The sequence below is a fragment of the Sinorhizobium arboris LMG 14919 genome (assembly GCF_000427465.1).
In the GTDB taxonomy this organism is placed as follows: Bacteria; Pseudomonadota; Alphaproteobacteria; order Rhizobiales; family Rhizobiaceae; genus Sinorhizobium; species Sinorhizobium arboris.
The window spans coordinates 2,402,484-2,460,154 of the sequence record NZ_ATYB01000014.1 but is presented as its reverse complement, the minus strand read 5'-3'; the positions used below and the strand labels follow the sequence as shown (position 1 = coordinate 2,460,154).

Genomic DNA, 57,671 nt, shown 5'->3' with positions numbered 1-57,671 from the left:
ATTTGATCAACATGCCGCTGATCACGATCAATGAGGAATTCTATCAGGGCCTCAGCGAAGAGGACCGGGCGGCGTTCGACTATGCTGCGCGCGAGGCGTCCTTCGCAATGCTGGGCATCATTACTGCCAAGGAATCGCAGGATCTGAAGACGATCGCCAAAGCGGGAGTGGAGATCTACCAGCCTACCAAGGAAGAGTTTGGCAAGTTCGTGGAGAAGGCGCAGGGGCCGGTTTCCGAAATGCTGGTGAAGGAGGTGGGCGCCGAACTGGTCGACGAGCTGAGGGCGGCCGTCGCCGAAGCGCAGGAATAGCGCCGCGGGAAGGCTTGGCTCACGGATGGCCGCCCACGAGGCGTTCATCCTCAAACAGCGGGACGGGAGGACCGGAAGGCCGATGCTCATGCAGCTTGAAAGACTTGGCGCCGTGCTCGCGATGATGTCATCCTGGGCGGCGCGTATCATGTTGTTGTTGGTGACCGTCATCCTCTTCTTACAGGTGGCACTGCGCTATGGCTTCGGCTTCTCCTTGCCCTGGCCCGAGGAAGCCGCCCGCTATCTGATGATCTGGGTGGTGATGCTAGCGGGCAGCCTGCTGGTAAAGGACGAGCAGCTCGTTAGAGTCGACTTCTTTGACCAATATTGGCCAAGGCGCCTTCTTTCCCTGCGAAACGCGAGTTTCCGAATCCTGCTTGCCGTGCTCCTGGCCGTCCTGGTCTGGAAAGGCTACGAGAACGCGGCATTCGGTCAGCGTCGCAGTGCCGCGACGCTGCCGATCTCCTTCTATTGGATCTATCTCTCGGTGCCAGTAGGCGCGTTGCTGATGATGTTCCATATGTTGGTTCTGGCCATGCGCGATCTGGTCCGCGGCACGCCGGAAACAGGTCCTTCCGTCCTCAAGGCAGAAATCTAAGGAGGCGGTGATGGATTATTCCCTTCTGATCGTGATCGGCCTGCTTCTTGCCCTGATGATCATGGGTAGCCCGGTCATTTTCGCAATCGGCTTTGCCGGCATGGCGTATTTTTTGGTGAAACCGGGCATGGCGGGCATGCTCGACATCTACGCCCACAAGTTCTTCACCGGCATGGACGTCTTCATCTGGCTGTCCATTCCGCTGTTCATCATTGCTGGTGAGATCATGACAGCCATTGGCATGACCGACCGGCTGGTGGGCCTTTCGCGGCTGCTGGTCGGCCGCTTGCGCGGTGGTCTGGCCTATGTGAACGTCGTCGGGTCCATGATGTTCTCGGGCGTTTCCGGCTCAGCGCTGGCCGATATTTCGGCGCTCGGCCCTGTCGAGATCAAGATGATGGAGAAGGATGGCTATCGGAAGGACTTCTCCGCCGCGCTGACAGTCAGCTCGTCCATTCAGGGGCCGATCATTCCGCCCTCCATCCCGCTGATCATCTTTTCTGCGCTGACCAACACCTCCGTAGCGGCTCTTTTTCTTGCCGGTGCGGTGCCCGGCATGCTGCTCGGCACGGCGCAGATGATCGTCATATATTTCATGGCCCGCAGAAATGGCTTTCCCCGCAATCCCATTGCGGGGCTCAATCTAACCGTCGCCCTCGGCATTATCTTGAACGCCTTCTGGGCGATCTTCATGCCACTGATCATCATAGGCGGAATTATCGGTGGCATATTCACAGCCACGGAGGCGGCGGCGATCGCGGTTGCCTATGCAACACTGGTCGGGGTTCTCGCCTACCGTAACCTGACGCTCAAGGCCCTGTGGGAAATTCTCGATCGCGCCGCGCGTACATCGGCCTCGGTCTATCTGATCGTCGGTTTCGCCACGATCATAAGCTGGGTGCTGGCCAACGAGCGCGTGCCGACCGAACTGGCGGCGTTGGTCCGCGATTGGCATCTCGAGCCATGGATGCTCCTTCTGTTGCTCAACCTGTTTTTCCTCTTGAATGGGCTCTGGATTGGCGACTCGGTCCAGCTTCTCCTGTTTGCGCCGTTGTTCACGCCGCTTCTGGCTTCAATGGGCGTCGATCCCGTGCATTTCGGCGTCATCATGGTGCTCAACGTGATGATCGGGCTGATGACGCCGCCGTACGGGCTTGCCCTCTATCTGGGATCGTCGATTTCGGGTGTGCCACTCGGGGCTATTGTGCGGCAGTCTGTTCCCTTTCTGATCTCGAACCTGATCGTGCTGCTGGCCGTGACGTACGTGCCGGAGATTTCCCTGACCCTACCGAAACTGTTCGGATTTTTGTGACGTAATTGAAAGGATTTCCACGAATGAGCATGACCAAGGACGATCTGTTCGGCCTTTTCACAGCTATCGTGACACCGTTCACGGAAGATAAATTGGTCGATTTCGATGCGCTGCGCACTCTGGTGCGGTTCCAGATCGAAGCTGGTGCCACAGGTATCGTGCCGATTGGAGGGACCGGCGAATATCCTGCATTGTCGCGTAAGGAGAGGGCCGACATCGTTCGTGTTTGTGTCGAGGCCGCCGAAAACGCTCCGGTTCTGCCGGGTGTCCTCTCGACCGGTTTTCGCGATGCCGTTGAAGCCGGGAAGGATTTCATCGCAGCCGGCGCCAGCGGCGTGATGACCGTCACACCGTATTATGCGGCGGGCACACAGGAAGGAATGCGCACCTATTTCCGCGACTATCGCGACGCCGTTGGTGCGCCTGTCCTTGCCTATGAAATCCCGCGGCGGACCGGTGTGGCCCTGAAGGCGGAAACCATCGCCGAGCTCGCCGGCGATGGTGCGATCATCGGTATGAAATGCTCATCATACGACATCCCGGAATTCATCAAGACGATAAAGCTCGCCGGCGGTAAGCTCGCGGTCTTGAGCGGCGAGGAGCCACTCTTTGCAACGCATGTGGCGCTGGGTGCCACGGGCGGCGTCCTGGCATCCGCGACCGTCTATCCTCACCACTGGATCAAGGTCTTCAAGAGCGCGCGGGCGGGCAAGCTGGACGAGGCGATCAAGCTGCAGCAGGAACTCGATCCGGTCATCGAAACGATTTTCCTAGAAACCAACCCTGGGCCGCTGAAGCACTACATGAAGCTGGCGGGTATGCGCGCCGGCGGAGTAAGGTTGCCGCTGACCGATCCGAATGCGGCAACGGTCGCCGCGTTGGAGGGCGCCTTTGCCCGTATGAAGAAAGCCGAGGCAGCGTGAGCGAAGTCCTTGACCGTCTGGGCGCCGTTCTGGGCGCAAAGGGTCTGATCGCCGATCCGGCGGAGATGGTGCCCTTTGTGACCGATTTTCGAGGCAGGTGGGCCGGGGAGGCGGTTGCGGTCGCCCTGCCGGCAGACACAGGGCAAGCGGCGGAGGTTATGCGCCTAGCATTTGAGCATGAGCTGCCGATCTATCCGCTTGGCGGCAATACGGGGCTCTGCTACGGCGCGGTGCCGGTTGCACCTGGCCGCCGCGCCGGCATCGTCCTCGGACTTGGGCGCATGACGGGCCTGCGCGGCGTTGATTGCGCAGCCAATGTGTTGACGGTGGATGCGGGCATGACGCTCGCCGCCGTCCACGCTGTCGCCGCTCGCGAGGACCGACAGTTTCCGCTCCATCTCGGCAGTGAGGGGACGGCGCAGATAGGCGGTCTCATCTCAACGAATGCGGGCGGTACAGGGGTTCTTCGCTATGGCACCATGCGGGACCTGGTCTGCGGCATCGAGGCAGTGTTGCCGGACGGACGGATCTTGCGCGACCTCGATGCGCTGAAAAAGAACAACTCTGGCTATGACCTGAAGCAGCTTTTCATCGGCGCGGAAGGAACGCTGGGCTTGGTGACGGGCGCGGCGTTGCGGATGCGCCAGCAGGTGCGCTCACGCGCCCATGCCTGGGTTTCCGTGACCGACCCGGTCGCCGCCGTCGAACTACTGTCCCGGCTGCAGGATCGCTGCGGCGAGACGATCGAGGCCTTCGAGATGCTCAACCGCGCGGAGGTGGACTGCGTGCTGGCTCACATTCCTCGGGCCCGGAGCCCATTCGATGTAACGCCGGAATGGTCGGTGATGATCGAACTGGGGGATACAGATCCTGCAACTGATCTGATGCCGGCGCTCGAAGAGGTGCTCGGAGCAGCCATGGAGGCCGGCCTCGCGCACGATGCAATGATCGCTCAGAACGAGGCGCAGGCCAAAGACATCTGGCATGTCCGTCATTCAGTCACGGAGGCACATAAGATCGAGGGTGTCGGTATCGTCCACGATACGGCGGTGCCGATTTCCAAGGTCCCCAATTTCATCGCCGCTGCGGACGCCATGACAGCAGAGCGGTTTCCTGAGGCGGGGCGGCTGATCGTCGCGCATCTGGGCGACGGCAATGTCCATTATATCGTGATGTTTCCCCACGACGACTGGCGGGCACTCGCCGACAAGGAAGCGAAGGCTCTGGACGTGGAGATGGCCGTGCACGATATCGCCAGCCGCTTCGGTGGCACAATCAGCGCCGAGCACGGGATTGGCCGCAAGCTGACGTCGGAGCTCGAAAGGCTGGGTGATCCGGTAAAGATCGCCGTCATGCGCGACATCAAGCGGGTGCTGGACCCGAAGAACATTATGAACCCCGGCGCGCTTATCAAATAGAACTGAGCTCTCCGCATCAGTGACGCTGATCGGCAAGGTAGTCAGCTTTTGAAAGTGACAATAGAGCGATAATTGTGCCCTCCGCGCTCGGTTGGGCGAGATGGCCAGCGGGAGACGCCGCTTCGGCTATCGTCGCCTGCATATGCTGCTGAAGCGGGAAGGTGTCGAAATCAACTGGAAGAGGCTCTATCGGTCTGCAAGGAGGAGCGGCTGACCGCGCGCAAGCGCGGCGGCGGCAAAAGAGCACTGGGAACGCGAGCGCCGATGGCAGTTCCACAGGACCGAACCAGGGCTGGAACCTCAAGGGCCCGCGTTGCATCAGATCACCTTCACCGATACTGGTGGGCGAAACAGCCGAAAGGATCCCCGGATGAAATCAATCAACATTTCCGAAAAGTTGGCTCTCTTTTCAAGCCATTGGGACCCGCACGTCGTGTCCGATTACAACGATAACGATGTCATGGTCGTGAAGTTTAAAGGGGAATATCCGTTTCACAAGCACGACACCACCGACGACTTCTTCTACGTCCTCGAGGGCGAAATGATCATGGACATCGAAGGGCAACCCTCCCAGGTGGTCAGAGCTGGCGAGCTGTTTGTGGTTCCGAAAGGCGTTGTGCATCGTCCCCGAGCAGAGGCAGAGGTCAAGGTTCTTCTGATTGAGCCGAAGGGTGAACCCAATTCGGGTGACTCGGACCGAGAACCCGCGCCAAAGCCACGTATCTAGAGCGCCGGGACGATCGCGGGTCGCTGCATATAATGTCCGTCGCCCGACGCTTCAGATGCCTTGTCCGTTGCCCTGCATTATCTCGGACAGACCATTGTGCGAGAGACTCTTGGCCAAGGTCGCGAGCAGGTCGGTCTGGGATATGATGCCGACGACCTTGCCGCCGTCGTCAAGAATGACGACGGCGTGTGTCACACCGTCTGTCAGGCGGGGAAGCAGGCCGATCGCGGCGTCGGATGGCTTGGCGGTGGCTGCCACGGTCACCGGCAGTTTGCTTCCGGGTTCTTTGCCGGCGAGCTCCCGCAGGCCCACCGTACCCTGCAGCTTCTCGTTTTCGTCAAGCACTGGAAGCGTACGAATGTCATGCTTCAGCAGCAGGGATCGTGCGTGGTCGGGCGTCGTGTCGCCTGGCACCGTTACGACGTCGCGGGACATGATGTCGGCACATGTCAGCTCTCCCCTCTGCCGGATAAGTGCCTGCAGTTCGACTTCCCTCAAGAGGGCGTCGATGTCCTCCCGGCTGATATCGAGTGTTTCATTCAGGCGTGCTATTGCCGAATCTATGTCCTCGGAATTGAAGCCGACCCGAAGCGCAGGAGGAGGATCCGCTGTCGCATGTGTATTCACCGGCGCGGCTGACGGCCGATGAGGATATTGGCGGCGAGCCAGGCGATGAAACACCATGCCCAGACCCACGAGGATCAAGGAGTTGATTGCCACAGGGATGAAAGGGAACCAAAAACCCGCGCGTGCGACCGCGGCTCCACCGATCACGGCCGTTAGTGCGGCGGCGCCCCCCGGCGGGTGAAGCGATCGCGTGAGCGACATCGCAAGGATCGCCAGAGAAACTGCAAGACCGATGGCAAGCATCTGGTCCTTTACGACATAGGTGACAGACACGCCGATCAGGGCGGATATCGTGTTCCCGCCGATAATCGACCAGGGCTGCGCGAGCGGACTGGCCGGAACGGCAAAGAGCAGAACCGCGGAGGCGCCGATGGGCGCAACGATCAGCGGCAGCTGGGGGTCGTCGCCGAAAACAAACCCGCAGACAAGGCCGGTGACACAGATCCCTATCAATGCCCCGATACAGCCGATCAGGCGCTCCTTTAGCGTTGCGCCCGCCAGAATCGGCGAGAACAGCTTAAATCTGGGCAAATAGCCGGACTTTCGGTCTTCACGAGGCGGAAGGGGGGAAATCATTCGGGGACGTCAGATGCAGTTGCTTATTTTTCGAAGCTTATGTGCCTATAAAAAGGGCGAGGCAATAGCGCGGACGGATTTCTGTGTGGTTTCGAGCCAAATTTCGGAAATTCGGTCAGGTGTGATCGCGCGATGACACGGGCATCGGCTTGCACGAATTCCTTCGGTTTGAACATCGCGCCATTATCCCCCGCCGTCGCCGTCCATTTCGGCGGCGTGCGAAGCTGGCACGCAAATTGCTCCCGTAAAACGACCACAGTCGGTATGGGTGCAACTTGAATTTCATCGACTTCTCCTCCTCTGTGCTGATCTGGCTCGCCCTGGCATTGAGCGGCCCCGCGTTTCTCACGGCTTTTCGCACCGGACCCCATAACTGGGAATCTGCCGCCGAAACGACTGTGGGAACGGCGGTTTTTGTGGGAGCGCTGGGTCTGTATCTCTCCGACGGAAGTTTTCTTACCGCAGCGATTGCTTCTTTCGCAGCCCTCGCAATCGCCCCGATGTTTCGCGTGAAGAGCCAGCGCCTGCCGATGTTGGCCGTTTCGATTCTCTGCCTGGGCATCTATATGTAGAGAATTCCTCCTCACTTTGCGCGCGCCAGGAAGATGGCGGCGTGTCTACGTATGCCCCGTCCCGTCCGATGCGGACGGCAGTCTGGAAGCATCGGGCGGACCGTTTTTGCGCCGGGAAGACCGGCGAGCCTGTCCGTAGCCGACCGGCAACTGTTGCACAGACACTCGGATACGGGGATCGCCTTTCCTCTACGGTTCCGCTCAAGACACAGGTGCCGGATGTACCGGTCGCGGAAGCGTACACGGACTGGCTTGTGGCTTCGTTCTGTAATCGGATACGGTTCCGTTCTCATGTGTTTCAGCGCTGAGCGGCAGAAGATCGCGCTCGAGGAAGCCGAGAGGCTGATGTGAATGAATATGGCGAATACTGAAAGGGAACGGCTGCAGGCCATCCTCGAATTCTGGCACAGGATCGAATTTTTCATTCCGTTCGACTTATCCGCACGCGCCGAGCCGCAGGAGGATCGGGCCGCATTCTGGCTGCATGCACAAACCCTCGAGGATGATGCAGCCGGCGCACGGCGGCCGACAATTCCCGAAGGCAAGGAAGTCGCGGGCTTCAAGATATTCTTCGGTGTTTTCGACAAATCGGAGATGGCGGAGGTTCTTCGCTGCTTTTGCGCCCCGACGGACGAATTTGCCGCGTTTGAGGACATGGAACGTGGGGATCTCGAAGGCGACACGTGTTTTGCAAGCCTTGATCTCGATTCGGCGGGAAACCCCCTCTTTGATCGTTTTTCAGTCTCCACGCTGCCTTGGGCGCTCGGGTGCATCAGCAAAGGGAATCTTTCCACACTCTCGTCCGGAGCCTTTGCCGACAGCAAGCGACGCCTGAGGGAACTGCTGGGGAATTTCGCGGGGCAGCGCCGGCTCGATCGGTCCGCCGACACCGTTGGCGATCAACCGCTGGCCGCCGCGGAAATCCTTTCCATCAACGGCCTTCTGCAGGATTGGGCCGGCTTTGCGCCGAAGCAGGGCCGGCCTGCGGCGCTGGTCGAAGTGCGGTTCCGGGACAAGCGGCGGGAGCCGGCCGCGCACCAGTTGGAAGCGCCCGGAAATATCGAAAATCTCCCCGAGGACGATAACGGGGAAGAAGATGGGGATGCCGATGTCGAGCACGAGATAGGCATCCTGAACAGCTTCTATCTGGAGGATCTCGAAAGGGCGATCGCCATTGTTCGTGAGGGTGATGTGCCGAAAGCGCTCCGGGAATACCTGACCCCCCTTGCGGATGAAGGGCGTCTCGATCTCTATTCCGAAGCGGGGAAGGCCGCTCTTCTGGAGGCTCTCCATCCCCGGCATGTCAATCGCGGTCGCTGGCCGAGCGAACCCCACCATGCCATGAGCCTCATGCAGCAGTTTGCGATCAATGCGGCCGGCAGCCTTGATGATGGCGGGCTGTTCTCGGTCAACGGCCCTCCGGGCACAGGCAAGACGACCCTGTTGCGGGACGTCATTGCCGACAACGTCGTAAAACGCGCGCGCATGCTTGCTGATTTGCCCCACCCGCAGTCCGCTTTCCAGGGGCGGAGCAAAAAGATCAGCTTCGCGGACGGGACGACTGCGTCTATTTCGACTTTGATTCCCGGTCTGACGGGATTCGAAATGGTCGTGGCCTCATCGAACAACACCGCAGTCGAGAACATTTCCCGCGACCTGCCGAAACGAAGTTCGATCTCCGGAGCCTCGTCGCTCGACTATCTGCAGACCGTCGCCCATAAGATTGCCGCGCAGACGGAAAAGGGCACCTTTGCGAAACTCGAAGAAGAGGACCGCCCCTGGGGATTGATATCCTGCGTCCTGGGAAATGCCAGAAATAGGCGGGCATTCACCAGGGGTTTCGCCTTCAAGCCCTCCGTCGACGGAGGCCACACGACTTCCCGTGCCGGGAACACGTTCGAATCCATCTGGGGCTGGTTGGACCGCTACCGCGGCCCTTCCTTCGCCGAGGCCGCAAAGGCGTTCAGGACCGCGGATGCGGCCGTCAATGCCGATATCGGACGCTATGCACGATACGCGGATCTTTTCGCCGAAATCGGCTTCGGCTCTCGCGAACACGTCTGCCGCGACGCTTCGTTGCAGTTGCGCCGGTCGGCGGATGATCTGCAAGCGGCACAGCGTTCGCATGACGCAGCGCTCGATGAAATGCGTGCCCTGGAGGTTCGCATTTCCGAACTGAAGGAACAGGAGCGCCTGCTCGATCGAGTATCGCCGGCATGGTGGCATGGCATGTTTCCGACAAAGGCAGGCCGCAGCCACAGGAGGAGCAAGGCGGAGAATGCGCAGGCGCAGATTTCGGTCAATGATCGGTTGCTTCTTCTCAAACGATCATTGAAGGCATCGCGTTCCGCATTGGGGCAAGCGGCCGCGCAACATGAAAGATGCAGAGCGGATCACGAGGCCCGGCAAAATGCATGGGACCAAAAGAGAGAGGAGTTCCGCCAGCTGGGAGAGGCTCTCGGCCAACCGGCTCTTCCCGAAGCTCTCTCGGATCTTGAGACGGACAGGTTCCAGATCGCCGGCCTGTGGCACTCCGACGAATTGGCAAGCAGACGGTCGGACCTCTTCGAAGCGGCGCTGCGGCTGCACGCGGCGTGGCTCGCCGAGGTAGGGCAGAAGAAGGGAGGTTTCGGCGGAAACATAGTCGCCGTGAACAAACTGCTCTCCGGCAACATTCCGGTGAACCGCAAGACGATCCCGGCCATTTGGCAGGGCTTCTTCATGATCGTAGCGGTGGTGTCGACGACATTCGCGTCGTTTTCTCGCCAGTTTGAGGGACTTGAAGCGGGGGAGATCGGCTGGCTCTTCATTGATGAAGCCGGCCAGGCGGTGCCGCAGGCAGCCGTGGGAGCGCTCATGAGAGCGCGGCGGGCCGTGGTAATCGGCGATCCGCTGCAGATCGAGCCGGTGTTCACGCTTCCGGCGGCCTTCATTCAGGCCCTTGCAGGGCTCTCGCTCCATACCGAAGACGGCCATTATGCCCCTTCAAGGACATCTGCCCAGACGCTGGCGGATGCGGCAAACCGGTTCGGTACGGCGATCCCCATCGATGGCGAAGGAAACCTCTGGATAGGCAGTCCCTTGCGTGTGCACCGCCGTTGCTGCGATCCGATGTTCAGCCTGGCCAACTGGACAGCCTACGGCGGAAAGATGGTGTTCGGCGGCGGGAATCCCGCTCCTTCGGCCGATGTCGCGCCGCATTATGGCGACAGCGCCTGGATCGACATCAAGGGGCGGGTTGCCGGCAAGCAGACGGTCCCGGAACAGGTTGCGTTCGTCGCCGAGGTGGTGACGGCAAGTTTTCGGCGGGACGGAGGCTTGCCGGACATCTATGTCATCTCCCCGTTCAAGGAAACGAAGAGCGCGTTGAAGCGCGAGATCGAGAAGGCGACCTGGATCGGACCGGATGGCACACCGGTGCCGCGCCCGAAGAAACTGGCCAGATGGCTGAGAGACAGGGTCGGAACGGTCCACACCTTCCAGGGGAAGGAGGAAAACGCCGTCTTCATGGTGCTCGGGACCGATGCGGCGCGACGTGGCGCGGCGACATGGGCCGCTTCCAAGCCGAATCTATTGAATGTGGCCGTGACGCGAGCCCGCTACCGGATGTACATCGTTGGGGACCGCGACTTGTGGTGCGGTCTGCCGCATTTCAGTCAAGCCGCCCGGATGCTCCAGCCGGTATCGCCGGCGGAGTTCCTCATGCGCATCGGAGCGGCGCCCTCTTCATTCTCTCAGGCTGCCCTGACGTCGGCGAGCGCCCCCGGACCCCGGGCGCGTCCGCCAGGCTATGGGGCCAGTTGACGAAAAGTTGTTCGGGTCGAGACCGGCGTTTTTTACCGCCGCGGCATCGCCAGCTTGCTGACGCATGTAAAAAGTGGAAAATTCCGGTGTCTTGAGGGCATCAGCCCAAGCAGCATAACCACCGAGATTTCGAGTTTTCTCGATGGCCAATTGATTTCAACATACTGCGCCACTCAAGGTGCGAGTTCCCAGTCAAAAGCAACGATCCCCGGCGGCTGCTATGGTGGGAGAGGGGGCCTAATGCATCCCAGTGCGATCAGGATCGGCAGGTGCAAGCTTCTCCTGCAGGATCGGGTGCTGCTTGCGGACGGCAAGCCGGCGAAGATCGGGTCTCGTGCACTCGATATACTTCTGTGCCTCGCTCGCAAGCGCGGCCAGACCGTCAGCGCTCGCGAACTGATGAAGTCTGTTTGGCCGGACAGCATCGTGGAGGAAAATACGCTGCGGGTCCAGATCAGGAATCTCCGAAGAACGCTTTCGAGCTACGGCGGCGGTGTCTGCATCGTCAACCGCAGCGGCCGGGGCTACGCGTTGGTGGTGCCGGACGACAATCGAGGTGGCCGAACCGGGAATCCGATCGTCGAGCGCAGGCGAATGGCGGCAACGCTCACCGGACTGATCGGCCGAGACGACGCCCTGCGCGACATCACCGAGAGACTGCTTGATCATCGGCTTGTGACGCTGACGGGAGCGGGCGGCATCGGCAAGACGGCCGTGGCGCTGGAAATCGGCAAGCGATGGCAACACGCGGACAGGGAGGACGTCTACCATATAGATTTCGCGGGCCTGAGGGACGAGCGGCTCGTCGCCTCCACCGCGGCGCGTGCATTGGGGCTTTCGGTCTCCGACCGGTCGCCGACAGAGGCGATCGTCGGAGCATTGTCGGAGGCGAGAGCTCTCGTCATTCTCGACACTTGCGAGCACGTCGTCGACGGCGTGGCCAATCTGGTCGAATTGCTGCTGAAGAGCACGAGTGCGTTGCGCATCCTGGTTACGAGCCGCGAAGTCCTGCGCATCCGCGGAGAGTGGGTCACGCGGCTCCAGCCTCTCCCGTTTCCGGCGGATGAAATCATGGAAGACATCATCACGGACGCGTCCTATCCCGCGATCGATCTGTTCATGGAACGCTCGGCAGCTTCCGGCTGCGTGTTGCCGTTCGAGCCCGGCAGCGTCGCGGCGATCGGAAAGATATGCGCCAGGCTTGACGGGCTGCCTCTCGCGATCGAGCTCGCTGCCGCCAGAGTCGAGGAATTCGGCTTGTCGGGTTTGCTTACGCGGCTGGACCAGCACCTGAGCATCCTTACCGACGGGCTGCGCACCGGTGCGCCGCGACAGCGAACGATGCGGGCAGCGCTTGACTGGAGCTATGTCCTGCTCTCGCCGACAGAGCAGCGACTCCTGATGACGCTTTCGGTTCTGCAATCGCCGTTCACGCCCGAAACCGCGGTTGCGGTTGCCTCGGGCGAAAGCCTGTCCGAGCAGGACGTTCTGGACGGTTTGAACCTTCTCTATCGCAAGTCCCTGCTGAGCGTAGCTTCGATCGGAGGCCTTCAGCATTTCCGGCTTCTGGACACCACCCGGGCATATGCCGCGGAGCGGCTTCATGGCAGCGGCTACGAAAGACTCGTACGCGGGCAGCATGCGGCTTACGTCCGGAGCATTCTTGCGCGGGGCCGAGGCGCCGACTCGGCACTGCCACCGTCGCTCAGCGATTTCGAACTCCAGGAAGTCCGGGCGGCGCTGGACTGGGCATCCTCGGACGAGGGCGACGCCGAAACGCTTCTTGACCTGACGATCGCGGCCCTTCCTGCTTGGTTCGAACGCTCGCTCGTCGACGAATGCCGCAGACGCGTTCAGCAGGCACTTTCGGGGCTGAATCTATCGGAGCAGACGGATCCGAGGGCGCTCGATTTTTATGCCGCGCTCGGCGGCGCCTATATGAATATCGAAGGGGCGGGCGCTCACACCAGGTCCGCCTGGATGAAGGTTTATAAGCTCGCTGGCCGCCAGCGCAGCCTCAGTCACAGGCTCCAGGCCATATGGGGCCTCTGGGTCGATACGCGTAACAGGGGCATGTGTCACGAGGCAGTGAAACTCAGCCGTCGGTTCGAGCGGCTGGCAAGGGTGTCGGACGACCCGAGCGTACAGATGAATGCATGGCGGATGCAGGGCATCTCCAATTTCTTCCTCGGCGATCTCGTCAAGTCGAGAAGGTACATCGAGCGGGCGCTCGCGTCGGACGACGTCAGGTCCGATCTCGTCACCTTCCAGTTCGATCAGCGGATTACGTCCCGCTGTTTTCTCGCGCAAATCCTCTGGCTCCAGGGCTTTCCCGATCAGGCATTCGTTCTGGCCGTCCAGAACGTGGAAGATGCGATCGCTCTGGACCATCCGGGAACGATCTCCTATGCCCTGACGGAAGGCGGGTGTCCCGTCGCATGGAACGTAGGCGATCTCGCAGCCCTTGAGCGCTTCAGCAAGCTTGTTCTCCAACGAACCGCCAGGAAGGGCATGGAAGTCTGGAGGACCATAGGCGAGTTTTTCGATGGCATCCTCCGGCTGAAACGGGGGGACGAGGCCGGCCTGCAAATTCTGAAGGAAGCAATAAGCCTTCTTCGCACCACCTTCCGCGGCCCCGTTTTCACCAGGGGATTGGCGGTCTATGCGCTTGAGGTCGCACGGAGGGGGCGCGCGGCCGAGGCGATCGGGGCCATGGAAGAGGCTCTCCAGCGGGCCAGGGAGTGCTCGGAAGCCTGGTGTGCGCCGGAACTCCTGAGGATCAAGGGTCTGATCCATCGAGAACTTGGCCTGGCGGGATCGGAGATGCTGCTGCTGGAGGCGATGCGCCTCGGTTCTCGTCAGGGTGCTCTGGCCTGGGAGTTGCGTGCCGCTACGTCCCTCTGCGAACACTATCTGGACGAAGGCGAACATCAGAGGGCTTTCGAGACGCTGCATCCCGTCTACGAGCGGTTTGGGGAGGGATTCGCGACCGAGGATATGAGACGCGCAGACGCCGTGTTGCGGCGACTCGGTGCGAGCGCTCACATCAGGTCGTACGCGGCGAGTGTGACGTGATTTCCCCGTGCCGCGGCTTCACATAATTTCACTTATTTTCATGTGCGATTTCCGCAACTCCTGACTACGCTTCAATGGCGATTATTTCCTGGGGCGTCGGCGGGCTTTTCTCCTTCATCTGCAGATCGGTTCTCTTGCGTGCAGTATCTCGCCTGAGCCCCCGGGATGTTGAAGCAGTTTCTGTTTTCACAGGGGAGAATTCGCCGTGCCATCGACAGATCCAGGAAATGAAGCGCCGAAGGCGGGGACCGGCAATTCAATCGCCGACGCGCTTTCGGAAATCAGCCTGACGCGTAGAACGGTTCTTCAGGTCAGCGGAGGGGCGGCGGCACTCGCCGTTCTGCCGGAGGTCGTTGGCTCAGCCTATGCCCAGGCTCCCACCGAGGGCGCACGCGACGCGGTCGAGGTATCTTTCACGGTCAACGGAACTGCGACCGATCTTCGGGTCGATCCCCGATTGTCCGTTCTGGATATGCTGAGGGAGAGGCTCTCTCTGACCGGCACCAAGAAGGGGTGCAACCAGGGTGCGTGCGGTGCCTGCACGGTGCTGATAGATGGCAAGCGTGTCAATGCCTGTCTCGCGCTCGCCGTCATGTATGACGGCGCGACGATCACGACCATCGAGGGCGTGGCGGACGGGGAGACGCTTCATCCGTTGCAGGCGGCCTTCATCGAGCATGACGCCTTTCAATGCGGCTATTGCACATCGGGACAGATCATGTCGGGGCTCGGCTGCATCCGCGAGGGGCATGCATCCTCGGCCGAGGAGATCAGCTACTGGATGAGCGGCAACATCTGTCGCTGCGGCGCCTATCCCGGGATAGTCGCCGCCGTCGCCCAGGCCGCCAAGGAGGATCGCACATGAGACCCTTCGAATTTCAACGGGCGACCAGCGAGTCCGAAGCGATCGCCGCAGCCGCTGCCGGAGCCAGATATCTTGCCGGCGGGACGACCCTCGTCGACTTGATGCGCGAGGAGGTGGAGACGCCGGAAAAAGTCGTGGACATCAACCGCCTGCCGCTGAACTACATCCGGGCCACGGATGAGGCGATCGTCATCGGCGCGCTGGCGCGCATGTCCGAGGTCGCCGCCAATCAGGACGTGCGCAGACTGCAGCCCCTCATTCCGGAGACCCTGACGGAGGGCGCGTCGCCGCAGCTCCGCAACGTGGCGTCGATCGGCGGCAATCTGCTGCAGCGGGTCCGCTGTCCCTATTTCCGCATGCTGGATGCAGCATGCAACAAGCGCGTGCCGGGCTCCGGGTGCTCGGCGATCGGCGGCCTGAATGCCGGGCACGCAATCCTCGGCACCAGCGAACATTGCGCCGCCACCCATCCTTCTGATCTGGCGGTATCTCTCGTTGCGCTCGATGCAACGCTCCTTTTGAAAGGGCCTCGCGGCGAACGGGCGATCCCGGTGACGGACCTCTTCAGGCTGCCGGAGGCCACGCCCCATCTCGAGCATACGCTTGAGCCGGGGGAGCTCATTGCCGAGATTCGAATTCCGAATGGCCCCTATGCGAGGAAGGCCCGCTACCTGAAGGTGCGAGACCGGTCCTCCTACGAATTCGCCCTGGTATCGGCGGCGGCGGCGCTTCACATCGAGGACGGACTCGTCAAGGAGGCCCGCATCGCCGCAGGGGGCGTCGGCACGCGGCCGTGGCGCATGAACGCCGTCGAAGCGGCTCTGCTGGGCAAGCCCGCCTCACGCATCTCATACGAGGCGGCTGCGGCGGTTTCGACCGAGGGAACGCGCCCGCTCTCCGGAAACGGATACAAGGTGAAGCTCCTCCCCGCAACGATCGTTCGAGCACTCGAGATGGCAGGAGAAGTGGCATGACGACGGCAATCGGTACACCTTTGTCGCGCATCGATGGCCGCCTCAAGGTTACGGGCCAGGCGAAATATGCGGCTGAATTCAATCAGGAAGGCCAGGCCTATGCGGTCGTCGTTGGCAGCACCGTCGGGCTCGGGCGGATAGAGTCCATCGAGCGCGCGGCCGTCGAGAAAATGCCGGGTGTCGTGGCCGTCATCAGTCACCACAACGCGCAGCGGCTTGCCTACAACGAACACCGCGGTCCCATCGATCCGCCGTCCGGAGAACGGCTTCACGTCCTGCAGGACTCCGAGATACGCTTCTTCGGAGAACCGGTCGCCATCGTCGTTGCCGAAACGCTCGATCAGGCGGAGCATGCGGCCAACGAGCTCAGGATCACCTACTCCGCCCGCCAGCCGCAGGTCGATGCACATGCCGCCGAGCAGGTCATCCCGGCCGTCGCGCGCCGGCCGGGAGCCCGGACCGAGGCCGATGTCGCGCGCGGCGACGCCGACAAGGCTTTCGACTCCGCGCCCGTGAAGGTCGAGGCGGACTATGTCATTGCGCGCGAGAACCACAACCCGATGGAGCCGCACGCGACGATCGCCGCCTGGAACGGCGACCGCCTGAGGCTCTGGAGCAAAAGCCAGTTCGTCGTCAACGAGCAGGCGGAAATCGCCGCCATTTTCGGGCTTCCGCCCGAGAACGTGCAGGTGATCTGCCCGTTCATCGGCGGTGCGTTCGGCACCAGCCTGAGAACCTGGCCGCACGTCACCCTGGCGGCTTTGGCCGCGCGGCACGTCGGCCGCCCGGTAAAGCTCGTGCTGACGCGCAAACAGATGTTCTTCGCGACGGGACATCGGCCTTACACGCTGCAGCGCATCGCTCTGGGGGCGCAGCCCGACGGCAAGCTCATCAGTATCGTCCATGAAGGGGCAGGGGAGACGAGCCGTTACGAGGAGTTCATGGAGGCTCTCACCTCCGTGACGAGCTTCATGTATTCCTGCCCGAACGTCCGCACGAGCTATCGTCTCATTCCTCTGGACGCCAGCACACCGACTTACATGCGGGGGCCCGGCGAGGCGAGCGGCATCCACGCGCTGGAATGTGCGATCGACGAACTGGCCCACAAGCTTCAGATGGACCCGATCGACTTGCGGCGGATCAACGAACCGCAGATCGACGAGGGACGGCAGGTGCCCTTCTCCAGCCGATCGATGCTGAAGTGCTACGATCTCGGGGCAGAGCGCTTCGGCTGGAGCCGGCGGACGCCCGGGCCGGGCTCGATGCGGGACGGGCGCCTTCTGATCGGTTATGGAATGGCCAATGCCTCTTATCCATGCCTGTTTGCCCCGGCAAACGCACGAGTAAGGCTTCTTCCCGACGGGATCGTTGAAGTGGAGGCGGCGGCAAGCGATATGGGGCCGGGCACCTACACCTCGATGTCGCAGGTCGCCGCGGACTATCTGGGAATTCCCGTCGAGAGAATCCGGTTCTCTCTTGGCCGCTCCGACTTTCCGGCGACGCCGCCCCATGGCGGGTCGATGACCATGGCTTCGGTCGGCTCCGCGATCAGGGCCGCATGCCTCGACCTTCAGGCGAAGGCGGTCGTGCTTGCCGCAAAGGGCGGCGGCAATGCGGGGTTCGCCGGGCAATCGCCGGAAGCGCTGGAATGGCGAAACGGCATGGTGTTCGTGAAAGGACAGTCCGAGGGCGGAATCTCCTATGCCGATCTCGTGTCCTCCGCCGGCAGCGCCCCCCTTGCCGGGGAGGGGAGCGCGTCCCGCGATCCCGACACCGCGCAAAACTATTCCATGCACTCGTTCGGCGCGGTCTTCGCGGAGGTCGCGATCGACCCGGACGTGAAGACCATCAAGGTCAGGCGGGCGCTGGGAACCTACGGCGTCGGCCGGGTCGTGAACCCGAAGCTTGCAACGAGCCAGTGCATCGGCGGCATGATCGGCGGCATCGGCATGGCAATCATGGAACGGACCGTACTCGACAGGCGCGACGGGCGTCCGATCAATGCGCATATGGCCGATTATCTCGTGCCGGTGAACCTCGATACGCCGCACATCGAAGCCCATTTCGTCGATGAGGAAGACACGATAGCCAACCCGCTGGGGGTAAAGGGGCTCGGTGAAATCGCGCTTGTGGGCATGTCGGCGGCGGTAGCCAATGCCATTCACCACGCGACCGGAAGGCGGGTGCGCGAATTGCCCATCATGATCGAGAGCCTGCTGTAGAATGTAGCCACTTTCCGATCCTCATTCCTGCGTGCGTCACAGGAATGAGGATCGCGGCTTAGACGCTGCCTTTTGCCTCCTTCACGCCGAACCGCCAGCCTTCCACCGGCTCCAATTTGCCGCTCAGGAGCGGCCGCCCGGCGTAGAGGTCGCCGACCAATTCGAGCTTGCCGGCATCAGATCACGATGAATTCAGGTCGGATCGAAACGAAACCATGCGCGCGCATCTCCGGCCGGAACGGGGCGTTCCAAGAACGTGGAGCGATTCAGTGCTTCGACGAAACACTGAATCGCTCCAAAGGACGCGCGCGCAGGGCGAAACCGGTTACGTCCGCGGCTTCAGGTTCTCCGGGTCGTAGAGCGGCTTGTAGCCGACGCCGACAACCTCGGCCGGGTAGGTTTCGGCGAAATACTCGACGTTGAGCTTGCGGCCGACCTGGCAATGGGACCAGGGCAGATAGGCGAGCGCGATGTTCTTCCCGATCGTCGGACCGTAGGCTATGGAAGTGGTGTAGGAGCGGCGGCCGAGCTCGTCGACCAGCACCTCTCCGGTTCCGGGGTCCATGACCGGCAGGTTGCCGACCGGGTAGCGCTTCACCCCGTTCCTGTCGGTGTTCTCCGTCATGACGAGCGTGCAGAGCATGGCGGGCTGGTGCTCGCGCGCCTTGTACTCCAGATGCTTCGCCTTGCCGCGGAAATCCGCTTCCTTGACCTTCGGACGAGCAAGGTCGGCCTCGATAAGATTGTAGTGGGTGAGAAGATCGGCGTTCTGCAGGCGCAGGCTCTTTTCCATGCGGCGCGAGTTCGCATAGGTCTCGACGCCGAAGGCCATGACACCCGTGGCGCGCAGCGCATCCCAGACGGCCAAACCGTCCTCGTATTTCATGTGCAGTTCCCAGCCCTGCTCGCCGACATAGGAGATACGGAAGGCAGAGACCGGCTTGCCGGCGATCTCGATCTGCTTGATCGCGGCGAAGGGGAAGTTCTCAGGATCGAGGCCGGCCGGTTCCGCCACCACCTTCTTCAGTGTCTCACGGGCATTCGGGCCCCAGATGCCGATGGTGACGAACTTCTCCGAGACGTCCGTGATGGTGACGTCGAGGCCCCGGTCTTCCGCGACACGGCGCATGTAGTGGAAGTCGCGCGGGCCGGCATCGGCGCCGTTCACGAGACGGCAGCGGTCGGCCATGCGGAAGACGGTGAAGTCGGCCCGCACCATGCCCTCGTCATCGAGGAAATGGGTGTAGATGCCCTTGCCGATATTGCCGTCTCCACCGATCCTGGCAGCGCAAAGCCACTCGAGAAGCTCGACATGATCCGGGCCTTCGATATCGACCATGTGGAAGTGCGAGAGGTTGACGATGCCGCAATCCTCGCTCATCGCCAGATGCTCGGCGTTGGAAACGCGCCAGAAGTGGCGGTTGTCCCACTCGTTCTCGCGCACCGGAACGCGATTCCCGTATTTTTCCAGGAGGTGCTCGTTGGCGGCATAGCCGTGCGCGCGCTCCCAGCCCCCGAGTTCCATGAAGTAGCCGCCGAGCTCCTTCTCGCGCTCGTAGAAGGGCGAGCGCTTGGCGTTGCGGCCGGTCACGTAGGGCTCGCGCGGATGCACGGCCGGGAAGTAGATCTTCTGCGCCGCCTCGAAGCAGCGACCTTCGATGAACTTCTCTTCGAGCTGGTGCGGATAGAAGCGGGCGTAGTCGATCGAGGCGTGGTCGGTATGGGTACGCCCGTCCGTCATCCAGTCGGCGATCAGCTTGCCGTAGGCCGGGCCGTCCTTCACCCAGATGGCGACGCAGTACCAGAGGCCGCGCACCTTCTGGCTCTCGCCGCAGGAGGGGCCGCCGGCGGCCGATACCTGCAGCAGGCCATTGAAGGAGTGGCCCTCGTTATAGCCGAGCTCGCCGAGGATCGGCGTCAGCTCCATGGCGCGCTCCAGCGGCTCGATGATCTGCTCCATGTCAAGATCGCGCTGCGAGGGCGACAGGCGTGCCTCGTGCTTTTCGAGAATGTCGCGCGGATGGCAGAGGCGCGGATTGGTGGTCTCGTAATAGCCCCATTCGATCTGGCCGCCCTCGGTGGTCTTCGGGTCGCCGGTGTCGCGCATATAGGCCGAGTTGCCCTGATCGCGCAGCAATGGGAAGCCGATTTCCTTGCCGGTGCCTTCGAATTCGTTGTACGGGCCGAAGAAGGTCAGTGGATGATCGACCGGCATGACGGGCAGGTCTTCGCCCACCATTTCGGCGATCAGGCGACCCCAGATGCCGGCGCAGACGACGACGTGGTCGGCCATGATCGTGCCGCGATGCGTGACCACGCCCTTGATGCGGCCGTTCTCGACAAGGAGCGCAGTTGCCGGCGTATTGCCGAAGATCTGCAGCTTGCCGGACTTTTCGGCCGCATCGACCAGCTTGCCGGCAACCGTCTGTGAGCGCGGGATGACGAGGCCGGCATCCGGATCGAACATGCCGCCCATCACCTGATCCTCCTCGATCAGCGGGAACAGCTTCTTGATTTCGGCCGGCGAGACATAGTGTGCGCGGGTGCCGAAGGCCTTGGCGGAGGAAAGCTTGCGCTTGATCTCCTCCATCCAGGCGTGGTCGCCGGTGCGTGCGACTTCAAGGCCGCCAATGCGGGCGTAGTGACCCATCTTTTCGAAGAAGTCGATCGAATATTGCGTCGTCCAGACCGAGAGATAGTCGTGGCTGGTGGTGTAGCAGAAGTCGGAAGCATGTGCCGTGGAGCCGATATCCGTCGGGATACCCGACTTGTCGATGCCGACGATATCGTCCCAGCCACGCTCGATGAGATGGTGGGCGATCGACGCGCCGACGATGCCGCCCAGTCCTACGATTACGACCTTCGCCTTTTCCGGAAACTCTGCCATTGATGCGACCCTGGTTAATTTTGAAGCCGGATATTAGAGCCTGATGCGCCGCGAGTTGAGCCTGTCTACGACATAATCATCGTGCTGCACGACCAGATCGGTGCCGGTTGCTTGGGCGGGTCAAGCAGTAGTTCTTCGCTGAGCGGTGCGGAAATTCCGTGCCGAGTCGTTATTCACGGGATCTGCCTTTTGCGGACCTAGCGGTCCAAGGTAAGGCCGAGCGTGGGATTGCCCCTCAACCGGCTGCCGCCACCTTCTCCCCGCAGGCGGGGAGAAGGGATATGCCGCGCCCGCTCGCTCCCTCGAGCGGGCAGTGAATGCGGGGTTCAGTTGGCGCCGCTTGTCCCTTCTCCCCGCTTGCGGGGAGAAGGTGCCGGCAGGCGGTTGAGGGGGGTCTAATGCCAAGGGAAGGACAACAAGAGCATGCCGTAAAGGCATGGCGGGAGAACGTCGGCAAGCAGGTCAGGAAACTCGGGAGTCGAAAATGAGAGCGGGCGCTTTCCGCAGCCTGAGCCTGCTGCCGCCCTTACTCGCCGCCGCCGAAGAAGGTGAGGCGCGTGAAGAGGATATAGTTCGATTCCGACACCATCAGCGCGACGAAGACGAGCACCAGTAGCGGGGGCAGGATGATCGCGTAGATCAGCGCCAGTCTCTCCCATGCCATGTGCATGAACACGGCCACGATCAGGCCCGCCTTGAGCATCATGAAGATCAGGATGAGCGACCAGCGGAGATAGCCCTGCAGGCCAAAATAGTCGACCAGGTATGACAAGGCACTGAGTATGAAGAGCAGGCCCCAGACCAGGAGATAGAGCTTGATCGGGTGCTGCTGGTGCTCCGTATGGATCGCCGCATGTTGTGCCGCATGTGTCTCCGCGTGAGCCATGATGCCCTCCTCACCACAGATAGAAGAATGCGAAGATGAAGACCCAGACCAGATCGACGAAGTGCCAGTAGAGGCCGGTTATCTCGACGATCTCGTAGCGGCCCTTGCGGCTGGTAAAGAAGCCGCGCCGCTCCGATTCGAAGTCGCCGCGCCAGACCTTGCGGGCGATGATCAGCAGGAAGATCACGCCGAAGGTGACGTGGGTCCCGTGAAAGCCGGTGATCATAAAGAAGGTAGAGCCGAATTGCGCAGCTCCCCAGGGATTGCCCCAGGGCCGCACGCCCTCGGCGATCAGCTTCGTCCATTCGAAGGCCTGCATGCCGACGAAGGTGGCGCCGAACAGCGCCGTCAGAAGCATCAGCGCTGCGGTCTTGCGCCTGTCGCGGCGGTAACCGTAGTTGACGGCCATGGCCATCGTGCCGCTGCTCGATATCAGCACGAAGGTCATGATGGCGATCAGGATCAGCGGCATGTGCACCCCGCCGATCTCCAGCGCGAAGACCTCGCTCGGGTTCGGCCATGGAACGGCGGTGGACATCCGCGCAGACATGTAGGCAAGCAGGAAGCAGCCGAAGACGAAGGTGTCGCTGAGGAGAAAGATCCACATCATGGCCTTCCCCCAGGAGACGTCCTTGAAGGTGCGCTGGTCGGAGGCCCAGTCCGCCGCGAGCCCCGCCAGGCCGGACTTGCGCGGGAGCGTTTCTGCTGCGGGGTTCTTGATCGGAGCAGACATGTTCGACGGTTCCTATGTCAGCAGTTGGCGGCAGAAATCGATGACGCCGCTGGCCCAGCCGGCAAAAAGAGCGAAGAGAACCAGCCAGACGAACAGCATGAAATGCCAGTAGGTGGCGCAAAGCTCGATCGACAGGCGCGTCCTGTCGTCGGGCGGCGCCTGCGAGGCACGTGCGGTTACCCGGCCCAGAGCGAAGAGTCCGCCGAGGATATGCAAGCCGTGCATGCCCGTAAGCAGGTAGAAGAAGCTGTTGGCCGGGTTTCCGGCGAGGAAATATCCGGCACCCGCCAGTGCGCGCCAGGCGAAGAGCTGACCGACGAGGAAAGCGAGACCCAAGGCGAGCGCCGCAAGGAGACCGTTGCGCACCGCCTCGTCATGCCGCCGTTGCGCCTCCACCCTGGTCCAGTGCAGTGTGATGCTGCCGGCGGCGAGGAGCCCCGTGTTGAGCCAGAGAAGGCCGGGTAAAGGCAGCGCGCCCCAGTCGGACGACGCCATGCGCATGAAATAGGCGCTTATCGCAAGTGAAAACAGGGCGCCGACGACGGCGAGAAACACGCAGAGGCCGATTTTTGCCGGCGGCAAACGTGCTGTGCCCCGGCGGTCGTGGAAATAGCCGACCTCGAGCCACGGGCGCGACGTCAGGCGCTGTCCGGCAAGCCACCAGACGACGATCGCGGCGATCGCCGCCAGGAAGAAGGCGACGATGCTCATGAGTCGGCCTCGTGACTCGGGCGGCCGGGAGTCGGCTGGTTCTGCGGGATGAAATCTTCGGGCGCGCCGGGGACGCTGTAATCATAGGCCCAGCGGTAGACTACGGGCAGCTCGTCGCCCCAGTTGCCGTGTGGCGGCGGCGTCTCCGGCGTCTGCCATTCGAGCGTCGTCGCCCGCCAGGGATTGCCGCCGGCCTCGCGGCCGTGGCGCAGGCTCCAGGCGAGATTGAACAGGAACACGATCTGCGCAGCTCCGACGAGAAGCGCCATGACGCTGATGAAGGCGTTTAACTCTGCGACCGACGTCGTCAGGAAGGACGCCTCGCCGAGCTCGTGATAGCGGCGCGGTACGCCGATGAGACCGAGATAATGCATCGGAAAGAAGATGGCGTAGGCGCCGACGAAGGTCACCCAGAAATGGATCTGGCCAAGCGCTTCGTTGAGCATGCGGCCGGTGATTTTCGGATACCAGTGATAGATGGCGCCGAAGATGACCATGATCGGCGCCACGCCCATGACCATATGGAAATGGGCGACCACGAACATCGTATCGGAGAGCGGCACGTCGACGACCACATTGCCGAGGAAGAGGCCCGTCAGCCCGCCATTGACGAAGGTGACGATGAAGGCGAGGGCGAAGAGCATCGGCAGGGTCAGGTGGATGTTGCCGCGCCAGAGGGTGAGCACCCAGTTGTAGACCTTGATCGCCGTAGGCACCGCGATGATCAGCGTGGTCGTGGCGAAGAAGAAGCCGAAATACGGGTTCATGCCGCTCACATACATGTGGTGCGCCCAGACGATGAAGGAGAGGCCGCCGATGATGACGATCGCCCAAACCATCATGCGGTAGCCGAAGATGTTCTTGCGGGCATGGGTGCTGATGAGATCGGAGACGATGCCGAAGGCGGGCAGCGCGACGATGTAGACTTCCGGGTGACCGAAGAACCAGAACAGGTGCTGGAAGAGGATCGGACTGCCGCCGCCATATTGCAGCTGCTCGCCCATTTCGACGATGGCCGGCATGAAGAAGCTCGTGCCGAGCAGCCGGTCGAAGAGCATCATGACGCAGGCGACGAAAAGGGCAGGGAAGGCAAGCAGCGCCATCACCGTCGCGGTGAAGATGCCCCAGACCGTCAGCGGCAGGCGCATCAGCGTCATGCCGCGCGCACGGCCCTGAAGCACTGTCACGACATAGTTGAGGCCACCCATGGTGAAGCCGATGATGAAGATGATCAGCGAGGAAAGCATCAGGATGATGCCCCAGTCCCTGCCGCCGGGCGTTCCGGAAAGGACCGCCTGCGGCGGATAAAGCGTCCAGCCTGCGCCCGTCGGTCCTCCCGGCGCGAAGAAGCTTGCGGCCAGAACGAGGACGGCGAGCAGATAGATCCAGTAGCTCAGCATGTTGGCGTAGGGGAACACCATGTCGCGCGCGCCGACCATCAACGGGATCAGATAGTTGCCGAAACCGCCGAGGAAGAGCGCGGTGAGCAGATAGATCACCATGATCATTCCATGCATGGTGATGTACTGGTAGTAGGCCTCGGCATCGATCAGATCGAATGTGCCGGGAAAGCCGAGCTGCAGACGCATCAGCCAGGAGAGCACCAGCGCCACCATTCCGATGGCGATCGCGGTGGTCGCGTATTGAATGGCTATGATTTTCGCATCCTGGCTGAAGACGTAGCGCGTCCACCAGCTATGCGGATGATAAAGCTCAACATCCTCGACTTCGGGAGGCGGAAGTGCCTCGCCAATACCGGACCGGACGTCGACCATCATATCTCCTCCCAGAGGCTACTTCACGGCGCCTCCTACTGCGCCGCTGAGGCGGCGACCGCTGTCGACGCCGGGCTTAAGCATTCCCGCTCTTCTTCGGAAAGCGCGAATGCTCCAGTTCCTTGTTCGGTCGCAATTCCGGACGGAAAACCGCTACATACTTTTCCTGGAATCGCTCTTGTTTCTGCCGATGCGGACAGTTGCGAAAAGGTCTGCTGCTCGGCGAGCCAGGCCTGGTAGTCTTCCTCGGTGTCGACCACGACGGTACCGCGCATCTGCGGGTGGCCGACGCCGCAGAGTTCGGCGCAGAGTATCTCGAAGGTTCCGGTCCGAGTCGGCGTGAACCAGAAATAGGTCACCATGCCCGGCACCATATCCATCTTGGCGCGGAATTCGGGAACGTAGAAATCGTGCAGGACGTCGACGGACCGGAGCAGCATCTTGACCGGCTTGCCGACCGGCAGATGAAGCTCGCCGCCCTCTATGATGAGATCGTCCTGGCCCGCGGCGTCGGTCGTATTCAGCCCGAGTGTATTTTCAGGCACGATGTTGCGCGTTTCGGTCGTGCCCAGCTTGCCGTCCGCCCCGGGCAGCCGGAAGCTCCACAACCATTGCTGGCCGATCACCTCCACTTCGGACGCATTCTGCGGGACGGTGACGAACTGGTTCCAGACGAAGAGGCCCGGCGCAAGCATGGCCGCGACGCCGAAGGTCGTGCCCGTCGCGAGCCAGCCTTCGAGCCTCCTGTTCTCGGGCTCGTAAGCGGCGGTATTGCCGGGACGGTGGCGGAAGCGCAGGACGCAATAGGCCATGAACAGGACCACGGCAGTGAAGGCGATGCCGGTGATCCAGAAGGTGATGGTGATGGTATTGTCGATGTAACTCCAATTGGAGGCGATCGGGGTCCACCACCAAGGACTGAGCAAATGGAACAACACTGAGCCGACGGCCAGCAGAACCAGAATCACTACCACGGCCATTTCCTGTCCCTCCCCCGCCATGATCGGCCGTGAGACGAATACGCAATCCGCAGAGTTCCGATCACAATTATTGCACGAACGGAAAATACTGGCAAATCATCGGAAAGAGACCGTATTCGCTCTCCCCGGAAGTATTCCTATTTGGAATGCTGCTTCAGGTAGGCGATGACGTTGGCAATCTCCTCGTCCTTTTTGAGGCCGGGGAATACCATCTTGGTGCCCTTGACCATGGCCTTGGGATTGCGGAGATACTCGGTCAGCGCCGCGTCGTCCCAGACGAGACCACCCTTGCCCGCTTCGACCATGGCATCCGAATATTTGAAGCCCTCATGGGTGCCGGCCGTCCGGCCGATAATGCCTTGCAGCGACGGACCGACTTTGTTCTGGTCCTTGTCGATGACATGACAGGTTGCGCATTTCTTGAAGACGGTGGCGCCGGCTTCGGCATCGCCCTCCTGGGCGAGCCCGGCGACCGGACAGAGCGAGAGTGCCAAAAAAGACAGGGCAGCAAGTGCAATTCGCATGATACTTCCTCAATTTCGCCCGGCGCGGGGCAAGGAAGGCTATCGTCAAATCTGCTTTGGCGGTGCTTGCTTCTTAGAAATGGCGCGCCGGTGCGGTTGATACGTGCGACAGGAAAGAAGCTAGTCCTTGCCGGGGAGAAGTCAATTGCTCCTTCTGGCTAAGCACAGACTGCTGCCATGCATCGGCGACCCTGAGCATTTCAGAGGCGTTTGCCCTCCGTATCGAAGAAATGAAGGTGGTGGCCAGGAAAGCGGACGGGGACCGTGCCGGATGCGGTCAGAAACGATCGGTCATTGGTGAAGGCCTTGAAGGCCGCCCGCCCGACCGAGAGATGCAGGATGATGCCGAAGCCGGTCGGCTCGACCAGGTCGACGCCGGCAAGCAGCGTCTCCGGTCCGTGGCCGGCAAGCACGACATGTTCGGGACGGATGCCGAGCGTCACCTTCGAGTTGTTCGGAACGGGCGCGGCCGCGTCCAGCGGAATGCCGATGTCGCCCGCCAGCTCCAGGCGCGGCGCCTCGCCCGCATGATAGGTGCCTTCGAAGAAGTTCATGCCCGGCGAGCCGATGAAGCCGGCCACGAAAAGGTTGGCCGGGCGATCGTAAAGATCGAGCGGGCTTCCGACCTGCTGGACTACGCCGCCATTCATGGCGACGATCCGGTCGGCAAGGGTCATCGCCTCGATCTGATCATGCGTCACATAGATAGAGGTGGCGCCCAGATCCTTGTGCAGCTTCTTGATTTCGGCGCGCATCTGCTCGCGCAGGCGCGCATCGAGATTGGAGAGCGGCTCGTCGAAGAGAAAGGCCTTCGGCTGGCGCACGATGGCGCGGCCCATGGCGACGCGCTGGCGCTGGCCGCCGGAGAGCGCCCTGGGGCGGCGGTCGAGCAGCGGGTCGAGGCCGAGCTTGGCAGCGGCGCCCGCAACGACCGTCGTTATCCTGTCCTTGGCCGTCTTGCGGAGCCTCAGGCTGTAGCTCATGTTCTTCGCGACCGACATATGCGGGTAGAGCGCATAGGACTGGAACACCATGGCGATGTCGCGGTCCTTCGGGGCGAGTTCGTTGACTCGCCTGCCGGCAATGCGGATCTCGCCGCCGGTCACGCTCTCAAGCCCGGCGATCATGCGCAGCAGGGTCGACTTGCCGCAGCCGGAGGGACCGACGAGCACGACGAATTCGCCGTCGCTGATGTTGAGGTCGACGTCGTGCAGCACCGGGTGGGTACCGTAGGACTTCTTGATGTTGGCGATGTCGATGGAAGCCATTGCGTATCAGCCTTTCACCGCGCCGGCCGTGAGGCCCTGGACGAGATAGCGTTGAATGAGGAGGAAGAAGAGGCAGGCCGGGATCAGTGCCAGCACGCCGGCGGCCATCATCTGGCCGAAGTCGACCGAGAATTTCGAAACGAAGGACAGGAGCCCGACCGGAAAGGTCGCCTGCGCGTTGCCGGAAATCAGCATCAGCGAGAAGAGCAGTTCGCTCCAGGCGGCGGTGAAGACGAAACCGAGGGTCGCGGCAATGCCGGGCAGCGTCAGCGGCAGGATGATCTGGCGGAAGGCGACGAACTGCGTCGCGCCGTCGATCATCGCCGCCTCTTCGAGGTCCCTCGGAATGCCGTCGAAGAAGGACTGCATCAGGAATGTCGCGAAGGGAACGTTGAAGGCGGTGTAGACGACGACGAGGCCGGTGAGACTGTTGGTCAGCCCCAGCGGCGAGAGGATCTTGAAGATCGGCGCGACCAGCATCACCAGCGGAAACATCTGTGTCAGCAGCATCAGCGTGACCAGCCAGTATTTGCCGCGGAAACGGAAGCGCGAAAGCGCGTAGCCGGAGAGCGAGGCGAGGATGGTGACGATGACGGCGGTCGACCCGGAAACGATGAGGCTGTTGCGGAAGAACACCGGGAAGGCGCTGTGCCGCAGGACGAAGTCGAAGTGTTCGAGGCTCGCCCGCGACGGCCAGAGACGAATACCTTCCGAATAGAGAAGATCGTTCGGCGTGACGGCGACCTTGAGCAGCCAGAAGAGAGGGAAGAGCGCGAAGGCGATAAAAGCGAGGATCGCCAGGCGGTGGGCAATGGTCAGAAATGTTGGTTTGGCGCGCATGGTCTCAATCCTTGCTCAGGAGCCACTGCCGCAGGATCACGATCAGCAATGAATAGGCGAGGAGCAGCGCCAGCAGCACCAGCGCGATCGCCGAGGCATAGCCGAAATCCAGCCGCTTGAACGCCTGGGTGAAGATGTAGCTTGCGACGATCTGGGTTCGGTCCGCCGGTCCGCCATTGGTCATGACGATGATGAGATCGGCGAAATTGGAGATCCAGACCGTGCGCAGCAGTATGGTGATCGCGATCGTCGGGGCCAGGAAGGGAAGCGTGATCGAAAGGAAACGCTGCAGCGGGCCGGCCCCGTCGATGCTCGCCGCCTCGTAGAGATCGCGCGGGATCGCCTGGAGTGCCGCCAGCAGTGTGATTGCGAAGAAGGGAATGCCCCACCAGATATTGGCGACGATCGGTCCCCACATGGCAAGCTGGGGATCGGACAGAATGTTGGTCGGCTGGCTCATGATGCCGAGGGCGAAGAGCCAGTGCGGCAGCGGACCGACGACGGGATTGAAAAGCCAGGCCCAGTTGAGGCCGGCCAGGAAGCTCGGCACCGCCCAGGGCAGGAAGACGAGCGCCTGCGCGATCGCGCGCCCATAGAAAGGTTTGTCGAGCAGAAGCGCCAGAATGAGCCCGAAGGCGAACTGCAGAAAGACGGAGGCGCCGGTCCACCAGAGCGTGTTGCGCAGCGAACGGAAGAAAGCCTGGTCCTGGGCGAGGGCACGGAAGTGATCGAGGCCGACGAACCCGCCCGAGAAGGGGTTGAGCAGCTGGATATCGCGGAAGGCGTAGGAGATGCCGAGCACCAGAGGCACCAGCATGACCGTAACGATCAGAATGAGCGCCGGGGCGGTGTAGAGATAGGGCGCAGAGGCGTCGGCGATCCGCTTCATCAGCGGCGGGCGAATTGCGGGCAGGCCGTCATGGCGTGCGGCATAGGCCATTGGTCGGAATTCCCCTATTTTTGACCGCCGTTATCGATGGCGTGCCTTCTTTCATCACGTCGGAGGACCGGCGGCGGTTAAGCGCCGCCGGTCGAGCATTACTTTTTGTTTGCGAGGTACTTCTGCTGCGCCTTTGTCAGGTAGTCGGCCCACTGATTGGCGAGCTCTTCCGGCGTGATGTCGCCGAGGAGGGCCTCCTGGCTCGTCTTGATGGCAAGCGAATCCTTGAAGAAGGCGAATTCTTCGAGATAGGTCGGCATGACCGTCAGCACGACGTCCTTGTCGGCGAGTTCGTCGAACCAGCCCTTGAACTGCGGGCTCGCATAGAAGGGGTCCTTCTCGGCCGACTTATGGACGGGCAGCGCGCCGGTGCGCTTGTTCCACTCGATGTTGCCTTCCGGCCCCTCCAGCGTCTCGACCAGCTTCCAGGAGAGATCCTTGTTCTGGCTGGCGGCAAGGATCGACCAGCCGGCAAAGCCGATCGTGGTAAAGGCCTTGCCGCTCGGCCCCTTCGGCATGGTGGTCACGCCGAAATCCTCCGGCTTCATGCGCTGAGCGATCGCGATCAGCGCGTCCGGATCCTGATCCAGGAAGGCGCAGGTGCCGCTGTAGAAGCCGGCGACGATCTCGTTGAAGCCCCAGTTGACGCTGTCCTTCGGCGCGAGCCCGTTCTTGTAGAGGTCGATGACCCAGGTGAGGCCTTTGATCCAGCCCTCGCTGTTCATCGTCGAGGTGCCGTCCTCGTTGAAGAACTTGTTATCGCCGGCCATGGTCGCGCCGAACATGACCCAGCCGTTGAGCCCGCCCGGACCGCCGCGCAGGCAGTAGCCCGATTTGCCCGGGAGCTTGGAGACCGCCTCGGAAGCCTTGACGAAGTCGTCCATCGTCTTCGGCGGTTCGGCGACGCCCGCTTCCGAGAGCAGCTTCTTGTTGTAGAACATCGCCCGGAGATAGAAGCCGTAGGGCAGCATATAGGCGGTGTCATTGACGTCGCGGCCGAGTTCGAGCGCGCGCTCGGTGAGGCCAGGCGTGTGCTCCCACTTTTCGAGATAGGGCTCCAGGCTTTCGAGCATGCCGTTATTGGCATAGAGCGACAGCCAGGTGTCCGGCATTTCCATGACGTCGGGGATTTCGCCGGCCGAGACCATGGTCGCGAATTTCTGGAAGGCTTCGCCCCAGGGCAGCGAAATGATCTCCACGGTCGTACCGGGATTCGCCTGTTCGAACTTGGCGACGATCGACTTCAGCGTTTCGGTGCGCTCGGGGCTGGTGATGACCTCGACGAGCTTCAGCTTCGTGTCGGCAAGAGCGCTGCCGGCCATCAGCGTGGCAAGCAGGGTGGCTGTGATCAGTTTCCTCATTTTATTGTTCCCTTTGTTCTCGCTTGTTGCGTGTTCGTCAGCCTGACGAAGCGGCTGTCATCGCCGCTTCGAGATCGCTCCAGAGGGCCTCCGTTCCCTCCAGGCCGACATGGAGCCGTACCGACCGCGGTGAAATGCCGAAGGCTGCCGCGGAATTGGGCTCGGCTTTCTGCGCCAGGACGACTTCGCCCGGCACGATGAGGCTTTCGTGGCCGCCCCAGGAGACGCCGAGCTTGAACAGTTTCAGGTGATCGGCGAAGCGGCGCACGTCGAAGCCTTCGCGGAAAATGAAGGAGAAGAGTCCGGAGGTGCCGGAGAGACCGGGCGGCAGATGGTTGCCGAGGCCCGGGTGGCACACTGTTTCGACCAGCGGATGCTCGGCCAGGCGGCGGGCGACCGCGAGCCCCGAGCGCTCATGTGCCTTCATCCGCACCGGCAGCGTGCGCATGCCCCGGATCAGCAGCCAGGCGTCGAAGGGCGAAAGCTTGCCGCCGAGATAGGGATAGGCTTCCGAACGGATGCGGCCGATCAGCTCGCGCGATCCGGCGACGACGCCGGCGACGACATCGCTATGGCCACCAAGATATTTCGATGCCGAGTGAATGACGAGATCGACGCCGAGCGAGACCGGCTGCTGAAACACCGGGCTCGCCCAGCTGTTGTCGATGACCGTGACGATCCCTTGCCGGCGCGCAAGAGCCGCAAGCGCTGCGACATCGTGCGTGTCCATCACCCAGCTGGTCGGGCTTTCCATGTAGAAGAGCTTGGCGCCGGGAAGCGCCTTGGCAATCGCCTCTTCGTCGCGCCCGTCGACATAGGTGACCTCGACACGCATGCGCTTCAGATGGGTGCCGAAGAGGCGGAACGCATCGGGATAGACATGCTTTACGGCGACGATCCGGTCGCCCGGCTCGACGAAGGAGAGGACTGTGGAGGAGATCGCCGACATGCCGCTTGCGAAACCGATGGCGTCTTCGGCGCCTTCGAGCTTCGCCAGCATCTCCTCGAAATGCCTGACCGTCGGATTGAGCCCGCGGGTGTAGATAGGCCGAACGCGCTCGCCCCGATAGGAGGCGACCATCTCGTCATAGTCCTTGAAGGTGAAGAGAGAGGTCTGCACGATCGGCGGTACGACGGCGTCGAAAGCGTTGCTCTCGTCATGCGCGACGATAAGGGAGGCTCTCTCGAACGGGTCGAGGCCGTTGTTCATTTGGACATTTCCTTGATGTCTTCCTCGACAACCGCGAGGATTTTCAGCGTTTCCGCGCGCGCGGCCTCAGCGTCCTGCGCCGCGATCGCATCGAAAAGCGTTCGGTGAAAGGGAAAGGAGCGCCTGGCGAAGTCCGAACGGTCGAAGGGCTCGTCCCAGAAGCGTTCGAAGGCCTCGCGCATCTGCTCGAGCAATTGTTTGAAGAGCGGATTGTGAGTCGCGTCGTAGATCGCAAGATGGAAGGCGAGGTCTTCCGGGCCGGACGTCCCCTTGGCGAGATGAACCCGCTCCATCTCGTTGAGCTTCGTTTCGATGTTGACGAGGTCGGCCTCCGTGCGGCGCCGGGATGCGACCATGCCGGCCTCGACCTCGATGCCGCGCCGCACTTCGAGCGTCTGCAGAAGCGCGTCGCGAAGGTGCTCTGTGTCGAGCGCCAGCGGCATATGGATGGTCGCGGTGGAGATGGCGCGCAGGAGATAGGTGCCGCTGCCCTTGCGCGCCTCGACGACGCCGAGCGCCTGGAAATGGCTCAGCACCTCGCGAATGGTGGAGCGGCCCACGGCGAGCGCCGCCATCAGTTCCCGCTCCGCCGGCAGCCGGTCCCCCGGATTGAGCCCCGATCTTTGAATGTAATCGGCAAGAGCGGATATCACCTGCTGCGCCCGATCGGCGGGCGGAAGGGGCAGGAGCATCGCTCTATCCTGCAGGGGCATCCGGTTCTCCCAGGACCAGAATTGGTCTGACATCTGAGCAATATGCAGGGGATCGAACAGGTGGTCAAGGGGCAGATGAGCGGCGCTTTGAGTCCTGAGGTCTGCCCCTCACCCTAGCCATCTCCCCGCGCGCGGGGAGAGGGGACACCCTTGTGTGCCGCTTCAGCCTCAATCGGCAAAGCGGACTCGTCCCCTCTCCCCGTTTGACGGGGAGAGGGTTAGGGTGAGGGGCAAATCTCGGGTTCTCACCGATGCAATGGTTTCGCGAAAGTCCTCGGGTTAATGGGAGGAGAGGGGCAAACCCGCCTTGCCTCGCTCTACTCCGCCAGCGCGAGCAGCTTGCCGATCGCCTGCTGATCGAAGCCGCCGATGCCCTCGCGGATGTCCGCGGCGATGGCCTGCGCCACGGCGTCCTCGTCACGCCGTCTCAGGGCCTCGATGGCTTCACGGTGACGGTCGATGATGTAGAATTCGGTGACGTGCTCCATGGCGATGCCGAGGATCGGCCCGAGCTGGAGCCAGAGGCTCTCTATGAGCGGCATGGCGACCTGGTCGGGATTGGCCGTATAGATCTGCCGGTGAAATTCCTGATTGGCGATCAGCGCCTGCGCTTTCCGTCCCGCGAGGATCGCGACCTCGATTGCGTCGTCCAGCACGACGATGCGGTCTATCTGCCGGTCGGAGAGATGCGCAACGGCCCTGCGAGCGGCGTGGCTTTCAAGCGTGATACGAAGCGAGATCAGCTCCTCGAAGCGCGCCGGCGTGATCCGCGGCACTACGATGCGCCGGTTCTCCAGAAATTGCAGGGCACCGATCGAGGTGAGCTGACGCAGTGCTTCGCGCACCGGCGTCGGGCTGCTCTCCAGCGCGTCTGCGAGGCCGCGTATGGTGACGGAGGTCCCGGGGCGGAAGGCCCCGACCATGATCGCCTGCCGGAGGCGCGCAAACACATAGTCGTGAGTCGTCGTGCCTTCCGGCCGATCAAGGGCGGGCAGAGCAAGGGTTTTCAAGGCGGCGGTTCCTCCGGCATCCGGGCATTGGAGGGTCGATCCTGCCGACCCGGTGCAGCTTGACTCCAAATCCCGGATTATGTCAATTTCCAGAAATTGTGATCACAAAAAGCAATTCGATATGTCAATTGATGCAGATGACTCGGCAGCCTTTCAGGCCTGGCTCGAACAGAACGGCCCGATAGAAAGTATCCAGGCGGTGATTTGCGACCTGAACGGCATCATGCGCGGCAAGCGGGTACCGGTGGAACAGGCCAGGAAGGTGCTTGGCGGCGGCATCCGCATGCCGCTTTCGATCGTCGGCGTCGACGTCTGGGGTGAAGACATCATCGGCAGCGAGCAGGTCTTTGCGACCGGCGATCGCGACGGCATCTGCGGGGTCACGGGGCGAGGGGCCCTGCCGGTCAACTGGACGTCGCGGCCGAGCGCGCTGGTTCCGCTCTGGCTGTTCGTCGAGAACGGCAGGCCCTTTCTTGCCGATCCGCGCCAGGCGCTTGCGGCGATCGTGCGCGAATATCGCGAATTGGGGCTGCGCCCCGTGGTGGCGACGGAGCTGGAATTCTATCTCATCGATCCGGAGCCGGACAGTGCCGTCCCGCCGATCTCGCCCTATACCGGCAAGCGGCTCGATTCCGACGCGATCCTTTCGATCGACGAGCTCGACGATTTCGGCGAGTTCTTCTCCGACGTCTACAGGGAGTGCGCGCGGCAGAACGTGCCGGCCGATGCGGCGATCGCAGAGAACGGCATCGGCCAGTTCGAGATCAACCTGCTGCACAGCGACGATCCGTTAAAGGCGGCGGACGACGCGATCTTCTTCAAGCGCATCGTCAAGGGAGTTGCCCGCAAGCACGGGCTTGCGGCAACCTTCATGGCGAAGCCCTACGGCACCCGCTCCGGCAACGGCATGCATATCCACTTCAGCCTTCTCGACGAGGAGGGCAACAACGTCTTCGACGACGGCAGCGACGAGGGATCGGCTGTGCTCAAGCATGCGGTCGCAGGCCTGCTGCGCGGTATGGCCGAGACGACGCTGATGTTCGCCCCGCACTTCAACTCCTATCGGCGGCTGCGGCCCGACACGCATGCGCCGACTTCCATCTCCTGGGGCTTCGAAAACCGCACTTCGGCAATCCGCATCCCGGGCGGCAATCCGGCGGCGCGGCGGATCGAACATCGCGTCGCCGGTGCCGACGCCAATCCCTATCTCGTCGTCGCCGCCATCCTCGGCGCGGCACTCGTCGGCATCCGCAACAAGTGGAAGCCGCCGGTACCTGTCGAGGGCCGGGCCTACACGGCAGAGAAATTGCCCAAGATTCCTGCCGATTGGGGGCAGGCTGTCGATGCCTTCGAGGCCGGACCGATCGCCGCCGAGATCTTCGATCCCGTGCTCCGTTCCATGCTGATCGCCTGCAAGCGCCAGGAGATCGCAGGTTTCGCCGAGCAGGTCACGGACTATGAATTCAGCGCCTACCTGGAAATCGTGTGATGGCACAGAAGCAGAAATCCTACGCCGGCGACGGCAGCTACCCGGCGAGCTACTACGCCGCGTCGCGCAATATCACGCGCCATCCGACGAGGGTCGAAGGCCGCATCGAGACAGACATCTGCATCGTCGGTGCCGGCTATTCGGGCCTCTCGACGGCCATCCACCTTGCCGAAAAGGGCTACAAGGTAACTGTCGTGGAGGGCGCGCAGGTGGGCTGGGGCGCCTCGGGGCGCAATGGCGGCCAGATCGTCAACGGCCTCAATGCCGGTCTGTCGACGATCCAGCGCCGCTACGGCGACGATGCCGCTCGTTTCATCGGCGGCCTGGTGCAGGAGGGCGGGCGGATCATACGTCGGCTCGTCAGCCAGTATCAGATCGACTGCGATCTGAAGCCCGGCAACATTTATGCCGCCTATACCGGCGCCCACATGAAGGAGCTCGAGGCCAAACAGGCGCTCTGGCGCAAATACGGCATGGACGACCATCAGCTTCTCGATCGCACGGCACTGCGCCAGCTCGTCAATTCAGAGGCCTATTGCGGCGGCATGCTCGACACCACCGGCGGTCATATGCATCCGCTCAACCTGGTGCTTGGCGAAGCCCGCGCCTTCGAGAGCCTCGGCGGGGTGATCTACGAGATGTCCCCGGTGACCCGTGTCGACCACGAGTCGGCCCGGCCGACCGTCCATACGAGCGCGGGCGAGGTTTCCGCCCGGATCGTCGTGCTTTGCGGCAACGCCTATCTCGGCGATGCGGTGCCGAAGCTCGCCACGCGCGTCATGCCTGTCTCGACCCAGATGATCACAACCGCGCCGCTCGGCGAGGAGCTTGCCCATTCGCTGCTCCCGAGCGACATGTGCGTCGAGGACGTTCGCTATATTCTCGATTATTTCCGGCTTTCCGCCGACAAGCGGATGATCTTCGGCGGCGGAACCGTCTATGGTGGCACCGATCCGGCGGATGTCGTCGCAAAACTCAGACCCAATCTCGAAAAGGTCTTCCCGCGCCTCAAGGGCGTGAAGATCGACTATGCCTGGAGCGGCAATTTCGCGCTTTCCTTCACGCGCGTGCCGCAGATGGGCCGGATCGGCAGCAACACCTATTTCGCCCACGGCTATAGCGGTCATGGCGTGACGGGCTCACACCTGTTCGGCCGCACTCTTGCCGAAGCAATCGACGGCGACGCGTCGCGCTTCGACGTCTTCGCCAAACTGCCCTGGTATCCGTTCCCCGGCGGGCGGATGTTCCGCGCCCAATATTCGACGGTCGGATCGTGGTGGTACATGTTCAAGGACGCCGTGGGCTGGTAGCCAGGCCGAAATCGCGAGTGCGGGCAGGGCGCCCGCTTGCCTGAAGAAACCGTGTATTCCGTGCGGCGGCAGGCGTCCGTTAAACGAATTTTTCATTTCTCGTTTGATCCGCAGGAAAATATTATCTAGAAAATCAATCAAGAATATAGGAGAACAACGGCAACAGGCCAACGCCCAGCAGCGGAGAGACAAATGAACGCGACCAAGGCGATGACCCAATCCCACTACACAGTCTGCCGGGCTCGACCTGCCCGGCCCTCGACAGCCAGGCGCATTACGCACGCCATCGCAGTGGCTGCCGCATTCACCTTCATCTGCGCGCTCCTCATTGGCGCGTTCTGATTTCGGTCCGGCTGCCGGGCTCCTGCACCTGCAGCCATTTACCGGCGGATGCCGTCTTTTCGGCACGCTCCTTCCCGTTTTTCCGCCCTTGTCCGCGTGCAGCCGCCGTCGTAGCCTTGCCGCCGGAAATCAGACGGGAAGGAGGAGCGAATGCTCGACAAGCGGAAATTCTACATCGACGGCAAATGGGTTGAGCCGGCCACGCAGAACGATCTTCTGGTTCTCAATCCGGCGACCGAAAAGCCGATCGCAGTCATCTCTCTCGGCACCGCTGTCGACGTTGACCGGGCGGTCGCGGCCGCCAAGGAGGCCTTCGCCAGCTATAGCCGGACGAGCGTCGAAGAGCGGCTGGCGCTGCTGGAAAAGCTGCTCGCCATCTACAAGCGCCGCTACGACGAAATGGCAGACACCATCACCGCCGAACTCGGTGCGCCCCGGACGATGAGCCGCGAGCAGCAGGCGGATGTGGGCGTCGGCCATCTGCAGGGCTTCATCGACGCGCTGAGGCGCCTGAAGCTCAGGGAAAAGCTGCCGAACGGCGATACGCTCCTGCGCGAGCCGATCGGCGTCTGCGGTCTCATCACGCCGTGGAACTGGCCGGTCAACCAGATAGCCCTCAAGGTCGTACCGGCGCTTGCGACCGGCTGCACCTGCGTCCTGAAACCCAGCGAATTCACGCCGCTGAACGCCATGCTCTATGCCGAGATGATCGAGGAGGCGGGTTTCCCGGCAGGTGTCTTCAACCTCGTCAACGGCGACGGTATTCATGCCGGGGCGGCGCTCTCCAGGCACAAGGACATCGACATGATGTCCTTCACCGGTTCGACGCGGGCCGGGATAGCCGTCAGCAAGGACGCCGCCGATACGGTCAAGCGCGTCACGCTCGAACTCGGCGGCAAGTCCCCGAACATCGTCTTCGCCGACGCCGATATCGAGGAGCGGGTCACGGCCAGCATCCTCGAATGCTTCAACAATTCGGGTCAGTCCTGCGATGCGCCGACGCGCATGCTCGTCGAACGCAGCGTCTATGACGAGGTCGTAGAGATCGCCCGGCGCGTCGGCATGGAGGCGGGGGTCGGAGATCCGACGAAGGAAGGCGCCCATATCGGTCCGCTCGTCAGCCACATTCAATTTGAGCGGGTACAGGCGCTGATCGAAGCGGGCGTCGCCGAAGGTGCGACCCTCCTCGCCGGTGGCCCGGGCAAGCCGGAAGGCTTCGAGACCGGTTATTTCGTCCAGCCGACGATTTTCGCCGATGTCGACAACTCCATGCGGATCGCGCGCGAGGAAGTGTTCGGTCCGGTGCTTTCGATTATTCCCTTCGACACGGAAGAGGAGGCGATCGCAATCGCCAACGACACGAATTACGGCCTCGCAGCCTATGTCCAGACGCGCGACCGGGAAAAGGCGGAGCGGGTGGCGTCTCGCCTGCGCGCCGGCATGGTGCACATCAACGGCGGTCCGCACCGCTACGGGAGCCCGTTCGGCGGCTACAAGCAATCGGGCAACGGCCGGGAAGGCGGGATGTTCGGGCTCGAGGACTTCCTGGAGGTGAAAACGGTTCACCTGCCGGACGCAGCCTGAGCGATTGTCTCTCCCACGGCCGCGCGTCTTCGCGTGTGGTCGTTTTTCGCCTATCTGGCGAATCCGGCTGTCGTTCGCGGCGCGCTTCTGATAGCTCGCTTGCCGCGCCGGCGATTCTGCCGTGCGCTTTCCATCTATCGGGCATCGCCGTGACCCAAGCAGCCAGTTCCGCCTCTTCTCATAACCGGCTCGCCATGGCCGCGCTGATCATAGGCGGTGCCGCCATCGGCGGATCGCCGATCTTCGTGCGGCTCTCGGAAGTCGGGCCGATGGCGACGGCTTTCTGGCGGGTGGCTCTGGCGCTGATTCCGCTCGTCGCCTGGTCGCAGCTGCGCAACGGATCGGCGGCCGACAGGCCTCCCGAGCGCTTGGCCGACTACGTCGCTCTTGTCCTCCCGGGACTGTTCCTGGCGATCGATCTCGGGGCCTGGCACCTCTCCCTCACCATGACCTCGGTCGCCAATGCGACGCTGCTCGCCAATCTGGCGCCGGTCTTCGTGACCCTGGCGGGCTGGCTTCTGTTCCGCTCCGCAGTCAGCGGCATCTTCGTCGCGGGCCTCGCCACGGCGGTCGCCGGCGTCGTCGTCCTGAAAGGCGGCCCTGCGGCCCTCGACGGCGGTGATCTCGCCGGCGACGGTATCGCCGTCGTGGCAGCCATGTTCTATGCGGGCTACATTCTCGCCATCGGACGCCTTCGCAGCCGTTTCAGCACCAACCGAATCATGATCTGGAGCACCGCATCGGCGGCCCTGTGCATGCTGCCGATGGCGCTCCTGACGGAGCAGTCGCTCTTTCCCCCGAGCGGCTTCGGCTGGGCCATGCTCTTCGGTCTTGCCTTTGTCAGCCATGCCGGAGGGCAGGTTGCGATCACCTATGCGCTCGCCTATCTGCCGCCGGCCTTTTCCTCGCTGACGCTGCTCCTGCAGCCGGTCGTCGCGGCCGTACTCGCCTGGATCCTGCTGAGCGAACCGGTGGGGCTGATGCAGGCGATCGGCGGCGCGATCGTGCTGACCGGCATCCTGATCGCGCGGCGCGGCTGAAGCACTCAGATACCCGGCAGCGCAAAACCCGCAAGCCGCTCTTCGAGCTTCAGGATCGTTGCCACGTCCGCATTGGCGAAGGCGAAGCGCAGGTAGTTTTCCTGACCCTCGCCGAAATACTCGCCCGGTAAGCAAAGGACGCCGGCGAGCTTCGCGAGCTTCTCGGCGACGAATTGCGACTCGATATCGGGGAAGGGATGGCGGATATAGGCGAAATAGGCGCCGACGGCCTGCAGCTTCCATTGCCGCAGGCGGGTCATGATCGTTTTCAGCGCCTCGGCGCGGGCGGCGATTTCGGCGCGATTGGCAAGCCGCCAGTCGGCGAGCGCGGGGATAGCCCTCGCTACGGCCGACTGGGGGGCACGCGGGGCGCAGATCTGAAGATTGTCCATGATCTTGGCGATCTGCTCGACCACCTGCCGCCCGGCGGTGATCGCGCCCAGGCGATGGCCCGGAATGCAGAAGGATTTCGAGAAGCTGTAGAGGCTGATGAAGCTGTCCTGCCAGCCCTGATTTTGCAGCAGGCCGTGCGGCGCGGCGGCTGCGTCCGGCAGGAAGTCGCGGTAGGTTTCGTCCAGGATGAGCCAGGTTCCGTTCGCGCGGCAAAGCTCATAGATGCGCTGCAGCAGTTCGGGAGGGTAGACCGCACCGGTCGGATTGTTGGGCGAAACGAGCGCGAGTGCGCGGATGCCCGGCCGCAAAGCCGAGGCGATGGTTTCGACCTCGGGCAGGAAGCCGGCGCCTGCGTCGAGCGGCGCAAGCTCGACATTGATCCCCAGCATCTCCAGCGTGGTCTCCTGGTTGAAGTAATAGGGATTGGTCATCAGCACCGTATCGCCCGCGCCGGCAACGGCCATTGCGGCACAGATGAAGGCCTGGTTGCAGCCCGAGGTGATGTGGATGTTGTCGGCGGCGACCGCCGCGCCATAGAGCGACGCCACATGATCGGCATAGGCCGTGCGCAGTTCCGCTTCACCCTCGATCGCTCCGTAGCCCGTGAAGGCCGTCGACGCCGCGGCTGCGCCGAGCCACTTCAGCATGTCGGGATGAGCGGGATAGCCGGGCACGGCCTGGGAGAGATCGATCAGTGGGCCTTTTGTCCCGTCATAGGCCTTCGCCCATGCGAGCACCGAGGGTATCGGCGGAGGCGAGAGCTTTTCGATGAGGGGATTGAAATGCGGCATGACGGATTTCCTGTTGTTGGAAAGAGACAGGCGAAGGCTCCCGCCCGATAAATGGTTTTGTGCATGTCGTCATCCCAAATCCGCTGCAGCTCGGGCGACGTGCACTACGACTTTACCCCGCGCTTCCGCGGCCGTTCGGCGCGCCGGCTGTTTGGCGAGGAGACGGGTTGAAAATCCTCAGGCTTCGAAATGCGGCTGCGGATGATCGTGCGGGCGGACATCTGCAACTCCGGCATCGGGTCGCTCTCAAGGGCGGCAAACAACCAGTCGATGAAAACGCGGACGATCGGAGCGGCGCGAACCTCGTTGCGGCAGGCGACGAAGAAAGCGTCGTTGGCCGGAACCGTCAGGTCAAAGGGGGCGATCAGCTCGCCGCGGGCGATCAGGCTTCCGGCGGTGATCGTATCGCCGAGCGCGACGCCCTGGTTGTGGAGGGCCGCCTCGGTGGAAAGCCGCGCATCGCTCATGAAATGCTGGCGGCCGCGCTGAAGATCGATCGCGTCGGCTGCGGCAAGCCAGGTGTTCCACTCGCGGCCGTCGTCGCCGTGCAGCATCACGTGATCGCGGATATCCCGGATGGAGCGTAGCGGCCGCATGTTGAGGAGCGTCGGGCTGACGACCGGGAAAAGCTCGAGCCGGCTCCAAAGTCTCGACCAGCAGTCCTGCCAGTTGCCGTCGCCATAGAGCAGGCAGACGTCGACGTCCGGGGAATCGAGGTTCGCCTGGTCATTGGAGGCGATCAGCCGCAGCTGGACGTCGGGGAACTGCTCGGTGAAGAGATGCAGGCGCGGGATCATCCAGAAGGAAAGCAATGCCGGGACGCAAGTGACGGTGAGTTCTCCGCTCGTCGCGGGTCGCGTCATCGCCGCCGTTGCCGCAGCGATCTCGGCGAAGGCATGCGTGACGGCTGGCAAGAGCAGCGCGCCCTGCGGCGTCAGCCGCAGCCGCTTGCCGCCGCGCTCGAACAGGGGCGCGTTGAACGAGAGTTCGAGCGCGCGGATCTGATGGCTGACTGCGCCGTGGGTGACGTTCAGCTCACGCGCCGCAGCGGAAACGGAGCCGCGCCGGGCGGTTGCCTCGAAGGCGCGCAGCGGGTTCAGCGGAGGCAGGCGGCTCGACAAGAAGGGGCTCCGGAGGGAGGTGTATGTGTGAGTTTTTCTCACAGCAAACGCTATAACAATGTCAATTGATTTTCCAGAAGAATTGTCTCCTAATATGCGCAACAAAGGCAAAAGCCGGGGAACCTGATCGCGCCGCTTCAGATCGGCAACACGCAAGCTGCGGCTTGCAGTGCATCATGTGCCAGCCTCGGCTGAACCATACGGAGGTCCGGCGCATGGCTTGGGATGAACAGAAGCTCAACGAATTGAAGGCGAAATATGGCGAGAGCCATGGCGGCGAACTCTTCGATCCGACCTTCCGCAAGGTAGCGGACAAGATTTTCACCAAGAGCGGCACGCGACTGGCGCCCTATTCCGGCATTCCGACATTCCTGACCGCACCCCATCTGCCGGTCGATGCCGATGACCCGGATTTCGGCAATCTTCAGGTGGCGATGATCGGCGTCCCCATGGATCTCGGCGTCACCAACCGCCCAGGTTCTCGTTTCGGACCACGGGCGCTGCGAGCGATCGAGCGGATCGGCCCCTACAACCACTTGCTCGGCTGCGCCCCGGTGCATGATCTCAGGGTCGCCGATATCGGCGACGTTCCCTTCCGCAGCCGCTACCGGCTCGAAATCAGCCACGAGGACATCGAGAAGCGGATCAACCAGATCGTCGATGCGGGCGTCGTGCCGCTCTCCGTCGGCGGGGATCATTCGATCACGCATCCGATCCTCAAGGTCGTGGGCAAGAAGCAGCCCGTCGGCATGATCCATATCGATGCGCACTGCGATACCGGCGGCGCCTTCGACCTGACCAAGTTCCACCACGGCGGCCCGTTCCGCAACGCCGTTCTCGACGGCGTGCTCGATCCGACCCGCGTCATCCAGATCGGCATCCGCGGCTCGGCGGAATATCTGTGGGAGTTCTCCTACGAGTCCGGCATGACCGTGATTCACGCGGAGGAGGTCACCGGATTGGGCATCCCGGCGATCATCGAAAAAGCGAAGAGGATCGTCGGCGACGGCCCGACCTATCTCTCTTTCGATATCGACAGCCTGGACCCGAGCTTTGCGCCGGGCACCGGCACGCCGGAAGTCGGAGGCCTGACGACCCGAGAGGTTCTGGAGCTGATCCGCGGACTGAAGGGCGTGAATCTCGTCGGCGGCGATGTCGTCGAGGTTGCGCCGCAATACGACGCGACCACCAATACGGCCCATGCCGGGGCCCAGGTGCTCTTCGAGATACTGAGCCTGATGGTCTTCAGCCCGGCCGTTGCCGGGAAGGGCTGATGCGCGGATGAACGGTCCGGCATCGATGTAAATGGCGAGCACGAGCGGATCACGCTAATCTACGCCAGATCGTTCTTACGCTGAAAATGCAGCGGGGACCAAAAGGCGCAGGGAATCAACTAGAACAAGGGAACGCGGCGAAGCGCCGCCATGAAACAAGGAGACATGCGATGAATATCAATTCCATCAGGCGCCGCACGCTGCTGGGTGCGGGGCTTGCCGGCGCGTCGATGCTGGCGATGCCGGCAGTGCTGAGGGCGCAGGACAGATCGCTGAAGGTCGGCGTCTATGGCGGCTACTTCAAGGACTCCTTCGACAAGAACATCTTCCCCGAATTCACCAAGGCAACGGGCATCGCAATTGAGTCCATCGCCGAGCCAACCGGCGAGGCGTGGCTCGTCCAGCTCGAACAGGCCGCCCGCGCCGGCCAGGCCCCCGCCGACGTTTCCATGATGTCGCAGGTGGCGATGCTCAAGGGGCAGGCGACCGACCTCTGGACGCAGATCGATATGGCGAAGATCAAGAACGGCTCGAACCTGCTCGACCGCTTCGTCAACAAATATCCGGACGGCCGCATCGCCGGCGTCGGCGCCGTCTCCTGGTACATCACGCTGGTGACCAACACCGACGTCTACAAGGAGGCGCCGACCTCGTGGCAGGCGTTCTGGGATCCGGCGAACGCCGACAAGCTCGGCCTTCTGGCGCTGGTCTCCAACTCCTTCCTGCTCGAGGTGACCGCCAAGACCTTCATGGGCGGCACCGACGCGCTCGACACGGAAGAGGGGGTTCTCAAGGCCTTCGAGAAACTCGCCGAAGTGAAGCCGAACGTCCGTCTCTGGTACCGCGACGAGGCGCAGTTCGAACAGGCGCTGAAGTCGGGCGAAATCCCGATGGGGCAATATTATCACGACGTGACCGGGCTCGCTGCGGCGGATGGTCATCCGGTCCGTTCCACCTTCCCCAAGGAGGGCGGCATCCAGGATTCCGGCTGCTGGGCGCTTTCGCGCGCCTCGCAGAAGGTCGAGGAAGCGCATATCTTCATCGATTACATGTGCCAGCCCGCGATCCAGGCGACGCTCTCGCGCAAGGTCGGCACCTCGCCGACGGTCAAGCGCGAGTCCACCGATCTGACGGACACGGAATTCTCCGCCGTCTCCTCGGATATCGAGCCGATCATCCCGCGCTACGACCTCTACCAGACGAAGTCGGATTGGCTGAACCAGAAGTGGACGGAGCTGATCGTCGGCTGACGTCTAGCGTACTCCGCCCTGAGAAATCTCGGGGCGGAGCGTCGAACTCGCCGCACGGGCTTCAAAAGTGCTACAGCTCCTTTGCGCGTCTGAGAAGACGCGCGACGCTGTACAGGACAGGAAACACATGCCGGGACTTGCTCTTCAGAACGTCGTCAAGGAATTCGGATCCTTCAGGGCCGTCAACGACGTCGACCTAATGGTGCCGCACGGCACCTTCGTCTGCATGCTCGGGCCATCGGGTTGCGGCAAGACCACGCTCCTGCGCATGATCGCCGGGCTGGATCTGCCGACCTCGGGCGCGATCCGCCTCGATAACGAGGACATCACGCGGGTTCCGACGCACAGGCGCAACCTCGGCATGGTGTTCCAGTCGCTCGCGCTGTTCCCCCATCTGACGGTCGGCGAAAACATCGCCTATCCCCTGCGCATCCGCGGCGTGCCGAAGGAGGACCAGAGGAAACGGGTCGAGGAACTGCTTTCGATGATCCACCTGACGGGCTTTGCCGACCGGCCGGTCTCGAAGTTGTCCGGCGGCCAGCGCCAGCGTGTGGCGATAGCCCGGGCGCTGGCGATTTCGCCGAAGCTCTTCCTGCTCGACGAACCCTTGTCGGCGCTCGATGCCAAGCTGCGCGAGGCCATGCAGGTCGAGCTCAGGCAGTTGCAGCAGAAGCTCGGCATCACCACGATCGTCGTCACCCACGATCAGCGCGAGGCGATGACCATGGCCGATACGGTCGTGGTCATGAACGGCGGCGAGATCCGGCAGGCTGCCTCGCCGATCGAGATCTACCGGCGGCCGGCCGACAGCTTCGTCGCCGACTTCATCGGCCAGACAAATCTCATCGAAGCCGAGGCGGATACCCTGAACCGCGTGACGGTACTCGGTCAGCCGGTGGCGGGACTGCAGTTGCCGGCCGGTGCGACGAAGGCGACGCTTTCGATCCGCCCGGAAGACGTGCACCTGACTGCGCCAGGTGCTGGAGCGCTTTCCGGCACGGTGACCTTCGTGCGCGATCTCGGCGGCACGATCGAGACATTCGTCGATGTCGCCGGCCGGCAGATCGTTGCCGTTTCGACGCCGCGGGCCCGACCGCAGGTGACGGTCGGGCAACAGGTCGGCGTCGCTCTCACACCCGATGTCTGCGTGGTGCTCGCCAGATGAGACGCGAACCGCCCCAGACCCTCGGCGACTATCTGCCGATTCTCTTTCCCGCGGGGATGCTGACGATCTTCTTCGTCGTGCCCTTCGGCACGATGATCGCAGTCAGCTTCTTTCAGCGTCAGCAGGGCGGCTTCTATACGCCGGCCTTCGTCTATGACAATTATGCACGCTTCCTGTCGGCCTTCTTCGGCGGCGTGCTCGGATTTTCGCTGATGCTGGCGATCGCCGTCGCCCTGTGCTGCGTGGTATTGGCGCTGCCGTTCACCTACCTGCTCACGCGCATGGCGCGCCGGGTCCAGGTCGTCTGGCTCGTCGCGCTGCTCTCCGTGCTCTCACTTTCGGAAGTCATTATCGGTTTTGCCTGGTCCACCCTTTTTTCGCGCACGGCCGGCATCACCAACATCCTCGTGGCGCTCGGGCTGATGGGCGAGGCGAAGGCGCTCACGCCGAGCTTCTCGGCGGTGCTGACCGGTATGGTCTATCAGGCCTTTCCCTATACCGTGCTCGTGCTTTTCCCCGCGCTCGTGCGCCTCGACCCGACGCTGACGGAAGCCGCGCGCACGCTCGGCGCATCGCCGCTCAGGGCCTTCTTCACCGTCGTCGTTCCGGCGCTCCGCAACACGATCACAGCCACGCTGATCATGGTCTTCATCTTCGCGCTCGGCTCCTATCTCCTGCCGCAACTGCTCGGCCGGCCGCAGCACTGGACGCTTTCGGTTCTCATCACCGACCAGGCGATCTACCAGTCCAATATGCCCTTCGCCGCGGCGATGGCGGTCTTCCTCGTCCTGGTGACCCTTGGACTGGTGGCGCTCACGGTCATAGCAGGCCGGAAGGGAGAAGCGGCATGACGTCGGTTTTCCGCAGGGCCTACTTCTTTCTGATCGGGCTGTTTCTCGCTTTGCCGCTGATCGTCGTCGCCGGTGTGTCGGTGAACGAGAAGCAGACGCTCGCCTTTCCGCCACAGGGCTTCTCGACATCCTGGTACGGGGAGATCTTTCTGAACCCGGAGTGGCGCAGCGCACTCGTTGCCTCGGTGACGCTGGCGCTTCTTTCGGCCGCACTTGCCGTCGCGATCGCGCTGCCGCTCGCCTGGTTCCTGTGGCGGCGCATCGCGCCATGGGCGAACATCTTCCAGCTTCTGGGGGTCGCGCCCTTCACGCTGCCGCCGGTCATTACGGCGCTCGGCCTGCTCACCTTCTGGGCGACCGTCGGTTTCTACGGCCAGCCCTGGACCGCCGTCGTCAGCCACGCGATCTTCTTCGTGACGCTGCCGCTGGTGACTCTGTCGCTCGGCTTCACCTCGATCGACCGATCGCTGGTCGAGGCGGCCTCGACGATGGGCGCGGACGACCGGACGGTCTTCCGCACCGTCGTTCTGCCGCTGATCCTGCCCTATATCGTTTCGGGCTATGCCTTCGCCTTCGTGCTTTCGCTCAACGAATACATCGTCGCCTACATGACCGTCGGCTTCACGATGGAGACTCTGCCGATCAAGATCTTCAACGCGCTTCGCTACGGCTATACGCCGACCATGGCCTCCGTGACGATCCTCTTCGTCGCGACCGCCGCGGTCATCTTCAGCCTCGTCGCACGCTTCGGAGACCTCCCGAAGCTGCTCGGCGCCATGTCATCGGACGGAAAGTGATGAAGCTCGCTGCCCTGCAGATGAAGTGCATTGGCGGCGATGCCGCCGCCAATCTCGCTCGCATCGAGCGGGCGGCGATCGCGGCTTCCGGCAACGGCGCGAGCCTGCTTGTCGCGCCCGAACTCGCGATCACCGGCTACGGCGCAGGGGGAGCAATCCGCCAGCTGGCGGAGCCGGCGGATGGACCGATCGTTCGGGAACTTGGGCGCATCTCGCGGCAAGCAGGCATCGCTATCGTTGCGGGATTTGCAGAGCAGGGGGCGGAAGCCGTCTACAACAGCGCCGTCCACGTCGACGGCGATGCCAGCCCGGTCGTCTATCGGAAGTCGCATCTCTACGGCGATTACGAGCGCTCGCTCTTCACGCCGGGGCAGCCGTCGACGCGCCTCTTCAAACACCGTGGCGTCACTTGCGGCATGCTGATCTGCTACGATGTCGAATTTCCCGAAAATGTCCGTCGGCTGGCGCTTGCGGGTGCCGAGGCGGTGCTGGTGCCGACCGCCCTTCCGGCCGGCTGGTCCGGGACTTTCATCACCGATCATATGATCCGGACGCGGGCCTTCGAGAATCAGCTCTTCGTCGCCTACGCCAATCATTGCGGTTCGGACGATATGTTTTCCTTTGCTGGACTGTCGCTCATCGCGTCGCCGGACGGCCAGGTCATGGCGAGGGCCGGTTCCGCTGATGAAACCCTGATCTTCGCCGAAATCGACCCGCAGGCATTTGCCATTTCCCGGGCGGAGAATACCTATCTCATCGACTTGAAACGCGACTGATCTGCAGGACCGTTTACAGTCAGAGAACAATCCGTTCGCATCGTGCCCTCTTTCGGAAACGCCCGGCCGGATCGATATTGTGCTCAACCGAAATGCCCGCTCCGCAGCGCAGCGCGTCTGACGCGATTGACGCTGTAGCATAGCGACTAGGAGGCAATCATGAGCTTGCACCTGACTGGTATCCACCATCTGACGGCGATAACCGCCAATGCGCCGGAGAACCTGCGCTTCTACACGGGGACGCTGGGCCTGCGCCTGGTTAAGAAGACCGTCAACCAGGACGACACCACGGCCTATCACCTCTTCTATGCCGACGGGCAGGCGACGCCAGGCACGGACCTGACCTTCTTCGACTGGCCGGTCGGGCCCGAAGGGCGCGGGACGCACAGTATTTCGCGGACCGGACTTCGGGTCGGCAGCGCCGAGACCGTGAGGTGGTGGAAGCGCCGCTTCGATGAGTTGAAGGTCGCTTCCGGCGAGGTCGCCGAGATCGACGGCCGCATCTCTCTCGATTTCGAGGACGGCGAGGGCCAGCGCTTCCGGCTCGTCGACGACGGCGGACTGGCGCCCTCGCACCCGTGGGCGAAGAGTCCGGTTCCGGCCGAGCATCAGATCAAAGGCCTTGGGCCGATCACCATCAGCGTGCCGGGTATCAGCGACACCGCCCTCGTGCTGACGCATGTCATGAACATGGCGGAACTGCGCAGCTATCCATCGCCCGATGGCATCGGCGAGGTGCATGTCTTTTCGATGGGAGAGGGCGGACCGGCGGCCGAACTGCATGTGGCGGTCCAGCCCGATCTGCCGGCTGCGCGTCAGGGGGCGGGCGCCGTCCACCACGTCGCCTTCCGGGTGCCGGATGTCGAAACGCTGCATCGGTGGACGGAACGGCTCGGCGAGTTCCGACTGCCGTCGAGCGGCGAGGTCGAGCGCTTCTACTTCCGATCGCTCTACTTCCGCGAGCCGAACGGGGTCCTTTTCGAGATCGCGACCGACGGTCCCGGCTTTGCCGTAGACGAGCCTATGGATACGCTCGGCGAGAGCCTGTCGCTGCCGCCTTTCCTGGAACCGAAGCGGGCGCAGATCGAGGCAAAACTCAAACCTCTGGCGTAACGGCTGCCGCTTTCATTGAGCCGAGGCATGGTGAGCAGCGAGCGATTCCGGCTTTCCTTTTGCCGCAAGCCCGCTAGTTTTTGGCTGATGCGGGGTTTGTGCGGAATCGCGCCAGAGGAAGGAAACCGTTGTTCATGACCAAGCTTCTCGGCATATCGGGCAGTCTGCGAAAGGCGTCCTTTAATACCGCATTGCTTAAAGCCGCAGGAACGGTGGCGCCGGATGGGGTGGAATTCGAGACTGCGACATTGCATGGCATCCCCCTATACGACGGAGACGTGGAGGCCGAAAGTGGCGTTCCAGCCGCTGCGGAGGCGCTGAAGCAGAAGATTATCGCGGCGGACGGCGTCATCCTCTTCACGCCGGAATACAACAATTCGGTCCCCGGGGTTTTCAAGAACGCGATCGACTGGATGAGCCGCCCGCCAGCCGACATCAGGAAGGTCTTCGGCGGCCGGCCCTTCGCGCTTGCCGGCGCTTCTTCCGGAAGCTTCGGGACCATTCTCAGCCAAAACGCCTGGCTTTCAGTGATGCGGACGCTGGGAGCCGAGATCTGGTCGGGCAAGCGGCTGATGGTGCCGAAAGCCGACACGCTTTTCGACGAGGAAGGGCGGCTGAAGGACGAGCAGACCCGGGAAAGGTTGCGCGGTTTCGTCCAGGCCTTCGCCGACCACGTCGCTGGCTGATGTATGGCGATCGGAACCGCGCCGTGTGTCGACCCCTCATCCACCTCAGTCCCCTCGCGCTGCGCGCGGGGATGAGGGGCAATCCACCCAAGCCGATCCTCTTCGGCGCGACGGCCTATAACCCGGACTCGGCCAGCCAGGGCCGGATCACGGCGATATCTTCGACCCCGATCCCGTGGCCGATGTCGATGTCGATTTCCTCGAAATCTGCCCCGCTGCCTCTAAGTGTCGCCTTCAGTTCCGGTGCGTGCTTACCGTAGGGATCGTCCTTGCCGGTGAGCATCAGCACTCTGGTGCCGGCAAGGTCCGGTTCCGGCGCACTTTCGAGCGCCGCCATCGCGCGCATCATCACGGCGTTTCTGATGATGCCGGGGTGGAGGAGCAGCACGGCGGCGAGCAGGTTCGCGCCGTTGGAGTAGCCGATGAACACTGTCTTCTCCAGGTCGAGCCCGTAGCCCTCGCGCGCGCCCTCGGCGAAGGCGGCGAAGGCTTCCGCTTCCGAGCGGATGTCCTGCTGGTCGAATTTCGTCATCGAGAAGCGCCGGAACCAGCGCGGGAAGCCTTCTTCGGTGCTGCGGCCGCGTACGCCCAGGAGAGTCGCATGAGGATCGAGTTGATGGCCGAAGGGCAGCATATCGATTTCGTTGCCGCCGCTGCCGTGCAGCAGCACGAAGGTGCGGTCGTTCGCCTTGTCGGGGCGGTAGAACCGATGGACGAATGGCAGATCGCGCTGCGGCACTCTCGGCTCGCCGGGCAGCGCGAATTGCGGCAGCCTGACCAGCGTCGCCGTCGGGTCGCTCGACAGGTGCGGCGGCAGGAACAGCGTTGTGCCGAGGGCATCCGGAGCTTCGTCGACGGCAAAGCCGGGACCGTCGGTCGCAAGCTCGCAGAGCGTGCCGCCCGGCTCGCGCACATAGAGCGAGAAGAAATATTTCCGGTCGTGCGCGTTGGTTGCGCCGGCGTGCTCCTGCTCGAGATCGGCTCTGACGGCAAGCACGGTTGCCTCATCCGGTGCCCGGAAGGCGATGTGGTCGATCGTGCCGGTCCCGGGGGCGGCACTCCAGAAGCCGCCGGCATCGCGTATGTCGATCACGTCCCCGGACGAGGAGGTGAGGCGGCGGATGCTCTCCGTCGCTCCCATCTCCGCGTAGCCGAAGTGGTTTTGCAGGAAATGGGCCGTCTCTTTGGGTTTTTCGGTGAGCACCGTTGCGCCGCGTAAGCGGCGGATGGAGTCCGTTTCGGGAATGTCCCTGTTGGCCCAGGGCGCGGGCTCCGCAAGCGCGTTCGTTCCTACCAGCTTGACGATGACGCCGTCCGGATCTTTCAGGCGAAGGACCGGCTCGCCGAATTCCTGCGAAGGGCCCGCTGCATCGATATTGAACTGTAGCGCTCGCGTCATCCAGTAGCCGATGCTCTCAGGTGGAATGGCGAAGGCGATCTCGCTCGGCTGGCCGTGACCGACCCGGCCCGGAGAGCCGTCCTCCCAGACCAGGAAACTCACGAGCGACCCCGGCGACCCCGAGGCGTCGCCATAGAATAGATGCAACTGATTGGGATCCTCGTAGCCGCCGGTCCGCTTCACCAGATGCAGCCCCAGGAAGCCGACATAGAAGTCGACATTGGCCTGCACCTTGCGGGCGATCAGGGTGATGTGATGAATGCCGCTGGTCACGATTTGATCCTCCCTGCGGCGGTCCCGGCGAGGAACGACTGGAAGACTTCGCCGTAGTCCGGATGCCAGCGTGAGAGCGGCGGACGGTTCTCGACGATATCCCCCGCTGCCCACAGGATGCGCTTTTCATCCGTCGGCCGGGCAACCTCGTTGTCGGGGCAAAGAATATAGAATTCGCCGCGAGCAAGGCTCGCCATCATGAAATCCACGGTCTGCTCCGGCGTCCAGGCGCCGGCCGGTTTTTCCGTGCGCCCTTGCGCGGTGAGGGACGTGTAGACGAAACCGGGGATCAGGAGATGCGCATTGACCTTGCAGTCCTCGGTATTGCGCAGCTCGTGCTGCAGGGCCTCGGTGAAGACCTTCACGCCCGCCTTCGACAGGTTGTAGGCGGGATCTCCAGGCGGCGTGGTGATACCCTGCTTCGAACCCGTGTTGATGATGAGCGCCGGCTCGCCATGGGCAATCATGGCCGGAGCAAAAATGCGCGAGCCGTTGATGACGCCCCACAGATTGACGCCGATCACCGCTTCCCAATTTTCGAGCGGCCCGAAAATGGAACTGCCCGGCTGGACGCCGGCATTGTTCATCAACACATGCACGTGTCCGAAGCGCTCGCGTGTCGCGCGCGCCAGGGCCACAAGGTCGTCCGCCCGCGACACATCGGTCTCGATCGCGGCGACATCGCCGGAGCCGCCTGGAGCCGCCTCAGCCACCTCGGCGGCCGCTGCCTGCAGCTTCTCACCGCCAAGGTCCGCGAGCACGACCCTCATTCCCACGCTGGCGAAGCGCCGTGCCGATGCGAGGCCGATGCCGGAGGCGGCGCCGGTTACGACGGCGACGTTGTTTTTGGCGATAGCGGAGTAGGACAACATGGGCTTCGATCCTGCTGGTCACGTTGATGAGTTCGGGCCGGGTCACACCACGCGCGGGATGCGGGCGGAAACCGCGCCCGTCGTTCCTCATCCCGCGCCAGCGGCGGATAAAGGCAGACATAGGGTCTGGGCGGAGGCAAGTCCATGAGGCGATGCGGCGTTCGCCAGCTTTCGTCTTCGGTCTTGTCGTTCTTTGGTGCCATGCTACTCTGTCAAGTCTGCCCCATCCGCTCCGGTCTGCCGGGCCTCGAGATACTTCATGATAACCGAAGGAAAGTTCACCAAAGGCACGCCCTGCAAAGACTGTCCCTTGCGCCCGCTTTCACTGTTCCGTCGCTTCAAGGACGAGGAACTCGCATTCGTCTCCCACTTCAAGATCGGCGAACTCGTCTTCGGTGCGAGCGCAACCATACTCGCAGAAGGGGAACAAAGCGAACACCTCTTCACTGTCCTTTCCGGATGGGGCTTTCGCTACAAGATGCTCGATGATGGTCGACGGCAGATCCTGAACTACGTGATGCCCGGCGATATCGTCGGGCTGCAAGGCACCCTCATGGGCGAGATGCAGCACTCGATCGAGGCGCTTTCGCCAGTCGCGCTCTGCGTCTTCCAGCGCGACAGGCTCGCAGACCTTTACAGGGGGCACCCCGATCTCGCCTATGACCTGACCTGGATCGCGGCGCGCGAGGAGCGCATGCTGGATGAGAACCTTCTGAGTATCGGCCGCCGCTCGGCTCTGGAGCGGGCGGCCTACCTCATCGCCTTTCTCTACCAGAGAGCTGCGTCATTGGAACTGTTCGGAAGCGGCTGGAGCGTCATTCCCGTTACGCAGCAACATATTGCCGACACGCTTGGCCTCTCGATCGTCCACACCAACAAAACGCTGAAGAAACTGGCGGCCAGGGGGCTTCTGCGCTGGGCCGAGAAGGGCTGCGAGGTCCATGACATCCATGGTTTGCTGGCGCTCGCGGGATGGGATGGTCTGAGCGAGCCGAAGCGGCCGCTGATTTGATGCGAATGTTTGTGCGCCAAATTACGTACAACATGTCTTTTTTAAATGCGGCGGGCATCCGGGGTGTTCTATTAGCCGCTTCTTGAGGTCTCGGAAAATCTGGAGACCGAGGTGCAGATATAATGCAAGTCAGTCAGGTTCCGCCGGCCATCCAGTCAGTCCTCGTCCTGGAAGATAATTTCCTGATCGCGCTGGACATGGAGGAGATGCTCGTGTCCCTCGGGGTGACGAGCGTTCGCGTCGCCACGAGCAAGGCAAAGGCGATGGAACTCGTAGCGGAACATAGATTCGATTTCGCAATTCTCGACATCAATCTGGGGGACGACACGAGCTTTGCCGTTGCCGATGCGCTGATCGCACGGGGTATCAGCTTCGGATTCACCAGCGGCTATGGGGACCTGTTGGCGCTGCCGAGCCATCTTCGCGATGTTCCGAGAATCGACAAGCCCTTCAGCGAAGGAACGCTCAGCAGCCTTATCGCCACGGCTGTCCTTTCAAGAGACACGTGATCGCGGCTGCGGGTCACGCCCTGCCGCGCGAGATGAACCAGGGATTGGCGAAATCGCAGTCGTCGGATTGATTGCGTTTGCCATAGGCAAGCGCAATGCCCGCCATGGTCAGAGTTTCCCCGCCTGCAGCCCTCAGGATTGCGTCCCCCGCCGCCGTGTCCCACTCCATCGTCCGGCTGAAGCGCGGATAGATGTCGGCGACACCTTCCGCCAGCAGGCAGAACTTCAGCGACGAGCCTACGGCCTCATGATCGCTGATGCCCTGATCGGAGAGAAAGGATATGGTCTCGGGACTGTTGTGCCAGCGGCTGGTCAGCGCCATCGGCCGATCGCCGCAGCGGCGGCAGCCGATAGCGGCCCATTGCCCTGCAACCTGTCCATCCTCCACCGACGCCTTCTTCGCCTTGCCCTCCGCTGCAGAATAGATGAGGCCGAGAGCCGGCGCATAGACGACGCCGGCGACTGGTGTGCCGTTTTCGATGAGCCCGATATTGACGGTGAAATGGTCGTTGCGCTCGACGAATTCCTTCGTGCCGTCCAACGGATCGACGAGGAAGAAACGCTTTCCGGCGATATCGGGAACGTAGCCTGCGGCGACCTCTTCCTCCGCGACGACCGGTATATCCGGAAAGGCGGCCGTCAGACCCGCGAGGATGATCCGTTCGGCACGATGGTCTGCATCGGTCACCGGCGAAGCGTCTGCCTTGTAGGTGACGGCGGGGCCGGCACGGTAAATCTCCAGGATGGCTTGTCCGGCGGCGAGCGCCGATGTTTCCAGTATGTCCAGCATTGCTTCCCGTTCTGCGGCAGCGGCGATTCGCTTCGCTTCTTATCAGACGCGCAGCGGCCACTGTAGCACTTCGAATCGCGGCACGTTTATTTGCCGCAGCGGGGGCGGCGAACCGGGCCGTGCCGGAAATGCGGCGCGAATTCGCATGCGGGGCGAATTCGCTTCACGCTCTAGTAATGCGTTTCGCTTTATTGCCGTTTTCCGGCCTTTGTTGCCGAAGTTGGCTATTTCGCGAGCGAACGCTGATGAATTTTTCATTTTTCAGGCTCCGAAAGCATCAAATCGATTTTTTCGCGAAACAATTTGGCGATGTCGCATTTTTTAGCTTTCATTTTCATTTGAAAGCGGTATGAAATCGGGCTTAGTGCATGCTCGAAAACGAGTATTAAAAAACAAGAGATCGGACCGTCAGGATCCGGTCCAGGGGAAGATTGATGGAGTATTTCGTCCAGCAGCTCGTCAACGGGCTGACGCTTGGGTCTATTTACGGTATGATCGCGATCGGTTATACCATGGTCTACGGCATCATCGGCATGATCAACTTCGCCCATGGCGACATTTTCATGCTTGGCGGCTTTGCCGCATTGATTGTCTTCTTGATTCTCACAACATTCATCGCCGGCGTACCAGTTGTACTGGCGCTTTTGATTATGATGGTCGTCGGTATGCTGACGGCTGCGCTTTGGAACTGGACCATCGAGCGCGTGGCCTATCGCCCGCTTCGCGGTTCCTTCCGTCTGGCGCCGCTGATCACGGCGATCGGCATGTCGATCGTTCTGTCGAACTTCATCCAGGTTACGCAGGGTCCGCGAAACAAGCCGATCCCGCCGCTGGTCTCCTCGGTCTATGATCTGTTCGGCATAGCAGTCTCGCTGAAGCAGATCATCATCGTCGTCATCACGGCAATCCTGCTGTCGGTCTTCTGGTATGTCGTCAACCGAACCCCGCTCGGGCGCGCTCAGCGTGCCACCGAGCAGGACCGCAAGATGGCGGCATTGCTCGGCGTCGATGTCGACCGCACGATTTCGGTCACCTTCATCATGGGTGCCGCACTCGCCGCCGTCGCCGGGACGCTGTACCTTATGTATTATGGCGTGGTCGTGTTCACCGACGGTTTCGCTCCGGGGGTCAAGGCGTTTACCGCCGCCGTTCTCGGTGGGATAGGCTCGCTGCCCGGCGCCGTGCTCGGCGGCCTGCTGATAGGTCTCATCGAGTCGCTGTGGTCCGCCTATTTCACCATCGACTACAAGGATGTCGCGACCTTCTCGATTCTCGCGATTGTCCTGATCTTCAAGCCGTCGGGTATTCTCGGACGACCGGAAGTCGAGAAGGTATAATTCCATGGCAAATATCGCATCCACTACCGCAAGCGCCGGCAGCGAGCTGACGGCGCGGGCGCTCCGCGAGGCTGTCTTTGCGGGTCTCATCACGCTCGGAATGTTCGTGCTTTTCGTCGGCCTCAAGACCGACCAGAACATCCGCAACGAACTTATTCTCACGCAGCGCTGGGGACTGCTCGCGATTTTCGTGGCCGTGGCCATGACCGGCCGCTTCCTCATGGTCGCCTATGTCCAGCCGCGGCTTGCTCAGCGCAAGGCGGCGAAGGCGACCGCGGCCGATGTGGTGAAGGAGGAGACCTTCTTCGGCCGCAACTGGGCGAAGATCGCGGTCGTCCTGCTGCTGATATACCCACCGGTGATCGTTGCGCTCGTCGGGGTCCAGGGATCGCTGAAGTGGGTCGACAATTTCGGCATTCAGATCCTGATCTACGTGATGCTCGCATGGGGTCTGAACATCGTCGTCGGCCTCGCCGGGCTGCTTGATCTCGGCTATGTGGCCTTCTATGCCGTCGGCGCCTACTCCTACGCGTTGCTCTCCAGCTATTTCGGCTTGTCCTTCTGGGTGCTGCTGCCGGTTGCCGGCCTTCTCGCCGCCTGCTGGGGCGTCGTCCTCGGCTTCCCGGTGCTGCGCCTCAGGGGCGATTATCTTGCGATCGTGACGCTTGCTTTCGGCGAGATCATCCGCCTCGTGCTGATCAACTGGACCGAGGTCACCAAGGGTACGTTCGGCGTCTCCGGCATCGCCAAGGCGACGCTCTTCGGCATCAAGTTCGATGCCACGAAGGACGGTTTCGCGGCCATGATGGGCCTGCCGATGTCGTCGGCCTATTACAAGATCTTCCTGTTCTATCTGATCCTCGGTCTCGCCCTGCTGACCGCCTTCGTCACGATCCGGCTACGCCGGATGCCGGTCGGCCGCGCCTGGGAGGCGTTGCGGGAGGACGAGATCGCCTGCCGTTCCCTCGGCATCAACACCGTCACGACCAAGCTGACGGCATTTGCGACGGGTGCGATGTTCGGCGGCTTTGCCGGTTCGTTCTTCGCCGTGCGTCAGGGCTTCGTCTCGCCGGAATCCTTCATCTTCCTGGAATCCGCCGTTATTCTCGCCATCGTGGTTCTCGGCGGCATGGGCTCGCTGACGGGTATCGCCATTGCCGCCGTCGTCATGATCGGCGGCACGGAAATTCTGCGTGAACTGACCTTCCTCAAGATGATCTTCGGACCGACCTTCACGCCGGAACTCTATCGCATGCTGATCTTCGGCCTCGCCATGGTCACCGTCATGGTATGGAAGCCGCGCGGCTTCGTCGGATCACGCGAGCCGACCGCCTTTCTGCGCGAACGCAGGGCAGTCTCCGGCAGCTTCACCAAAGAAGGGCACGGCTGATGGCGTTCGGAACCGACACAATGACAAAAGACCCCATCCTCAAGGTCGACCACCTGTCGATGCGCTTCGGCGGTCTCATGGCCATCAACGACTTCTCCTTCGAGGCGGAGCGCGGTGAGATCACGGCGCTGATCGGTCCGAACGGAGCGGGGAAGACCACCGTCTTCAACTGCATCACCGGCTTCTACAAGCCGACGATGGGCATGATCACCATGCGGCAGAAGTCGGGCAACGAATTCCTTCTGGAACGCCTGCCGGATTTCGA

General features: G+C 62.4%; 49 protein-coding genes and 1 pseudogene (2 of these 50 cut by a window edge). 30 read left to right on the top strand and 20 right to left on the bottom strand.

The annotated features are described in order from the left end of the window. The 7 genes and pseudogenes from SINAR_RS0123245 to SINAR_RS0123220 all read left to right on the top strand — a co-directional run. On the top strand, positions 1–311 hold the final stretch of the coding sequence (locus tag SINAR_RS0123245) for a TRAP transporter substrate-binding protein (protein ID WP_028001310.1). Its footprint begins 724 nt before the window's first position; only the last 311 of its 1,035 coding nucleotides appear in the window; the start codon falls outside the window, past its left edge; its stop codon occupies positions 309–311. Positions 312–393: 82 nt separating this feature from the next. Next, the gene (locus tag SINAR_RS0123240) at positions 394–909 is read left to right on the top strand and encodes a TRAP transporter small permease (RefSeq protein ID WP_158500202.1); all 516 of its coding nucleotides are present in this window, start codon (positions 394–396) and stop codon (positions 907–909) included. Between the two features lie 10 nt (positions 910–919). Then, positions 920–2,221: a TRAP transporter large permease gene (locus SINAR_RS0123235; RefSeq protein ID WP_028001308.1), complete on the top strand. Its 1,302-nt coding sequence runs from the start codon at positions 920–922 to the stop codon at positions 2,219–2,221. Positions 2,222–2,244: 23 nt separating this feature from the next. Then, positions 2,245–3,144, top strand: a complete 900-nt coding sequence (gene dapA / locus SINAR_RS0123230) for a 4-hydroxy-tetrahydrodipicolinate synthase (protein WP_028001307.1) — start codon at positions 2,245–2,247, stop codon at positions 3,142–3,144. Then, complete coding sequence (locus SINAR_RS0123225; protein WP_028001306.1) at positions 3,141–4,562, top strand: FAD-binding oxidoreductase; 1,422 nt, start codon at positions 3,141–3,143, stop codon at positions 4,560–4,562. Before dapA ends, SINAR_RS0123225 begins: the two co-directional genes overlap by 4 nt. A 79-nt stretch (positions 4,563–4,641) precedes the next feature. After that, a pseudogene (locus SINAR_RS1000000136845) lies at positions 4,642–4,864 on the top strand (IS3 family transposase); the annotation flags it as partial. Between the two features lie 68 nt (positions 4,865–4,932). Continuing rightward, positions 4,933–5,289: a cupin domain-containing protein gene (locus SINAR_RS0123220; protein WP_028001305.1), complete on the top strand. Its 357-nt coding sequence runs from the start codon at positions 4,933–4,935 to the stop codon at positions 5,287–5,289. 51 nt (positions 5,290–5,340) lie between these two features. Here SINAR_RS0123220 and SINAR_RS0123215 read toward each other — a convergent pair whose 3' ends face one another. Further along, a complete protein-coding gene (locus SINAR_RS0123215; RefSeq protein WP_028001304.1) occupies positions 5,341–6,492 on the bottom strand; it encodes a CBS domain-containing protein in 1,152 nt (383 codons plus the stop codon). A gap of 275 nt (positions 6,493–6,767) precedes the next feature. Here SINAR_RS0123215 and SINAR_RS0123210 point away from each other — a divergent pair, with 275 nt between their 5' ends. From SINAR_RS0123210 to SINAR_RS0123180, 6 genes are all read left to right on the top strand, one after another. Next, entirely contained in the window at positions 6,768–7,064 is a 297-nt protein-coding gene (locus tag SINAR_RS0123210) for a hypothetical protein (protein WP_028001303.1), read from the top strand. Between the two features lie 351 nt (positions 7,065–7,415). Continuing rightward, the gene (locus SINAR_RS01000000133805) at positions 7,416–10,868 is read left to right on the top strand and encodes a DEAD/DEAH box helicase (protein WP_150824040.1); all 3,453 of its coding nucleotides are present in this window, start codon (positions 7,416–7,418) and stop codon (positions 10,866–10,868) included. Positions 10,869–11,108: 240 nt separating this feature from the next. Continuing rightward, a complete protein-coding gene (locus SINAR_RS0123195) occupies positions 11,109–13,943 on the top strand; it encodes an ATP-binding protein (RefSeq protein ID WP_028001302.1) in 2,835 nt (944 codons plus the stop codon). Between the two features lie 259 nt (positions 13,944–14,202). Continuing rightward, positions 14,203–14,808, top strand: a complete 606-nt coding sequence (locus SINAR_RS0123190; protein ID WP_028001301.1) for a (2Fe-2S)-binding protein — start codon at positions 14,203–14,205, stop codon at positions 14,806–14,808. Next, the gene (locus SINAR_RS0123185) at positions 14,805–15,782 is read left to right on the top strand and encodes an FAD binding domain-containing protein (protein WP_028001300.1); all 978 of its coding nucleotides are present in this window, start codon (positions 14,805–14,807) and stop codon (positions 15,780–15,782) included. The genes SINAR_RS0123190 and SINAR_RS0123185 overlap by 4 nt, the downstream gene beginning before the upstream one ends. Continuing rightward, positions 15,779–18,004, top strand: a complete 2,226-nt coding sequence (locus SINAR_RS0123180) for a xanthine dehydrogenase family protein molybdopterin-binding subunit (RefSeq protein WP_028001299.1) — start codon at positions 15,779–15,781, stop codon at positions 18,002–18,004. Before SINAR_RS0123185 ends, SINAR_RS0123180 begins: the two co-directional genes overlap by 4 nt. Positions 18,005–18,329: 325 nt before the next feature. Here the strand turns inward: SINAR_RS0123180 and SINAR_RS0123170 are convergent, their stop codons facing one another. From SINAR_RS0123170 to SINAR_RS0123105, 14 genes are all read right to left on the bottom strand, one after another. Next, a complete protein-coding gene (locus tag SINAR_RS0123170; RefSeq protein WP_028001298.1) occupies positions 18,330–20,891 on the bottom strand; it encodes a GcvT family protein in 2,562 nt (853 codons plus the stop codon). A 526-nt stretch (positions 20,892–21,417) separates the two neighbouring features. Further along, a complete protein-coding gene (locus SINAR_RS0123165) occupies positions 21,418–21,777 on the bottom strand; it encodes a cytochrome C oxidase subunit IV family protein (RefSeq protein WP_028001297.1) in 360 nt (119 codons plus the stop codon). Between the two features lie 10 nt (positions 21,778–21,787). Beyond that, entirely contained in the window at positions 21,788–22,510 is a 723-nt protein-coding gene (locus SINAR_RS0123160) for a heme-copper oxidase subunit III family protein (RefSeq protein WP_028001296.1), read from the bottom strand. Between the two features lie 12 nt (positions 22,511–22,522). Continuing rightward, positions 22,523–23,221, bottom strand: a complete 699-nt coding sequence (locus SINAR_RS0123155; RefSeq protein WP_028001295.1) for a cytochrome c oxidase subunit 3 — start codon at positions 23,219–23,221, stop codon at positions 22,523–22,525. Beyond that, positions 23,218–24,999 (bottom strand): cytochrome c oxidase subunit I, encoded by a 1,782-nt coding sequence (ctaD, locus tag SINAR_RS0123150; RefSeq protein ID WP_028001294.1) that lies wholly within the window; start codon positions 24,997–24,999, stop codon positions 23,218–23,220. Before ctaD ends, SINAR_RS0123155 begins: the two co-directional genes overlap by 4 nt. A 32-nt stretch (positions 25,000–25,031) precedes the next feature. Beyond that, positions 25,032–25,976: a cytochrome c oxidase subunit II gene (locus tag SINAR_RS0123145; RefSeq protein ID WP_028001293.1), complete on the bottom strand. Its 945-nt coding sequence runs from the start codon at positions 25,974–25,976 to the stop codon at positions 25,032–25,034. 137 nt (positions 25,977–26,113) lie between these two features. Beyond that, a complete protein-coding gene (locus SINAR_RS0123140) occupies positions 26,114–26,500 on the bottom strand; it encodes a c-type cytochrome (RefSeq protein ID WP_028001292.1) in 387 nt (128 codons plus the stop codon). A gap of 200 nt (positions 26,501–26,700) precedes the next feature. Next, positions 26,701–27,768, bottom strand: coding sequence for an ABC transporter ATP-binding protein (locus SINAR_RS0123135; protein ID WP_028001291.1), 1,068 nt, complete (start codon positions 27,766–27,768; stop codon positions 26,701–26,703). A 6-nt stretch (positions 27,769–27,774) separates the two neighbouring features. Continuing rightward, positions 27,775–28,608 (bottom strand): carbohydrate ABC transporter permease, encoded by an 834-nt coding sequence (locus SINAR_RS0123130; protein WP_028001290.1) that lies wholly within the window; start codon positions 28,606–28,608, stop codon positions 27,775–27,777. A 4-nt stretch (positions 28,609–28,612) separates the two neighbouring features. Beyond that, complete coding sequence (locus SINAR_RS0123125) at positions 28,613–29,548, bottom strand: carbohydrate ABC transporter permease (protein ID WP_028001289.1); 936 nt, start codon at positions 29,546–29,548, stop codon at positions 28,613–28,615. Between the two features lie 98 nt (positions 29,549–29,646). Beyond that, a complete protein-coding gene (locus SINAR_RS0123120) occupies positions 29,647–30,909 on the bottom strand; it encodes an ABC transporter substrate-binding protein (protein WP_028001288.1) in 1,263 nt (420 codons plus the stop codon). Positions 30,910–30,946: 37 nt separating this feature from the next. Then, complete coding sequence (locus SINAR_RS0123115; RefSeq protein WP_028001287.1) at positions 30,947–32,119, bottom strand: PLP-dependent transferase; 1,173 nt, start codon at positions 32,117–32,119, stop codon at positions 30,947–30,949. Further along, a complete protein-coding gene (locus SINAR_RS0123110; RefSeq protein ID WP_028001286.1) occupies positions 32,116–32,832 on the bottom strand; it encodes a FadR/GntR family transcriptional regulator in 717 nt (238 codons plus the stop codon). The genes SINAR_RS0123115 and SINAR_RS0123110 overlap by 4 nt, the downstream gene beginning before the upstream one ends. 317 nt (positions 32,833–33,149) lie before the next feature. Then, positions 33,150–33,842: a GntR family transcriptional regulator gene (locus SINAR_RS0123105; protein WP_028001285.1), complete on the bottom strand. Its 693-nt coding sequence runs from the start codon at positions 33,840–33,842 to the stop codon at positions 33,150–33,152. Between the two features lie 121 nt (positions 33,843–33,963). Here SINAR_RS0123105 and SINAR_RS0123100 point away from each other — a divergent pair, with 121 nt between their 5' ends. The 4 genes from SINAR_RS0123100 (at position 33,964) to SINAR_RS0123080 (ending at position 39,607) form a co-directional block, all read left to right on the top strand. Next, the gene (locus tag SINAR_RS0123100; protein WP_028001284.1) at positions 33,964–35,331 is read left to right on the top strand and encodes a glutamine synthetase family protein; all 1,368 of its coding nucleotides are present in this window, start codon (positions 33,964–33,966) and stop codon (positions 35,329–35,331) included. Then, positions 35,328–36,641: an NAD(P)/FAD-dependent oxidoreductase gene (locus SINAR_RS0123095; RefSeq protein ID WP_028001283.1), complete on the top strand. Its 1,314-nt coding sequence runs from the start codon at positions 35,328–35,330 to the stop codon at positions 36,639–36,641. Before SINAR_RS0123100 ends, SINAR_RS0123095 begins: the two co-directional genes overlap by 4 nt. A 492-nt stretch (positions 36,642–37,133) precedes the next feature. Next, positions 37,134–38,567, top strand: a complete 1,434-nt coding sequence (locus SINAR_RS0123085; RefSeq protein ID WP_028001281.1) for an aldehyde dehydrogenase family protein — start codon at positions 37,134–37,136, stop codon at positions 38,565–38,567. Between the two features lie 149 nt (positions 38,568–38,716). Next, positions 38,717–39,607 (top strand): DMT family transporter, encoded by an 891-nt coding sequence (locus SINAR_RS0123080; protein WP_033057848.1) that lies wholly within the window; start codon positions 38,717–38,719, stop codon positions 39,605–39,607. Positions 39,608–39,612: 5 nt separating this feature from the next. Here the strand turns inward: SINAR_RS0123080 and SINAR_RS0123075 are convergent, their stop codons facing one another. Both SINAR_RS0123075 and SINAR_RS0123070 read right to left on the bottom strand, forming a co-directional pair. After that, entirely contained in the window at positions 39,613–40,791 is a 1,179-nt protein-coding gene (locus SINAR_RS0123075) for an aminotransferase (RefSeq protein WP_028001279.1), read from the bottom strand. A 104-nt stretch (positions 40,792–40,895) separates the two neighbouring features. Then, entirely contained in the window at positions 40,896–41,912 is a 1,017-nt protein-coding gene (locus SINAR_RS0123070) for a LysR substrate-binding domain-containing protein (protein ID WP_028001278.1), read from the bottom strand. Between the two features lie 215 nt (positions 41,913–42,127). Here SINAR_RS0123070 and speB point away from each other — a divergent pair, with 215 nt between their 5' ends. The 8 genes from speB to SINAR_RS0123030 all read left to right on the top strand — a co-directional run bounded on the left by speB (position 42,128) and on the right by SINAR_RS0123030 (position 49,824). Further along, positions 42,128–43,186, top strand: a complete 1,059-nt coding sequence (gene speB / locus SINAR_RS0123065) for an agmatinase (RefSeq protein ID WP_028001277.1) — start codon at positions 42,128–42,130, stop codon at positions 43,184–43,186. Between the two features lie 170 nt (positions 43,187–43,356). Continuing rightward, entirely contained in the window at positions 43,357–44,436 is a 1,080-nt protein-coding gene (locus SINAR_RS0123060; RefSeq protein ID WP_028001276.1) for an ABC transporter substrate-binding protein, read from the top strand. 127 nt (positions 44,437–44,563) lie between these two features. Further along, positions 44,564–45,601: an ABC transporter ATP-binding protein gene (locus SINAR_RS0123055; RefSeq protein WP_028001275.1), complete on the top strand. Its 1,038-nt coding sequence runs from the start codon at positions 44,564–44,566 to the stop codon at positions 45,599–45,601. Then, positions 45,598–46,452, top strand: a complete 855-nt coding sequence (locus SINAR_RS0123050) for an ABC transporter permease (protein ID WP_028001274.1) — start codon at positions 45,598–45,600, stop codon at positions 46,450–46,452. The genes SINAR_RS0123055 and SINAR_RS0123050 overlap by 4 nt, the downstream gene beginning before the upstream one ends. Continuing rightward, positions 46,449–47,249, top strand: coding sequence for an ABC transporter permease (locus SINAR_RS0123045; RefSeq protein ID WP_028001273.1), 801 nt, complete (start codon positions 46,449–46,451; stop codon positions 47,247–47,249). The genes SINAR_RS0123050 and SINAR_RS0123045 overlap by 4 nt, the downstream gene beginning before the upstream one ends. After that, positions 47,246–48,025: a carbon-nitrogen hydrolase family protein gene (locus SINAR_RS0123040; RefSeq protein ID WP_028001272.1), complete on the top strand. Its 780-nt coding sequence runs from the start codon at positions 47,246–47,248 to the stop codon at positions 48,023–48,025. The genes SINAR_RS0123045 and SINAR_RS0123040 overlap by 4 nt, the downstream gene beginning before the upstream one ends. Positions 48,026–48,184: 159 nt before the next feature. Next, positions 48,185–49,138: a ring-cleaving dioxygenase gene (locus tag SINAR_RS0123035; protein WP_028001271.1), complete on the top strand. Its 954-nt coding sequence runs from the start codon at positions 48,185–48,187 to the stop codon at positions 49,136–49,138. Positions 49,139–49,272: 134 nt separating this feature from the next. Then, positions 49,273–49,824: an NADPH-dependent FMN reductase gene (locus SINAR_RS0123030; RefSeq protein ID WP_028001270.1), complete on the top strand. Its 552-nt coding sequence runs from the start codon at positions 49,273–49,275 to the stop codon at positions 49,822–49,824. Positions 49,825–49,939: 115 nt separating this feature from the next. On the opposite strand, the gene SINAR_RS0123025 is transcribed toward SINAR_RS0123030, so the two are convergent. Together SINAR_RS0123025 and SINAR_RS0123020 are read right to left on the bottom strand one after the other, a co-directional pair. Continuing rightward, positions 49,940–51,496 carry a VOC family protein gene (locus SINAR_RS0123025; RefSeq protein ID WP_028001269.1) on the bottom strand — a complete coding sequence of 519 codons (1,557 nt, stop codon included), beginning with the start codon at positions 51,494–51,496 and terminating at the stop codon, positions 49,940–49,942. Further along, positions 51,493–52,368 carry an SDR family NAD(P)-dependent oxidoreductase gene (locus SINAR_RS0123020; RefSeq protein ID WP_028001268.1) on the bottom strand — a complete coding sequence of 292 codons (876 nt, stop codon included), beginning with the start codon at positions 52,366–52,368 and terminating at the stop codon, positions 51,493–51,495. Before SINAR_RS0123020 ends, SINAR_RS0123025 begins: the two co-directional genes overlap by 4 nt. A 259-nt stretch (positions 52,369–52,627) precedes the next feature. Here SINAR_RS0123020 and SINAR_RS0123015 point away from each other — a divergent pair, with 259 nt between their 5' ends. Both SINAR_RS0123015 and SINAR_RS0123010 read left to right on the top strand, forming a co-directional pair. Beyond that, entirely contained in the window at positions 52,628–53,380 is a 753-nt protein-coding gene (locus SINAR_RS0123015) for a Crp/Fnr family transcriptional regulator (protein ID WP_028001267.1), read from the top strand. A 122-nt stretch (positions 53,381–53,502) separates the two neighbouring features. Beyond that, a complete protein-coding gene (locus tag SINAR_RS0123010) occupies positions 53,503–53,889 on the top strand; it encodes a response regulator (RefSeq protein WP_028001266.1) in 387 nt (128 codons plus the stop codon). A 13-nt stretch (positions 53,890–53,902) separates the two neighbouring features. Here SINAR_RS0123010 and cysQ read toward each other — a convergent pair whose 3' ends face one another. Further along, positions 53,903–54,679, bottom strand: a complete 777-nt coding sequence (gene cysQ / locus SINAR_RS0123005; RefSeq protein ID WP_028001265.1) for a 3'(2'),5'-bisphosphate nucleotidase CysQ — start codon at positions 54,677–54,679, stop codon at positions 53,903–53,905. A gap of 434 nt (positions 54,680–55,113) precedes the next feature. Here cysQ and SINAR_RS0123000 point away from each other — a divergent pair, with 434 nt between their 5' ends. The 3 genes in view from SINAR_RS0123000 to SINAR_RS0122990 are tightly spaced (at most 4 nt apart) and all read left to right on the top strand, a layout consistent with a single transcriptional unit that may run on beyond the window. After that, a complete protein-coding gene (locus SINAR_RS0123000; protein ID WP_028001264.1) occupies positions 55,114–56,016 on the top strand; it encodes a branched-chain amino acid ABC transporter permease in 903 nt (300 codons plus the stop codon). 4 nt (positions 56,017–56,020) lie between these two features. Beyond that, positions 56,021–57,406, top strand: a complete 1,386-nt coding sequence (gene livM / locus SINAR_RS0122995) for a high-affinity branched-chain amino acid ABC transporter permease LivM (RefSeq protein WP_028001263.1) — start codon at positions 56,021–56,023, stop codon at positions 57,404–57,406. Beyond that, on the top strand, positions 57,406–57,671 hold the 5' end (the start) of the coding sequence (locus tag SINAR_RS0122990) for an ABC transporter ATP-binding protein (RefSeq protein WP_028001262.1). It continues 622 nt past the right edge of the window; 266 of the gene's 888 nt are visible here — the first part of the coding sequence; its start codon is at positions 57,406–57,408; its stop codon lies beyond the right edge, outside the window. The genes livM and SINAR_RS0122990 overlap by 1 nt, the downstream gene beginning before the upstream one ends.

What these genes read in the sequence shown, in the direction of transcription:
- SINAR_RS0123015 (WP_028001267.1), top strand. Translation starts at nt 52,628, where the DNA reads ATGATAACCGAAGGAAAGTTCACCAAAGGCACGCCCTGCAAAGACTGT.
- SINAR_RS0123155 (WP_028001295.1), bottom strand. Translation starts at nt 23,221, where the DNA reads ATGAGCATCGTCGCCTTCTTCCTGGCGGCGATCGCCGCGATCGTCGTC.
- cysQ (WP_028001265.1), bottom strand. Translation starts at nt 54,679, where the DNA reads ATGCTGGACATACTGGAAACATCGGCGCTCGCCGCCGGACAAGCCATC.
- SINAR_RS0123220 (WP_028001305.1), top strand. Translation starts at nt 4,933, where the DNA reads ATGAAATCAATCAACATTTCCGAAAAGTTGGCTCTCTTTTCAAGCCAT.
- SINAR_RS0123050 (WP_028001274.1), top strand. Translation starts at nt 45,598, where the DNA reads ATGAGACGCGAACCGCCCCAGACCCTCGGCGACTATCTGCCGATTCTC.
- SINAR_RS0123130 (WP_028001290.1), bottom strand. Translation starts at nt 28,608, where the DNA reads ATGCGCGCCAAACCAACATTTCTGACCATTGCCCACCGCCTGGCGATC.
- SINAR_RS01000000133805 (WP_150824040.1), top strand. Translation starts at nt 7,416, where the DNA reads ATGAATATGGCGAATACTGAAAGGGAACGGCTGCAGGCCATCCTCGAA.
- SINAR_RS0123145 (WP_028001293.1), bottom strand. Translation starts at nt 25,976, where the DNA reads ATGGCCGTGGTAGTGATTCTGGTTCTGCTGGCCGTCGGCTCAGTGTTG.
- SINAR_RS0123125 (WP_028001289.1), bottom strand. Translation starts at nt 29,548, where the DNA reads ATGGCCTATGCCGCACGCCATGACGGCCTGCCCGCAATTCGCCCGCCG.
- SINAR_RS0123180 (WP_028001299.1), top strand. Translation starts at nt 15,779, where the DNA reads ATGACGACGGCAATCGGTACACCTTTGTCGCGCATCGATGGCCGCCTC.
- SINAR_RS0123235 (WP_028001308.1), top strand. Translation starts at nt 920, where the DNA reads ATGGATTATTCCCTTCTGATCGTGATCGGCCTGCTTCTTGCCCTGATG.
- SINAR_RS0123055 (WP_028001275.1), top strand. Translation starts at nt 44,564, where the DNA reads ATGCCGGGACTTGCTCTTCAGAACGTCGTCAAGGAATTCGGATCCTTC.
- SINAR_RS0123010 (WP_028001266.1), top strand. Translation starts at nt 53,503, where the DNA reads ATGCAAGTCAGTCAGGTTCCGCCGGCCATCCAGTCAGTCCTCGTCCTG.
- SINAR_RS0123185 (WP_028001300.1), top strand. Translation starts at nt 14,805, where the DNA reads ATGAGACCCTTCGAATTTCAACGGGCGACCAGCGAGTCCGAAGCGATC.
- SINAR_RS0123000 (WP_028001264.1), top strand. Translation starts at nt 55,114, where the DNA reads ATGGAGTATTTCGTCCAGCAGCTCGTCAACGGGCTGACGCTTGGGTCT.
- livM (WP_028001263.1), top strand. Translation starts at nt 56,021, where the DNA reads ATGGCAAATATCGCATCCACTACCGCAAGCGCCGGCAGCGAGCTGACG.
- SINAR_RS0123135 (WP_028001291.1), bottom strand. Translation starts at nt 27,768, where the DNA reads ATGGCTTCCATCGACATCGCCAACATCAAGAAGTCCTACGGTACCCAC.
- SINAR_RS0123085 (WP_028001281.1), top strand. Translation starts at nt 37,134, where the DNA reads ATGCTCGACAAGCGGAAATTCTACATCGACGGCAAATGGGTTGAGCCG.
- dapA (WP_028001307.1), top strand. Translation starts at nt 2,245, where the DNA reads ATGAGCATGACCAAGGACGATCTGTTCGGCCTTTTCACAGCTATCGTG.
- ctaD (WP_028001294.1), bottom strand. Translation starts at nt 24,999, where the DNA reads ATGATGGTCGACGTCCGGTCCGGTATTGGCGAGGCACTTCCGCCTCCC.
- SINAR_RS0123110 (WP_028001286.1), bottom strand. Translation starts at nt 32,832, where the DNA reads ATGCCCCTGCAGGATAGAGCGATGCTCCTGCCCCTTCCGCCCGCCGAT.
- SINAR_RS0123160 (WP_028001296.1), bottom strand. Translation starts at nt 22,510, where the DNA reads ATGTCTGCTCCGATCAAGAACCCCGCAGCAGAAACGCTCCCGCGCAAG.
- SINAR_RS0123045 (WP_028001273.1), top strand. Translation starts at nt 46,449, where the DNA reads ATGACGTCGGTTTTCCGCAGGGCCTACTTCTTTCTGATCGGGCTGTTT.
- SINAR_RS0123195 (WP_028001302.1), top strand. Translation starts at nt 11,109, where the DNA reads ATGCATCCCAGTGCGATCAGGATCGGCAGGTGCAAGCTTCTCCTGCAG.
- SINAR_RS0123240 (WP_158500202.1), top strand. Translation starts at nt 394, where the DNA reads ATGCTCATGCAGCTTGAAAGACTTGGCGCCGTGCTCGCGATGATGTCA.
- SINAR_RS0123215 (WP_028001304.1), bottom strand. Translation starts at nt 6,492, where the DNA reads ATGATTTCCCCCCTTCCGCCTCGTGAAGACCGAAAGTCCGGCTATTTG.
- SINAR_RS0123115 (WP_028001287.1), bottom strand. Translation starts at nt 32,119, where the DNA reads ATGAACAACGGCCTCGACCCGTTCGAGAGAGCCTCCCTTATCGTCGCG.
- SINAR_RS0123060 (WP_028001276.1), top strand. Translation starts at nt 43,357, where the DNA reads ATGAATATCAATTCCATCAGGCGCCGCACGCTGCTGGGTGCGGGGCTT.
- SINAR_RS0123075 (WP_028001279.1), bottom strand. Translation starts at nt 40,791, where the DNA reads ATGCCGCATTTCAATCCCCTCATCGAAAAGCTCTCGCCTCCGCCGATA.
- SINAR_RS0123140 (WP_028001292.1), bottom strand. Translation starts at nt 26,500, where the DNA reads ATGCGAATTGCACTTGCTGCCCTGTCTTTTTTGGCACTCTCGCTCTGT.
- SINAR_RS0123165 (WP_028001297.1), bottom strand. Translation starts at nt 21,777, where the DNA reads ATGGCTCACGCGGAGACACATGCGGCACAACATGCGGCGATCCATACG.
- speB (WP_028001277.1), top strand. Translation starts at nt 42,128, where the DNA reads ATGGCTTGGGATGAACAGAAGCTCAACGAATTGAAGGCGAAATATGGC.
- SINAR_RS0123170 (WP_028001298.1), bottom strand. Translation starts at nt 20,891, where the DNA reads ATGGCAGAGTTTCCGGAAAAGGCGAAGGTCGTAATCGTAGGACTGGGC.
- SINAR_RS0123100 (WP_028001284.1), top strand. Translation starts at nt 33,964, where the DNA reads ATGTCAATTGATGCAGATGACTCGGCAGCCTTTCAGGCCTGGCTCGAA.
- SINAR_RS0123120 (WP_028001288.1), bottom strand. Translation starts at nt 30,909, where the DNA reads ATGAGGAAACTGATCACAGCCACCCTGCTTGCCACGCTGATGGCCGGC.
- SINAR_RS0123020 (WP_028001268.1), bottom strand. Translation starts at nt 52,368, where the DNA reads ATGTTGTCCTACTCCGCTATCGCCAAAAACAACGTCGCCGTCGTAACC.
- SINAR_RS0123030 (WP_028001270.1), top strand. Translation starts at nt 49,273, where the DNA reads ATGACCAAGCTTCTCGGCATATCGGGCAGTCTGCGAAAGGCGTCCTTT.
- SINAR_RS0123035 (WP_028001271.1), top strand. Translation starts at nt 48,185, where the DNA reads ATGAGCTTGCACCTGACTGGTATCCACCATCTGACGGCGATAACCGCC.